52 protein-coding genes and 1 tRNA gene are annotated in these 55,771 nt (G+C 69.9%); 20 read left to right on the forward strand and 33 right to left on the reverse strand.

Features of this window, described 5'->3' with window-relative positions; translation table 11 throughout:
• Positions 1–187 precede the first annotated feature (187 nt).
• The 3 genes from P6166_RS14920 to P6166_RS14930 form a co-directional block, all read right to left on the reverse strand.
• Positions 188–1,987 carry a DUF4105 domain-containing protein gene (locus P6166_RS14920; protein WP_277765235.1) on the reverse strand — a complete coding sequence of 600 codons (1,800 nt, stop codon included), beginning with the start codon at positions 1,985–1,987 and terminating at the stop codon, positions 188–190.
• Complete coding sequence (locus P6166_RS14925; protein WP_277765236.1) at positions 1,984–2,283, reverse strand: DUF2388 domain-containing protein; 300 nt, start codon at positions 2,281–2,283, stop codon at positions 1,984–1,986. Before P6166_RS14925 ends, P6166_RS14920 begins: the two co-directional genes overlap by 4 nt.
• A gap of 67 nt (positions 2,284–2,350) precedes the next feature.
• A complete protein-coding gene (locus P6166_RS14930) occupies positions 2,351–3,739 on the reverse strand; it encodes an FAD-binding oxidoreductase (RefSeq protein ID WP_277765237.1) in 1,389 nt (462 codons plus the stop codon).
• A gap of 191 nt (positions 3,740–3,930) precedes the next feature.
• On the opposite strand from P6166_RS14930, the gene serA reads away from it, so the two are divergent.
• Complete coding sequence (gene serA, locus P6166_RS14935) at positions 3,931–5,172, forward strand: phosphoglycerate dehydrogenase (RefSeq protein WP_277765238.1); 1,242 nt, start codon at positions 3,931–3,933, stop codon at positions 5,170–5,172.
• Positions 5,173–5,317: 145 nt separating this feature from the next.
• Here the strand turns inward: serA and P6166_RS14940 are convergent, their stop codons facing one another.
• Positions 5,318–5,869 (reverse strand): NUDIX hydrolase, encoded by a 552-nt coding sequence (locus P6166_RS14940; RefSeq protein WP_277765239.1) that lies wholly within the window; start codon positions 5,867–5,869, stop codon positions 5,318–5,320.
• Positions 5,870–6,052: 183 nt separating this feature from the next.
• On the opposite strand from P6166_RS14940, the gene P6166_RS14945 reads away from it, so the two are divergent.
• From P6166_RS14945 to P6166_RS14970, 6 genes are all read left to right on the forward strand, one after another.
• A complete protein-coding gene (locus P6166_RS14945; RefSeq protein ID WP_277765240.1) occupies positions 6,053–7,525 on the forward strand; it encodes an amino acid permease in 1,473 nt (490 codons plus the stop codon).
• Positions 7,526–7,589: 64 nt separating this feature from the next.
• Positions 7,590–9,014 (forward strand): amino acid permease, encoded by a 1,425-nt coding sequence (locus P6166_RS14950; protein ID WP_277765241.1) that lies wholly within the window; start codon positions 7,590–7,592, stop codon positions 9,012–9,014.
• Positions 9,015–9,113: 99 nt separating this feature from the next.
• On the forward strand, positions 9,114–9,761 hold the full coding sequence (locus tag P6166_RS14955; protein ID WP_277765242.1) for a methylthioribulose 1-phosphate dehydratase: 648 nt from the start codon (positions 9,114–9,116) through the stop codon (positions 9,759–9,761).
• Between the two features lie 34 nt (positions 9,762–9,795).
• The gene (locus tag P6166_RS14960) at positions 9,796–10,356 is read left to right on the forward strand and encodes an acireductone dioxygenase (RefSeq protein ID WP_277765243.1); all 561 of its coding nucleotides are present in this window, start codon (positions 9,796–9,798) and stop codon (positions 10,354–10,356) included.
• A 2-nt stretch (positions 10,357–10,358) separates the two neighbouring features.
• Positions 10,359–11,060 carry an acireductone synthase gene (gene mtnC / locus P6166_RS14965; protein ID WP_130319952.1) on the forward strand — a complete coding sequence of 234 codons (702 nt, stop codon included), beginning with the start codon at positions 10,359–10,361 and terminating at the stop codon, positions 11,058–11,060.
• 57 nt (positions 11,061–11,117) lie between these two features.
• A complete protein-coding gene (locus tag P6166_RS14970; protein WP_277765244.1) occupies positions 11,118–12,053 on the forward strand; it encodes a C13 family peptidase in 936 nt (311 codons plus the stop codon).
• A 202-nt stretch (positions 12,054–12,255) separates the two neighbouring features.
• Here P6166_RS14970 and P6166_RS14975 read toward each other — a convergent pair whose 3' ends face one another.
• The 11 genes from P6166_RS14975 to hisS all read right to left on the reverse strand — a co-directional run bounded on the left by P6166_RS14975 (position 12,256) and on the right by hisS (position 22,927).
• Positions 12,256–13,848: a calcineurin-like phosphoesterase family protein gene (locus P6166_RS14975; RefSeq protein WP_277765245.1), complete on the reverse strand. Its 1,593-nt coding sequence runs from the start codon at positions 13,846–13,848 to the stop codon at positions 12,256–12,258.
• Between the two features lie 64 nt (positions 13,849–13,912).
• Entirely contained in the window at positions 13,913–14,515 is a 603-nt protein-coding gene (hisIE, locus tag P6166_RS14980; protein ID WP_277765246.1) for a bifunctional phosphoribosyl-AMP cyclohydrolase/phosphoribosyl-ATP diphosphatase HisIE, read from the reverse strand.
• Positions 14,505–15,281: an imidazole glycerol phosphate synthase subunit HisF gene (gene hisF / locus P6166_RS14985; RefSeq protein ID WP_277765247.1), complete on the reverse strand. Its 777-nt coding sequence runs from the start codon at positions 15,279–15,281 to the stop codon at positions 14,505–14,507. The genes hisIE and hisF overlap by 11 nt, the downstream gene beginning before the upstream one ends.
• Complete coding sequence (gene hisA, locus P6166_RS14990; RefSeq protein ID WP_277765248.1) at positions 15,275–16,006, reverse strand: 1-(5-phosphoribosyl)-5-[(5-phosphoribosylamino)methylideneamino]imidazole-4-carboxamide isomerase; 732 nt, start codon at positions 16,004–16,006, stop codon at positions 15,275–15,277. Before hisA ends, hisF begins: the two co-directional genes overlap by 7 nt.
• The gene (gene hisH, locus P6166_RS14995) at positions 16,003–16,602 is read right to left on the reverse strand and encodes an imidazole glycerol phosphate synthase subunit HisH (protein WP_277765249.1); all 600 of its coding nucleotides are present in this window, start codon (positions 16,600–16,602) and stop codon (positions 16,003–16,005) included. The genes hisA and hisH overlap by 4 nt, the downstream gene beginning before the upstream one ends.
• On the reverse strand, positions 16,599–17,672 hold the full coding sequence (hisB, locus tag P6166_RS15000) for a bifunctional histidinol-phosphatase/imidazoleglycerol-phosphate dehydratase HisB (RefSeq protein ID WP_277765250.1): 1,074 nt from the start codon (positions 17,670–17,672) through the stop codon (positions 16,599–16,601). Before hisB ends, hisH begins: the two co-directional genes overlap by 4 nt.
• Positions 17,669–18,757, reverse strand: a complete 1,089-nt coding sequence (gene hisC / locus P6166_RS15005; protein ID WP_277765251.1) for a histidinol-phosphate transaminase — start codon at positions 18,755–18,757, stop codon at positions 17,669–17,671. Before hisC ends, hisB begins: the two co-directional genes overlap by 4 nt.
• On the reverse strand, positions 18,754–20,079 hold the full coding sequence (gene hisD, locus P6166_RS15010; RefSeq protein WP_277765252.1) for a histidinol dehydrogenase: 1,326 nt from the start codon (positions 20,077–20,079) through the stop codon (positions 18,754–18,756). The genes hisC and hisD overlap by 4 nt, the downstream gene beginning before the upstream one ends.
• Positions 20,076–20,993: an ATP phosphoribosyltransferase gene (hisG, locus tag P6166_RS15015; RefSeq protein ID WP_277765253.1), complete on the reverse strand. Its 918-nt coding sequence runs from the start codon at positions 20,991–20,993 to the stop codon at positions 20,076–20,078. The genes hisD and hisG overlap by 4 nt, the downstream gene beginning before the upstream one ends.
• Positions 20,994–21,003: 10 nt before the next feature.
• Complete coding sequence (locus P6166_RS15020; RefSeq protein ID WP_277765254.1) at positions 21,004–21,330, reverse strand: YerC/YecD family TrpR-related protein; 327 nt, start codon at positions 21,328–21,330, stop codon at positions 21,004–21,006.
• Positions 21,331–21,523: 193 nt separating this feature from the next.
• A complete protein-coding gene (gene hisS, locus P6166_RS15025) occupies positions 21,524–22,927 on the reverse strand; it encodes a histidine--tRNA ligase (protein WP_277765255.1) in 1,404 nt (467 codons plus the stop codon).
• A gap of 255 nt (positions 22,928–23,182) precedes the next feature.
• Between hisS and P6166_RS15030 the strand changes: the two genes are divergently transcribed.
• On the forward strand, positions 23,183–23,806 hold the full coding sequence (locus tag P6166_RS15030; RefSeq protein WP_277765256.1) for a helix-turn-helix domain-containing protein: 624 nt from the start codon (positions 23,183–23,185) through the stop codon (positions 23,804–23,806).
• A gap of 19 nt (positions 23,807–23,825) precedes the next feature.
• Here P6166_RS15030 and P6166_RS15035 read toward each other — a convergent pair whose 3' ends face one another.
• The 4 genes from P6166_RS15035 to thrA form a co-directional block, all read right to left on the reverse strand.
• Complete coding sequence (locus P6166_RS15035) at positions 23,826–24,629, reverse strand: murein L,D-transpeptidase catalytic domain family protein (RefSeq protein WP_277765257.1); 804 nt, start codon at positions 24,627–24,629, stop codon at positions 23,826–23,828.
• A gap of 124 nt (positions 24,630–24,753) precedes the next feature.
• Positions 24,754–26,043: a threonine synthase gene (thrC, locus tag P6166_RS15040; RefSeq protein WP_277765258.1), complete on the reverse strand. Its 1,290-nt coding sequence runs from the start codon at positions 26,041–26,043 to the stop codon at positions 24,754–24,756.
• Positions 26,044–26,064: 21 nt separating this feature from the next.
• Positions 26,065–26,988, reverse strand: a complete 924-nt coding sequence (locus tag P6166_RS15045; protein WP_277765259.1) for a homoserine kinase — start codon at positions 26,986–26,988, stop codon at positions 26,065–26,067.
• Positions 26,985–29,489, reverse strand: a complete 2,505-nt coding sequence (gene thrA, locus P6166_RS15050) for a bifunctional aspartate kinase/homoserine dehydrogenase I (protein ID WP_277765260.1) — start codon at positions 29,487–29,489, stop codon at positions 26,985–26,987. Before thrA ends, P6166_RS15045 begins: the two co-directional genes overlap by 4 nt.
• Before the next feature lie 373 nt (positions 29,490–29,862).
• Between thrA and P6166_RS15055 the strand changes: the two genes are divergently transcribed.
• Positions 29,863–30,234, forward strand: a complete 372-nt coding sequence (locus tag P6166_RS15055; RefSeq protein ID WP_277765261.1) for a DUF488 family protein — start codon at positions 29,863–29,865, stop codon at positions 30,232–30,234.
• 12 nt (positions 30,235–30,246) lie between these two features.
• Here P6166_RS15055 and P6166_RS15060 read toward each other — a convergent pair whose 3' ends face one another.
• The 4 genes from P6166_RS15060 to P6166_RS15075 all read right to left on the reverse strand — a co-directional run bounded on the left by P6166_RS15060 (position 30,247) and on the right by P6166_RS15075 (position 32,705).
• Positions 30,247–30,462, reverse strand: coding sequence for a hypothetical protein (locus P6166_RS15060; RefSeq protein ID WP_277765262.1), 216 nt, complete (start codon positions 30,460–30,462; stop codon positions 30,247–30,249).
• A 326-nt stretch (positions 30,463–30,788) separates the two neighbouring features.
• Positions 30,789–31,127, reverse strand: coding sequence for a DnaJ domain-containing protein (locus P6166_RS15065; protein WP_277765263.1), 339 nt, complete (start codon positions 31,125–31,127; stop codon positions 30,789–30,791).
• A complete protein-coding gene (locus P6166_RS15070) occupies positions 31,120–31,845 on the reverse strand; it encodes a hypothetical protein (RefSeq protein ID WP_277765264.1) in 726 nt (241 codons plus the stop codon). The genes P6166_RS15065 and P6166_RS15070 overlap by 8 nt, the downstream gene beginning before the upstream one ends.
• Positions 31,845–32,705 (reverse strand): DUF2167 domain-containing protein, encoded by an 861-nt coding sequence (locus P6166_RS15075; protein WP_277765265.1) that lies wholly within the window; start codon positions 32,703–32,705, stop codon positions 31,845–31,847. Before P6166_RS15075 ends, P6166_RS15070 begins: the two co-directional genes overlap by 1 nt.
• A gap of 162 nt (positions 32,706–32,867) precedes the next feature.
• On the opposite strand from P6166_RS15075, the gene P6166_RS15080 reads away from it, so the two are divergent.
• Positions 32,868–33,119 carry a hypothetical protein gene (locus tag P6166_RS15080; protein WP_277765266.1) on the forward strand — a complete coding sequence of 84 codons (252 nt, stop codon included), beginning with the start codon at positions 32,868–32,870 and terminating at the stop codon, positions 33,117–33,119.
• 12 nt (positions 33,120–33,131) lie between these two features.
• Here P6166_RS15080 and P6166_RS15085 read toward each other — a convergent pair whose 3' ends face one another.
• The gene (locus tag P6166_RS15085) at positions 33,132–33,473 is read right to left on the reverse strand and encodes a transcription initiation protein (RefSeq protein ID WP_277765267.1); all 342 of its coding nucleotides are present in this window, start codon (positions 33,471–33,473) and stop codon (positions 33,132–33,134) included.
• Between the two features lie 110 nt (positions 33,474–33,583).
• Between P6166_RS15085 and P6166_RS15090 the strand changes: the two genes are divergently transcribed.
• Positions 33,584–35,095 carry an arylsulfatase gene (locus tag P6166_RS15090; protein WP_277765268.1) on the forward strand — a complete coding sequence of 504 codons (1,512 nt, stop codon included), beginning with the start codon at positions 33,584–33,586 and terminating at the stop codon, positions 35,093–35,095.
• A 369-nt stretch (positions 35,096–35,464) separates the two neighbouring features.
• Here the strand turns inward: P6166_RS15090 and P6166_RS15095 are convergent, their stop codons facing one another.
• The 3 genes from P6166_RS15095 to P6166_RS15105 all read right to left on the reverse strand — a co-directional run bounded on the left by P6166_RS15095 (position 35,465) and on the right by P6166_RS15105 (position 38,152).
• Entirely contained in the window at positions 35,465–37,204 is a 1,740-nt protein-coding gene (locus P6166_RS15095; RefSeq protein WP_277765269.1) for a hypothetical protein, read from the reverse strand.
• A gap of 266 nt (positions 37,205–37,470) precedes the next feature.
• Entirely contained in the window at positions 37,471–37,890 is a 420-nt protein-coding gene (locus P6166_RS15100) for a hypothetical protein (RefSeq protein ID WP_277765270.1), read from the reverse strand.
• A 185-nt stretch (positions 37,891–38,075) separates the two neighbouring features.
• Positions 38,076–38,152 (reverse strand) — tRNA-Arg (locus P6166_RS15105).
• 169 nt (positions 38,153–38,321) lie between these two features.
• On the opposite strand from P6166_RS15105, the gene P6166_RS15110 reads away from it, so the two are divergent.
• The 7 genes from P6166_RS15110 (at position 38,322) to P6166_RS15140 (ending at position 44,803) form a co-directional block, all read left to right on the forward strand.
• The gene (locus tag P6166_RS15110; RefSeq protein WP_277765271.1) at positions 38,322–39,854 is read left to right on the forward strand and encodes an aldehyde dehydrogenase family protein; all 1,533 of its coding nucleotides are present in this window, start codon (positions 38,322–38,324) and stop codon (positions 39,852–39,854) included.
• Between the two features lie 142 nt (positions 39,855–39,996).
• Positions 39,997–40,278: a DUF4190 domain-containing protein gene (locus tag P6166_RS15115; RefSeq protein WP_130319930.1), complete on the forward strand. Its 282-nt coding sequence runs from the start codon at positions 39,997–39,999 to the stop codon at positions 40,276–40,278.
• Between the two features lie 4 nt (positions 40,279–40,282).
• Entirely contained in the window at positions 40,283–41,047 is a 765-nt protein-coding gene (locus P6166_RS15120) for a class I SAM-dependent methyltransferase (protein WP_277765272.1), read from the forward strand.
• Positions 41,048–42,103, forward strand: a complete 1,056-nt coding sequence (locus tag P6166_RS15125) for a quinone-dependent dihydroorotate dehydrogenase (RefSeq protein WP_277765273.1) — start codon at positions 41,048–41,050, stop codon at positions 42,101–42,103. It begins immediately after the preceding gene.
• A complete protein-coding gene (gene murB, locus P6166_RS15130; protein WP_277765274.1) occupies positions 42,100–43,140 on the forward strand; it encodes a UDP-N-acetylmuramate dehydrogenase in 1,041 nt (346 codons plus the stop codon). The genes P6166_RS15125 and murB overlap by 4 nt, the downstream gene beginning before the upstream one ends.
• 41 nt (positions 43,141–43,181) lie before the next feature.
• Positions 43,182–44,051: a DMT family transporter gene (locus tag P6166_RS15135; protein ID WP_277765283.1), complete on the forward strand. Its 870-nt coding sequence runs from the start codon at positions 43,182–43,184 to the stop codon at positions 44,049–44,051.
• Between the two features lie 35 nt (positions 44,052–44,086).
• Positions 44,087–44,803: an aspartate/glutamate racemase family protein gene (locus P6166_RS15140; protein ID WP_277765284.1), complete on the forward strand. Its 717-nt coding sequence runs from the start codon at positions 44,087–44,089 to the stop codon at positions 44,801–44,803.
• Here the strand turns inward: P6166_RS15140 and P6166_RS15145 are convergent, their stop codons facing one another.
• From P6166_RS15145 to ispG, 4 genes are all read right to left on the reverse strand, one after another.
• Positions 44,804–45,811, reverse strand: coding sequence for an alpha/beta fold hydrolase (locus tag P6166_RS15145; RefSeq protein ID WP_277765275.1), 1,008 nt, complete (start codon positions 45,809–45,811; stop codon positions 44,804–44,806).
• A 125-nt stretch (positions 45,812–45,936) separates the two neighbouring features.
• Positions 45,937–46,923, reverse strand: coding sequence for a helix-turn-helix domain-containing protein (locus P6166_RS15150; RefSeq protein WP_277765276.1), 987 nt, complete (start codon positions 46,921–46,923; stop codon positions 45,937–45,939).
• A 228-nt stretch (positions 46,924–47,151) separates the two neighbouring features.
• The gene (locus tag P6166_RS15155; protein WP_277765277.1) at positions 47,152–47,853 is read right to left on the reverse strand and encodes a phosphatase PAP2 family protein; all 702 of its coding nucleotides are present in this window, start codon (positions 47,851–47,853) and stop codon (positions 47,152–47,154) included.
• Entirely contained in the window at positions 47,834–49,099 is a 1,266-nt protein-coding gene (gene ispG / locus P6166_RS15160; protein WP_277765278.1) for a flavodoxin-dependent (E)-4-hydroxy-3-methylbut-2-enyl-diphosphate synthase, read from the reverse strand. The genes P6166_RS15155 and ispG overlap by 20 nt, the downstream gene beginning before the upstream one ends.
• A gap of 134 nt (positions 49,100–49,233) precedes the next feature.
• On the opposite strand from ispG, the gene P6166_RS15165 reads away from it, so the two are divergent.
• Positions 49,234–50,466 (forward strand): ATP-binding protein, encoded by a 1,233-nt coding sequence (locus P6166_RS15165; protein ID WP_277765279.1) that lies wholly within the window; start codon positions 49,234–49,236, stop codon positions 50,464–50,466.
• A gap of 95 nt (positions 50,467–50,561) precedes the next feature.
• Positions 50,562–51,125 (forward strand): response regulator transcription factor, encoded by a 564-nt coding sequence (locus P6166_RS15170; protein ID WP_277765280.1) that lies wholly within the window; start codon positions 50,562–50,564, stop codon positions 51,123–51,125.
• Between the two features lie 170 nt (positions 51,126–51,295).
• On the opposite strand, the gene P6166_RS15175 is transcribed toward P6166_RS15170, so the two are convergent.
• Positions 51,296–52,858 carry a sodium/sugar symporter gene (locus P6166_RS15175; RefSeq protein WP_277765281.1) on the reverse strand — a complete coding sequence of 521 codons (1,563 nt, stop codon included), beginning with the start codon at positions 52,856–52,858 and terminating at the stop codon, positions 51,296–51,298.
• 99 nt (positions 52,859–52,957) lie between these two features.
• A complete protein-coding gene (locus P6166_RS15180; protein WP_277765282.1) occupies positions 52,958–55,579 on the reverse strand; it encodes an exo 1,3/1,4-beta-D-glucan glucohydrolase in 2,622 nt (873 codons plus the stop codon).
• Positions 55,580–55,771 lie beyond the last annotated feature (192 nt).

Here is a 55,771-nt window from a genome sequence, read left to right on the forward strand (position 1 = left end):
CTTTCGGGACACGCCGTGAATCCATCCATGGAGGCTCGTAGGCGACATCCATGTCGCCTACGGTCCCGAAAGGGCCCCGCCCCCACAGCCCCGACGGTTCAGCGCGGACGGTTAGCCAAGCGCATGCGTGCGTGATGCTTTGCTGGACCTTTCACCTGGGTGGTCCTGCGATGCCCGGAGGTGCGCGTCACTCGCCGGCCAATCGCCGCAGCTGCGCCTGGATTCGCGCCAGGTTCTGGTCGATCACCTGCCCGTCTTCGCGCTGCCTTGCCGGAAGCGCTTGGCGCGCTTGCAGCCGTAGCGCGGGCCAGCCTGCCTTCAGGCGTGCGTTGCGTTCGGCCAGCCGCTGCATGAGCGCCTCGCGCTCGGCCGCCTGCGGCAATCCGTAGCCCGGCACGCCCGCCAGCAGGGCGGCGGGCTGCGCGAGCACGCCGGCATCGGCCAGAAGTTGGCGTACCTGCTCGCGTGCGTGCGTGGCTTCGCCATCGCGCTGGCCCAGCCTGCGCTTGAGCCAGTCACGCGCCCACAGTTCCTGCCGCCGTTGCGCGGCTTGCTCCAGCAGCAACAGTGCAGCCGTGGCGCGCAGGTCGGCCCGGGCGATCCAGGGGGTGCGGACCGTGGGCGGGAGGTCGAGCCATTCCCGCGCCGAATGCGCCGGCAACGCCATGCCGGCGCGGGCCACCTGGAACATGGCCTCGTACCGGGCCTGCGCGGAGGCGAAGTAATAGCCCTGGCGCTCGGCCGCGGTGCGATCGGCCAGCATCGCGCCATCGGCCAGCCCGGCGCGCGTCAGGGCGGCCAGCAATCCTTGGGGGGTGATGCCGCGCCAGTGCGCCTGCGCACCGATGCGCGGGTCCGCGTCGCGCAGCAGCTTCCAGGTTTCCACCGCGCAGTTGTTGCCGAGGAAGGCGTAGCGGCCGTCATGGCTCCAGTGCAACTGGGCCGCCCTGGCGAGCACGGCGTCGATGCCCGCGCGATCCAGCGCCAGGGGTATCGACGCCAGGCCGCGCAGTTCGACCTGGGTGTAGTCGTCGATCACCTGCTCCAGCGGCAGCACGAACAGGCGCGAGGGATAGCCGCCGGTCAGGCCGCGCCAGCTGGAGATCTGCACGTCGTCGACGAACGCGCGGAACGACAGCACGCGGTGCCAGGCCAGGTCGAGGCGGCACTGCGGACCGGGGGCGCGGCCCGGCGCGCAGATCACCAGCCGCAGCATGGTGTGGCCCCAGCGGCTCATCGGGGCGTCGTTGCCTTCGGCATGCAGGTAGTCGATGGCATACACGCGCGCGGGGTCCAGCGCCAGCCAGCCCAGTTCTCCGTCGGTGCCCTGCCCTTGCAGCAAGGGAAGCGCCTGTGCGCAGGGCGCGCGCGGCAGCGGCGCGGGACCCAGCCGGGCCTGAAACCAGGCGGCGAGCTGGGGGCGGCGGCAGGCGTACTCGGGGTCGAGGACGTAGTGCTCCAGGTTGACCGCGAGGAACTCGCGCGCGCTGGTGTATTCGTAAGCGTCCGGGCTGCGGTCGCGCAGGTCGTTGGGCCCGCGGCCGGGCAACAGGCGGCGGCGCGGCCAGCCGGCGAGGTCGCGCAGCCGGGCGTCGCGCGACAGGCCACCGCGCGGGCCGCGGTCGAGCACGTGTGCCAACTCATGGATCAGCGTGGCCAGGGCCAGCCGTGCGCGTGCGTCGTGTGGGGGATCGGCCGGGGCATCGGCCCAGGCGTCCACCAGCGTGCGGTCCAGGCGAACCCGCGTGCCCCAGGTGCGTCCGCCGACGTGCGCGGGCAGGTCGTCGCGGGCCTCGACGGTGAGATCGGCGGGCAACGCGTTCGCCCACGCGACGGGCAGGCGAACACGCGCGGCCTCCAGCAGCTGGGCGGCGGCAGGTGATTCGGTAGATTCGGCAGCCCGCGCGGAGAGCGCCAGGCACAGGCCGGCCAGCGCCAGCCCGAGATGCCACGGGCGGGCGCGCGGCGCCCGGCCCGCGGAAATCACAGCGCCAGCAGGCGCCGCGCCAGCGCGAGATCGTCGGCGCGCACGGCGGCGGCGTCGCGCTCGCGCAGCTGGCGCAGTGCCGCTTCCAGCCGCGCGCTGCGCAGCTGGCCATCGCTGGCGACGAACGCGGCGGCATCGTCGCGCGCGGCCAGCAGCACCTTGTCATCGCCGGACGTGCTGCCCGAGGACGCCGACGAACCGGCCGAAGAAGCACCGGCGGAGGTGCCGGCGAAACTGCTGGCGAAAGCACTCGCCGGCAGGATGAACAAGGCGCAGAGCAAGAGCGGACGGATCATGAGGCGGGACGCGGCGGCCATCGGATGGGCGCAAGCGTAACCGCGCCACGCGCGGCCGTCGATGTGCCTATACGTCGAACAGCTTGCCGGGATTCAGCAGTCCGTTCGGGTCGAACACCTGCTTCACCCCGCGCATCAGCGCGATTTCCGCCGCCGAACGCGTGCATTCCAGGTAGGGCTTCTTGACCAGCCCGATGCCGTGCTCGGCCGAGATGCTGCCGTCGAACTCGGCCAGCACCTGCGCGAGCAGCTTGGTGACGTGCTCGCAGGCGGTGATGAATTCCGCATCGCCATAGCCGTCGGGCTTGAGCACGTTGATGTGCAGGTTGCCGTCGCCGATGTGGCCGAACCACACCACCTCGAAATCCGGGTAGGCCTCGCCCAGCAGCGCTTGCGTGCGCGCCAGGAACGCGGGCATCGCCGAGATGCGGACCGACACATCGTTCTTGTAGGGCTTGTAACGCGCCACCGCTTCGGTGATGCCCTCGCGCAGGCGCCACAGCTGCTGGGCCTGGGCCTCGCTCTGGCTGATCACCCCGTCCAGCACCCAGCCCTGTTCCATGCAGTCCTCGAAGGCGGCCAGCGCGGCGGCTTCCTGCGCCTCGTCGCCGGCGGCGTATTCGGTCACCACGTAGAACGGGTACACCTCCGCGAACGGCGCCTGCGCGCCGTGTGCCAGCACGTGGCCGAGCGCGCGGTCGGTGAAGAATTCGAACGCCTCCAGGCGCAGGCGCGCGCGGAACGCGGAGAACACCTGCATCAGCACCTCGAACGAGGGCAACGCCAGCAGCATCACGTTGGCCGGCGGCGGCGGGTCGGTCAGGCGCAGGGTGGCTTCCACCACGATGCCCAGCGTGCCTTCCGAACCGATCAGCAACTGGCGGAAATCGTAGCCGCTGGAGTTCTTCACCAGCGCGCGGTTGAGGTCCAGCACTTCGCCGGTGCCGGTCACCACCTTCAGCCCGGCGATCCACTCGCGCGTGTTGCCGTAGCGGATCACGCGGATGCCGCCGGCATTGGTGGCGATGTTGCCGCCGATCGAGCACGAGCCGCGCGCGGCGAAATCCACCGGGTAGATCAAGCCCTGCTCCAGCGCGGCGTTGTGCACGGCCTCCAGCGCCATGCCGGCCTGCACGGTGAGCGTGCGGTCCACCGCGTTGAAATCCAGTACCTGGTTCATGCGCTCCAGGCTCAGCACCAACTCGCCGTTGGCCGCCACCGCGCCGCCGGACAGCCCGGTGCGCCCGCCGGACGGCACGATCGCCACGCCCTGCGCGTTGGCCCACTGCACGATGGCCTGCACCTCGGCCACCGAGGCCGGCAGCGCGATGGCCAGCGGTGCGGGGGTCCAGCGCCGGGTCCAGTCGCGGCCGTAATGTTCCAGGTCGGCCGGGTCGGTCTTCAGGCGCAGGCCGTGGACGGCGCGTTCCAGCGAGGCGATGCGGGGGTCGGTCATCGTCGATGCGGCAAGAAAGAAAGCGTCACAGCCTGCCAGCTGTGGGAGGTCGTCGTCCAGCCGCGCGATCGCGCAGCCTTCGATACAGCTGAAACCATTGCGCCACAAGGGCTTGCGCGATGTGGCGGCGCACCAAAACGGTTCGCGCTCTGGCATAGTGACCGCCCCGCACCACGCCCGCCGCCGTTGCCATGTCGCCGAAGAAGACCTCGTTCCCCAAGCAGGACATCCGCGTGTTGTTGCTCGAAGGCGTCAGCCAGACCGCGGTGGATACCTTCCGCGCGGCCGGCTATTCGCAGATCGAGGTCCACGCCAAGTCGTTGCCGGAGGACGAGCTGAAGGCGCGCATCGCCGAGGCGCACATCGTCGGCATCCGTTCGCGCACCCACCTCACCGCCGAGGTACTGGCCGAGGCCAAGCGGCTGATCGCGGTGGGCTGCTTCTGCATCGGCACCAACCAGGTGGACCTGGAGGCGGCCGAGCTGGCCGGCATCCCGGTGTTCAACGCGCCCTACTCCAACACCCGCAGCGTGGCCGAGCTGGTGATCGCCGAGGCGATCCTGCTGCTGCGCGGCATCCCGCAGAAGAACGCCGAATGCCACCGCGGCGGCTGGTCCAAGAGCGCGGCCGGCAGCCACGAGACCCGCGGCAAGACGCTGGGCATCATCGGCTACGGCCACATCGGCACGCAGGTGGGCGTGCTGGCCGAGGCGCTGGGCATGCAGGTGCTCTTCCACGACATCGAGACCAAGCTCTCGCTGGGCAACGCGCGCCCGGCCACCGACCTGGACGACCTGCTCGCCCATTCGGACGTGGTCACCCTGCACGTGCCGGAGCTGGCCTCCACGAAGAACATGTTCGGCGCCGCGCAGATCGCCAAGATGAAGCGCGGGGCGCACCTTATCAACGCCTCGCGCGGCACGGTCGTGGAGATCGAGGCGCTGGACGCGGCGCTGCGCGAAGGCCATCTGGGCGGCGCGGCGGTGGACGTGTTCCCCGTCGAGCCCAAGGGCAACGGCGATGCGTTCGTCTCCCCGCTCACCGCGCACGACAACGTGATCCTGACCCCGCACGTGGGCGGCAGCACGCTGGAAGCGCAGGACAACATCGGCATCGAGGTGGCGGCCAAGCTGGTGCGCTACAGCGACAACGGCAGCACGCTCTCGGCGGTGAATTTCCCGGAAGTCACCCTGCCCGAACACGCCGACAGCCTGCGGCTGCTGCACATCCACCGCAACGTGCCGGGCGTGCTGTCGCAGATCAACGAGCTGTTCTCGCGCCACAACGTCAACATCGACGGCCAGTTCCTGCGCACCGACCCCAAGGTGGGCTACGTGGTGATCGACATCAGCGCCGACGAAAGCCAGGCGGCGGTGATCAAGGACGAGCTGGCCGCCATCGCGGGCACGCTGCGCACGCGCATCCTGTATTGAGGCAGCGGTGCGACGGCTGTCGCCCCTGTAGAAGCGGCTTCAGCCGCGACCACCGTGCACCACGTGGTCGCGGCTGAAGCCGCTCCTACAAAGCGCCAGGCAGGCAAAGCGCCAGGCAAGCGACGCGACGACCCCGCTGCCGCCCTCAGCGCGCCAGCCACTTGCCGGCCATGCGCCGCATCGATGCGTCCGACTGCGGGTCCTCCAGCAGCTCGGCCACCGGCCGCCACGCCAGCGCCAGCGATTCCTCGCTGACCACGAAGTCCTCCGGCCCTGTCGCCCGTACCACGTAGCGGGCGTCGTAATGCCAGTGCCCGGGCACCTCGCCACGCTCGGGGATCCAGTGGCGGTCCAGATCGAAAGGCGCGTCCTCGGCCAGCACCAGGCCCTCCAGCCCCGACTCCTCCTGCGCCTCGCGCAGCGCCACCTGCGCCAGGTCGGCGTCGCCATCGGCATGGCCGCCCAGTTGCAGCCAGCGCTGCAGCTTGCGGTGGTGGGTGAGCAGCACCCGCGTGCCGGTGGCATCGACCAGCCACGCCGAGCCGGTGAAGTGGCCGGCCAGGCGCTCGCGGGCGAACGGCGCCTGCGCGTCGTCCAGCAGCGCCAGGAACTCCCCCGCCACCGCGGCCTCGGCCGGCCAGCGCCCGGCGTATTCCCGGAATTGCCGGCGGAGGATCGGCGAGCGGTCGGGCGTCATATCAGGCTTCCGGGCAAAAAAGATTCGGAATTATCCCTCGCCGATGCTGCACTGCGCTTGTGGTCTGGCTTCAGCATTGGCTAAGGTACGGGCCACCTTCCGGCCTGGCCGGAACCCCCACAGCCCCAGAAGGGCACGGCCGACCGGCCGCGCCCCGTACTCCATTTCCCGGGAAGCAACCGCATGCTGAAGTCACTGTTGAGGGTCAAACCGGTCGAGCCCGCCGGCCACGTCGATGCCGGCGAGCCGTTCGAGGGCAGCCTGGAAGGCGAAGCCACCCTCAAGCGCACGCTCACCGCCCGCCACCTGGTGATGCTGGGCATCGGCGCGGTCATCGGCGCGGGCATCTTCGTGATGACCGGCCAGGCGGCCGCCGGCCACGCCGGCCCGGCGGTGGTGCTGTCGTTCGTGATCGCCGGCATCGCCTGCGCCCTGGCCGGCCTGTGCTACGCCGAGTTCGCGGCGATGATGCCGGTCTCCGGCAGCGCCTACTCGTATTCCTACGCCACCCTGGGCGAAGGCATGGCCTGGTTCATCGGCTGGTGCCTGGTGCTGGAGTACCTGTTCGCCGGTTCCAGCGTCGCGGTGGGCTGGTCGGCCTACCTGGTGAGCTTCATCACCACCACGCTGGGGCTCCCCTTCCCCGCCGAGCTGGCCAACGCGCCGCTGGACTGGACCGGGCACGCCTTCGTCGCCTCCGGCGCGATCATCAACCTGCCGGCGGTGCTGATCGTCGCGGGCGTGAGCGCGCTGTGCTACGTGGGCATCACCCAGTCCGCGTTCGTCAACGGCATCGTGGTGGCGATCAAGATCATCGTGATCTGCCTGTTCGTCGGCTTCGCCTGGTCCTACGTGAACCCGGCCAATTGGCATCCCTTCATCCCCGAGAACACCGCGCCGGGCGTGTTCGGCTGGAGTGGCATCTTCCGCGCCGCCTCGATCGTGTTCTTCGCCTACATCGGCTTCGACGCGGTGTCCACCTCGGCCGGCGAAACCAAGGACCCGCAGAAGAACATGCCGATCGGCATCCTCGGCTCGCTGGCGGTGTGCACGGTGATCTACATCATCGTCTGCGCGGTGCTCACCGGCCTGCTGCCGTACACCGAGCTGGGCACCGCCAAGCCGGTGGCCACCGCCCTGGAACAGTATCCGCAGCTGGCCTGGCTGAAGACGGCCGTGGAGATCGGCGCCATCGCCGGCCTGTCCTCGGTGGTCCTGGTGATGCTGATGGCGCAGCCGCGCATCTTCTACACCATGTCGCGCGATGGCCTGCTGCCGCCGCTGCTCGGCCGGGTGCACAAGCGTTTCCACACGCCTTACGTCGGCACGATCATCGTCGGCGTGGTGGCGGCCGCCCTGGCCGGGCTGATTCCGCTGAAGGTGCTGGGCGAGCTGGTCTCGATGGGCACGCTGCTGGCTTTCGCCACGGTCTGCGTGGGCGTGCTGGTGCTGCGCTACACGCGCCCGGAGATTCCGCGCCCGTTCCGCGTGCCGTGGGTGTGGCTGGTCTGCCCGCTGGGCGCGCTGGCCTGCATCGGCCTGTTCCTGCAGGCGTTCCAGGAACACTGGAAGGTGTTCGTGGGCTGGACGCTGATCGGCCTGTGCATCTACTTCTTCTACGGCATGCGCCACAGCCGCCTGGCCAAGCAGGCCTGATCCGACCCGAAGCCGGCGCCCGCGCCGGCTTCGCCTTTTGCCCGACCCCACCGGAACGCCTTACATGCTCAAGCAACTCTGGGCCACCAAACATCCCCACGCCAGCCACGCCGATGCCGGCGGGCTGGGCCTGACCCGCGCGCTCGGCCCCTGGGGCCTGACCGCGCTGGGCATCGGCGCGGTGATCGGCGGCGGCATCTTCGTCATCACCGGCACCGCGGCGGCCAACCACGCCGGCCCGGCGATCATGCTCTCGTTCCTGCTGGCGGCCATCTGCTGCGCGTTCTGCGCGATGGCCTATGCCGAGTTCGCCGCGATGGTGCCGGTCTCCGGCAGTGCCTACACCTACACCTACGCCACCTTCGGCGAGCTGGCGGCCTGGTTCATCGGCTGGATGCTGGTGCTCGAATACGGCGTGTCCGCTTCGGCGGTGGCGGTGAGCTGGACGGGCTATTTCCTCAGCCTGCTCGAACACTTCGACATCGTGCTGCCCGCCGCGCTGGTGAACGCCCCGCTCGATGCCCAGCTGCGCCCCACCGGCGCGATCGCCAACCTGCCGGCGGCCGGCATCACCCTGCTGCTGACCTGGCTGTGCTACGTGGGCATCCGCAAGTCCTCGGCGATGAACATGGCGATGGTGCTGCTCAAGAGCGGCCTGATCGTGCTGGTGATCGTGGTCGGCTGGAAGTACGTGAACCCGGACAACTGGCACCCGTTCATCCCGGCCAACGAAGGCCCGGGCAAGTACGGCTGGGAAGGCGTGCTGCGCGGCGCATCGATGGTGTTCTTCGCCTACATCGGCTTCGAGGCGGTATCGGTGGCGGCGCAGGAATCGCACCGCCCGCAGCGCGACATGCCCATCGGCATGCTGCTCTCGCTGGTGATCTGCACCGTGCTGTACATCGCCATGGCCGCGGTGATGACCGGCCTGGTGCCCTACACGATGCTCGGCACCGACGAACCGGTGGTGACGGCGGTGGCCGCCCATCCGGAGCTGGCCTGGCTGCGCGTGGTGGTGGAGGTGGGCGCATTGATCGGCCTGTCCTCGGTGGTGCTGGTGATGATCATCGGCCAGCCGCGCATCTTCATGATCATGGCGCGCGACGGCCTGCTGCCGGAGGTGTTCACCCGCATCCATCCCAAGTACCGCACGCCGCACATCAACACCGTGATCACCGGCGTGGGCATCGCGCTGCTGGCGGCGCTGTTCCCGCTGGACGTGCTGGGCGAGCTGACCTCGATGGGCACGCTGATCGCCTTCGCCGCGGTGTGCGCGGGCGTGCTGATCCTGCGCCGTACCCAGCCGGACCTGCCGCGTCCGTTCAAGATGCCGGCCGCGCCGCTGATCTGCACGCTGGGCGTGCTGAGCTGCCTGGCGCTGCTGTCGGCGATGACGGCGCACAACTGGATGCTGATGGCGTTCTGGACCGTGGGCGGCTTCGCGATCTACTTCGCCTACGGCTACCGCCACAGCCGGCTGCGCGGATAAACACCCGGCGCCGCCCGCGCGCCGGGCAGCGCCATCGGTTCCGGGGGGCAGGCTGGCCGCTCACCTCCCGCTACGCGGCGAAAGCCCTAGAATGTGGGCATGAACCAGACCCCCGTCCCCTACAGCACCGCGCGCCTGCATGAGCTGGCGCAGCTGCTGATCGGCAACGTCCGCGAGCTGGCCCAGGCCGGCTGGACCCCGGCCACGAGCAGCAACTTCTCCCACCGCCTGGATGACCAGCACGCGGCCATCACCGTGTCCGGCCGCGACAAGGGCCGGCTGGTGGAAGACGACATCATGGTGGTGGACTTCGACGGCCGCCCGGTCGGCCGCCAGCTGCGGCCCTCCGCCGAAACGCTGCTGCATACGCAGCTGTACCGGCGCTACCCGGAGATCGGCTGCGTGCTGCACACGCACTCGCCGGTGCAGACCATCGCCTCGCGGCTGTTCGCCGGCGAAGGCCGCATCCACCTGGAAGGCTACGAGCTGCTGAAGGCCTTCGAGGGCAACACCACCCACGAGACCGCGCTGGATGTGCCGGTGTTCGCCAACACCCAGGACATGAACGTGCTGGCCGCCCAGGTGGACGCGCTGCTGGACAAGCAGTGCATGTGGGGGTATCTCATCGATGGGCATGGGTTGTACGCCTGGGGCCGCAACATGGCCGAGGCGCGCCGCCACCTGGAAGCCTTCGAGTTCCTGCTGCACTGCGAGCTGGAGCTGCGCAAGCTGCGCGTTACCCTCTGATTCGTCCTCCCCCCGCCCTTTCGTTGCCGCCGCCATGAGCCGACTCCGCATTTTCGAAGAAACCAATCCGGACACCCCGCTGTTCGACAGCCAGGACGGCGCGCAGATCGCCGAGGCGCTCAAGCCGATCGGCGTGGTGTTCGAGCGCTGGCAGGCCAACCAGCCCATCGCGCCGGGCGCGTCGCCCGAAGAGGTGATGGCCGCCTACCGCACCGACATCGACCGCCTCGTCGCCGAGCGCGGCTTCAAGACCGTGGACGTGGTCTCCATCGCGCCGGACAACCCCAAGCGCGAGGAAATGCGCGCCAAGTTCCTTGACGAACACTTCCACAAGGAAGACGAGGTGCGCTTCTTCGTCGCCGGCTCGGGCCTGTTCACGCTGCACGTGGAGGGCAAGGTCTACGAGATCGAGTGCGTGAAGGACGACCTGATCGCCGTGCCCGATGGCGCCCTGCACTGGTTCGACATGGGCGCCGAGCCGTATTTCGTGGCGATCCGTTTCTTCACCGAGCCGGACGGCTGGGTGGGACACTTCACCGGCACCGACATTGCACGACAGTTCCCCCGCTACCAACCCGAGAGAAAGGCGAGCTGACGATGACCCAACCGCAGGCGATCCTCACCGATATCGAAGGCACCACCAGCAGCATCTCGTTCGTCAAGGACGTGCTGTTCCCCTATGCGCGCCGCGAACTGCCCAAGTTCGTGCGCGAGCACGGCGGCCATCCGCAGGTGCGCCACTGGCTCAACCAGGTGGCCGACGCGCTGGGCGAGGACGTGCCGGACGACACGCTGGTGCTGACCTTGCAGCAGTGGATCGACGAGGACCGCAAGGACACCGCGCTCAAGGCGCTGGAAGGCATGATCTGGGAGGCCGGCTACCGCGATGCCGACTTCACCGCGCACATCTACCCCGATGCCGCGCGCCTGCTGCGCGCCTGGCACGAGGCCGGTATCCCGCTGTACGTGTATTCCTCCGGCTCGGTGCCGGCGCAGAAGCTGTTCTTCGCGCACAGCGATGCGGGCGACCTCACCCCGCTGATTTCCGGCTGGTTCGATACCCAGGTCGGCCCCAAGCGCGAGAGCAACAGCTACCGCAAGATCGCCGAGAGCATCGGCCTGCCCGCGCCGCAGATCCTGTTCCTGTCCGACGTGGTGGAGGAACTGGACGCGGCCGGCCGCGCCGGCATGCACACCGCCCTGCTCGACCGCCTCAGCGACTACCCCACCCCGCGCAGCGGCCTGGAAGTGGGCAAGCACCAGCGCGTGGAAGCGTTCGACCAGATCGTGTTCGCCTGACGTACCCGCCGCCGGTGCCATGGCGCCGGCGGCGCATGACCTCGACCCGCTTTCTCCATGCGCCTGGTGCCGCTTCGCCGCCTGCTCAGCTGCCTGCTCGCCCTGGGGCCGGCCCTGCTGCTGACCGGCGCGGCGTCGTCGCCCCCCGCCGGGCGCGATGAGGCATTCGCGCCGGCCGATCCGCTGGACGCGCCGCAGCTGGAGGCCGCGCTGGCCGGCCTGGCGCCGCAACGCCCCGGTGTGAGCGACCTCTTCGTGCTCGGTTTCGCCGGCGATGGAAGCGACCCGGTTTTCCGCAACGAAGTGCTCTACCTGCGTACGCTTTTCAGCGAGCGCTTCGACAGCCGCGGGCATGCCCTGGCCCTGGTCAACGCCGCCGACAACTTCGGCGCGCACCGCTACGCGCCGATGGCGACCTACGACAACCTCTACGACAGCCTGGCGCGCATCGGCGCGCTGATGGACCGCGAGGAGGACATCCTGCTGCTGTTCGCCTCCACGCATGGCACCGAAGACCACGCGTTGTACGTGGACACCGGGCCGTACGGCTACGACTACCTCACCCCGGAAGACCTGCGCCAGGCCCTGGACGATGCCGGGATCAAGCACCGGGTGATCGTGCTGTCGGCCTGCTATTCGGGCGGCTTCATCCCGCGGCTGCGTTCGGCCGACACGCTGGTCATCACCGCCGCGCGCGCCGACCGGCCCTCGTTCGGCTGCGGCAACACCGCCAACGCCACCTATTTCGGACAGGCGTGGCTGGTCGATGCGATGAACCGCACCGACGACTTCGTCGAAGCCTACCGCCTGGCGAGCACCGCGATCACCGCGCGCGAGCGCGCCGAGGGCGAGCTGCCCTCGCTGCCGCAGATCTCCCAAGGCAAGCGCATCGGCGCCACGCTGGCGCACTGGCGCGCCGGCCTGCACGCCGGCCCGGCGGTGCCGTATCCCTATCCCCCGGTGGACGACGCGGCGGCGGCCCCGCACCCTTGAGAGAGGTTCGTATTTCGCCAGCAAGGCGCGCGAGCCACTAGAATGCCGGCACCGCGCCAGCCATTGCCCGCCGCGGTTTGATCTCAGCCCGCCCGCCTTCGCTCGCCCGCCAGGATCGCCCACCGAACGCCTCCCTTCGCGGAGGCGTTTTCGTATGTGCCTCACGGGCCAGGGGCGGCCGCCACCGGCGTGCCGCGCGGACTCAAGGCGTGGCGGTTGCCAGCCGGTACACCGTCTTCGCCGTCGCCTCCCGGCCCGGCAACTTCGCGCGCACTTCCACCGCATGCTCGCCTTCGCCCAGGTCCGTCGGCAATGCGCCGCGCCACAGGTGCGGCGAGGGCGTGGCCTCCGGCGAGCGGTCGAAGCCACGCAGCTGCGCGGCCATGTCATCGCGCGCGTTCTCCGCCAGCAGGCGCGGGTCCGGCTGCGCCACGCGCTTCATCGGCTTCCACGGGCCGCCATCCACGCGATATTCGACCACCGTGTCGTCCTGGCCCATGAACACGTTCGCGTAAACGCCCCACGCCGGATACGCCCCCTGGCGCAGCACCTGGGGCGCGTGGAGATACATCTGCGCATCGTCCGGGTCGCGCGCGGCGTGGTAATCCAGCGCGTAGGCCCCGCCCGGCCGCACGGTCAGCACCGCGTAGCCGTTCGGCGTGCCGTCTGCCATGGTCGCGTCCGGAATGCCGGCCGCGTCCTTCACGCCCGACCAGAACGCGCCGCACGCGGCGCCGACGTTGTACTCGTGCAGCGGCGCGGCACCCGCCCAGCCCTCGTCGGCGCCATGGTAGTAGTGCTGCTGCGTGTGGCTGTGCCCGCTCAGCACCAGCACGTGGGGGAAATCGCGCAGCAGCGCGAACAGGCGCGCGCGATCCGCATGGCGGAATGTCTCGCGGCCCGGCGCGGCGTCGAACAGCGGGATGTGCATGCCCAGCACCAGCAGCCGCTGCCTGGGCAGCGTGCGCAGGTAATTCTCCAGGAAGGCGAACTGCGAATCGCGCAGCCCGCCGATGTAGCCCGGCTTGGCACCCGGCTGGTACACCACGTCGTCGAGGAACACGAAGCTGGCGCCCTGCTCGTTCACCGCGTAGGTGTCCGGGCCGTAGACCGCGCGCCAGCTGCTCAGCGAAGCGTCGTCATCGGCGGCGTCGACGTTGAGGTCGTGGTTGCCGGGCACGTGGAACCACGGCACCTGCAGGCTGGTGGTGACCCGGTTCAATGCGGGATACAGGCTGAGGTCGTCCGACACCAGGTCGCCCAGCGTCGTGCCGAGCCGCGCCTGCGTGTGGCCACGCAGCGGCTCGATAATGTCGCGCGCGTAGTAGTCGATGTCGACCTCGCGCGCGACCTGCGAATCGGCCATCACCAGCATCTGCCAGCCATCGCGCGCGGCAGGCGCGGCGCGGCGCAGGCCGAAATCCCAATCGGTCGGTGCGCCGGCATCCGCGGCGGCGGTGGCGTACCGCAGGCGCGGGCCGCCCTGCGGCGCGTACAGGCGCCAGAAGGCCGGCAGGCCGTCGGCGGCGCTGTCGAAGCGATACGCATCGGGCTTGATCACGAACACCACCTGCCCGTCGCGCACCGGCAGGCGATAACGGCCCTGCGCGTCGGTCAACACGATGTCCTGCCCGTTGGAGACCTGCACGCCGGGCAGGCCGGCATCGCGCGCGCCGCGCCCGGGCTGCCCATCGCGCTCCTCGTACACCGTGCCGCTGGCGAACGTGTCCGCCGCCTGCACCGCGCCGGCGCACAGCAGCGCGCCCAACAGCCCCATGGCCCACCGTGGCTTCATCGTCGATCCCCGCGAAAACAGGCGGGAATTGTAACGCCGCCCGCATGACAGGCCGGCGGCGCGGTCAGCGGTGCCGCGTTTCCAGCAGGCGCAACACGTCGGCCAGGCCCAGCCCGCGCGCGCGCAGCAGCACCAGCAGGTGGTAGAGCAGGTCGGCCGATTCGCCGAGCAACTCGTCCTCGCCCTGGGCCACGGCGGCCAGCGCCGTCTCCACGCCCTCCTCGCCCACCTTCTGCGCGATGCGGCGCGTGCCCTGCTCGAACAGCCGGGTGGTGTAGCTGCCGGCCGGCCGCTCCCGCGCGCGCTCGGCGACCAGCGCATCGAGCGTGCCGAGGAAATTGCCCGGCGCCTCGGGGAAGCAGCTCTCGCGGCCCAGGTGGCAGGTGGGGCCGCGCGGATGAGCCAGCACCAGCAACGTGTCGTCGTCGCAGTCCTGGTCGATGGACACGACTTCGAGGAAGTGTCCGGAGCTCTCGCCCTTCGTCCACAGGCGCTGCTTGCTGCGGCTGTAGAAGGTGACCTGGCCGCTGGCGCGGGTGGCGGCCAGCGCTTGGGCATTCATGTAGCCGAGCATCAGTACGCGCAGGCTGGCCGCGTCCTGCACCACCACCGGCAGCAGGCCATCGCCCTTGCCCCAGTCGAGCTGGGCATCGCGTTCACTGGACATCACGGACCTCGATCTGGCGTTCGCGCAGGTAGCGCTTGAGTGCGGGAATGGCGATGGCGCCGCTGTGGAAGACGCTGGCGGCGAGCGCGCCATCCACGTCGGCCTGCTCGAAGGCGTCGGCGAAGTGCGCCATCTCGCCGGCACCGCCGGAGGCGACCAGCGGCACGCGGCAGCGCGACCGCGCCTGGCCGAGTTGCACGAGGTCGTAGCCGCGACGCACGCCGTCGCTGTCCATGCAGTTGAGCACGATCTCGCCGGCACCCAGCCGCTGGGCCTCGTCGATCCAATCCAGCGTGCGGATCGACAACGCCTGGGTCTTGCTCGGATCGCCGGTATAGCGGCGCACGCGCCACTCGCCATCGGCCTCGCGAATGGAATCCACCCCGACCACCACGCACTGCTCGCCGAAGGCTTCGGCCAATTCGGCGATCAGCTGCGGGCGCCCCAGCGCGGGCGAGTTGACCGAGATCTTGTCGGCGCCGGCGTGCAACACGCGGCGGGCGGTTTCCACGTCGCCGATGCCGCCGGCCACGCAGAAGGGAATGTCGATCAGCCGCGCGACGCGCTCGATCCACTGCACGTCCACCGAGCGGGCCTGCGGGCTGGCGCCGATGTCGTAGAACACCAGCTCGTCGGCGCCTTCGTCGCGGTAGCGCAGCGCCAGCTCGGCGATGTCGCCCATGTCCACGTGGTCGCGGAAGCGCACGCCCTTGACCACGCGGCCGTCGCGCACGTCCAGGCAGGGAATGATGCGCCGGCTCAGCATGCCAGTGCCTCGCGCAGGTCGAGCCGGCCTTCCAGCAAGGCCTTGCCCAGCACGACGCCGGCACAACCGGCGGCACGGGCGGCGGCCACGTCGTCGAGGTCGCGCACGCCGCCGGAGACCTGCACCTGCAGCTGCGGCACCCATTCGCGCAGCTGCGCGTAGAGATCCATGTTCGGGCCGGACAGCATGCCGTCGCGCGCGATGTCGGTGCACAGCAGGTGGCGCAACCCGGCATCGGCGTAGCGGCGCGCCAGCACGTCGAGTTCTTCGCCGGCGGTATCGGTCCAGCCCGCCACCGGCAGGCGCCAGCGGCCCTGCGCGTCCTGGCGCGTATCCAGCGCCACGGTGATGCGTTCGGGGCCGAATGCATGCAGCCATTCGATGACCTGGGCGCTCTCGCGCACGGCCAGCGAGCCGATGACCACGCGTGCGGCACCGGCGTCGAACAGACGGTCGAGGTCCTCGCGCGCGCGAATGCCACCACCGGTCTGCACTTGCAGGCCGGTGTCGGCAATGGCGCGCAGCAGCGGCGCGAGCGTATAGCCGCCGGCGCGCGCCGCATCGAGGTCGACCAGGTGCATCCAGCGCGCCCCGGTGTCGAGGAACGCCTTTGCGCGCGGCAGCGGATCGTCGCCGTAGGTGGTCTGGCGCGCGTAGTCGCCCTGCAGCAGCCGGACGACGCGGCCCTGGCGGATGTCCAGCGCGGGATAGACGGTGAAACTCATGCGGGAATCTCTAGGAAGTTTTGCAGGATGCGCGCGCCGGTCTCGGCCGAGCGCTCCGGATGGAACTGCGCGCCGGCATGCCGCCCGTGCTGCACCACCGCGCTGAACAGGCCGCCGTGATCGCACGCGGCCACGGTGTGCGGGGTGACCGGCGCGGCATAGCTGTGCACGAAGTAGGCGTGCGGCCGCTCCGGCAACCCGTCCATCAGCGCCGATTCGCGCAGCGGCAACAGGCGGTTCCAGCCCATGTGCGGCACGCGGATGCCCAGCGCCGGGTGCAGCCTGCGCACCACGCCGGGCAGCAGGCCCAGGCATTCCACTTCGCCTTCCTCGGAACGCTCGAACAGCAACTGCATGCCCAGGCAAATGCCCAGCAACGGCACCTGCAGGCGGCGCAACGGCTCGACCAGCCCTTGCGCATGCAGGCGGCGCATCGCCTCGGGCGCGGCGCCCACGCCGGGCAGGATCACCCGCTCGGCCCCTTCCAGCCCGGCGGCATCGCGCACCAGGGTGGCCTGCACGCCCAGGCGCTCCAGCGCGTACGACACCGAGCCGAGGTTCGCGCCACCGGCATCGATCAGCGCAAGCCGGCTCACAGCGCCCCCTTCGTCGAGGGCAACGCGGTGCCCTCGCGGCGGATCGCCTGGCGCAATGCCCGCGCCAGCGCCTTGAAGCAGCCTTCCACCTTGTGGTGGTCGTTCTCGCCGTGCACGGTCAGGTGCAGGTTCAAGCCCGCGGCGTCGCACAGCGAGCGGAAGAAGTGCGGCACCAGTTCGGTCGGCATGTCGCCGACGCGCTCGCGCTTGAATTCGCCGTTGAACACGAAGTAAGGCCGGCCGCTGAAATCCAGCGCGGCGGTGGCCAGCGTCTCGTCCATCGGCAAGGTGAAGCCGTAACGGCCGATGCCACGCTTGTCGCCCAGCGCCTCGCGCAGGGCCTGGCCCAGGGCCAAGCCGGTGTCCTCGATGGTGTGGTGCTCGTCGATGTGCAGGTCGCCGTCGGCGCGGATATCCAGCGCGAAGCCACCGTGCTTGCCGATCTGCTCCAGCATGTGGTCGAAGAACGGCAGCCCGGTCGCCGTGTGCGGCTCGGCGGCGCGGTCCAGGTCCAGTTCGACGCGGATCTTCGTCTCCTTGGTGTTTCGCTGCACCACCGCGCAACGCGGCGCATCGGCCAGCGCGTGCGCGATGCCGGCCCAGTCCCACTCGCCGCCGAACTGCTCGGTGCGCAGCTGGAAGCCGCGGATACGCAGGTTCTCGGCGAACTGGATGTCGGTCAGGCGGTCGCCGACCATGGCCGAGCGGGCCCAGTCGATGTTGCGGTCCTGCAGGTAAGGCAGCATCAGCCCGATGCCGGGCTTGCGGGTGGGCGCGTTGTCCTGCGGCCAGCTGCGGTCCACCAGCACGTCGCGGAACACGATGCCCTGGCTTTCGAACACCTGCAGCATCAGGTCGTTGGGGCCATCGAAGGCCGCCTGCGGATAGGCCTCGCCGCCCAGGCCGTCCTGGTTGGTCACGATGACGAACTCGTAGCCGGCGTCGCGCAGCTTGAGCATCGCCGGGATCACCCCGCGCACGAAGCGCAGCTTTTCGTAGGCGTCGATCTGGAAGTCGGAAGGCTCCTCGATCAAGGTGCCATCGCGGTCCACGAAGAGGATTGGCTTCATGCGGCTTGCTCCCGGCGCGCGCCCAGCGCGGCCAATACGCGCGCGTTCTGCTCGGGCGTGCCGATGCTGATACGCAGGGCGTCGCCCAGTTGCGGCGTGGCACGCTGGTCACGCACCACCACGCCGGCGGCCAGCAGCGCCTGCCAGGCGGCCTCGGCGTCCTCGAAGCGCACCAGCACGAAGTTGCCCTGCGAGGGATACACCCGGCGCACGCCCGCCACCCCGGCCAGCGCGGCCTGCAAACGATCGCGTTCGCCGCGCACCTGCTGCACGCGCTCGGCGGTGCGCGCCAGCGCCTCGGGCGCCAACGCCGCCAGCGCAAGGTCGGCACAGGGCTGCGGTACCGGATACGGCGCCTGCAACGCGCGCAGCACCGCGATCAGCGCCGGCGCGGCGATCACGCAGCCGATCCGCGCGGCCGCCAGCGCATGCGCCTTGGACAGCGTGCGCAGCACGGCCAGGTTCTCGTGGCGCGACAGCAGGTCCACCGCGGAGGACTGGTCGGAAAACTCGATGTACGCCTCGTCGACCACCACCAGCGCCTGCCCCGCCAGCGCGCGCGCGGTGCGTTCGATATCCGCCCGCACGATGCCGGAGCCGGCCGGGTTGGAGGGCGAGCACAGGAACACCAGCCGCGCGCCGGAGGCCTGCGCGGTCTCGATGATGGCGTCGATATCGGCCTGCAGCCCATCGGCGCCATCGCGCAGCGGCACCTCGCGCAGCGGCGCATCCTGCAGGCGCGCGCTCACCGCGTACATGCCGAACACCGGCGGCGTCACCACCACCGCGTCGCGGCCCGGGCGGCACAGCGCGCGCACCAGCAGGTCGATGGCCTCGTCGCTGCCGCGGCCGATCAGCAACTGCTCCGGCGCGCAGCCATACAAGGCGGCCAGCGCCTCGCGCAGCGGTTGCGGCTGCGGGGCGGGATAGCGCCGGCAATTCGCCGTCGGGTCGGCCGGGTTGGCCCACGGCGACTCGTTGGCGTTGAGCCACACCTCGCCCTGCACCTTGGCGCTGCGCGCGGACGAATAGCCCGCGAAGCCGCGCAGGTCCGGACGCACCAGTTCCAGCACGGACGCGCTCATACCGCTTGCTCCATGCGCAGGGCCACCGCGTTGGCATGCGCGTCCAAACCCTCGGCGCGCGCCAGGCGCAGCGCGCAATCGCCGATGGCGGCGATGCCGGCGCGGCTGGCGCTCTGCACGCTGACGAAATTCTGGAAGCTCGCCACGCTCACGCCGCTATAGGCACGCGCCGCGCCGCTGGTGGGCAGCACGTGGTTGGTGCCGCTGCAGTAATCGCCCAGCGCTTCGGGGGTGTAGTCGCCCAGGAACACCGAGCCGGCCGCTTCCACGCGCGCCAGCCAGGGCCGCGGCTCGCGCAGCGCCAGGATGAGGTGCTCCGGCGCGTAGCGGTTGCTGATGTCGAAGGCCTCCTCCAGCGAAGGCACGCGGATCAGGCGTGACTGCGCCAGCGCGCGCGCGGCGATGTCGGCGCGCGAGAGCTGCGCCAGCTGGGTGGCCAGTTCGGCCTGCACGCGCGCGATCAGTTCGGCGCTGTCGGACAACAGCAGCACCTGCGAATCCGGACCGTGTTCGGCCTGCGAGAGCAGGTCGGCGGCCACGAACGCGGGGTTGGCGCCGGCATCGGCGATCACCAGCACTTCGGAGGGACCGGCGGGCATGTCGATCGCCGCGGCGCCGGATTGCGCGACCTGCTGCTTGGCCTCGGTGACGAAGCCGTTGCCCGGCCCGAACAGCTTGTCGCACTTGGGCACGCTGGCGCTGCCGAAGGCCATCGCGGCGATTGCCTGCGCGCCGCCGAGCTTGAACACCCGGCCCACGCCGGTCAGGCGCGCGGCCACCAGCACCGCCGGGTCCGCGGTGCCGTCGGCACGCGGCGGCGTGCACAGCACGACCTCGCGGCAGCCGGCCAGGCGCGCCGGCACGCCGAGCATCAGCGCAGTGGACGGCAGCGGCGCCGAGCCCGCCGGCACGTACAGGCCCACGCGGCCGATCGGCCGCACCACCTTCTCGCACACCACCCCCGGCGCGGTTTCCACCGCGTAGTCGGCGCTCATGCCGGCGCGGTGGAACAGCTCGATGCGCTGCGCGGCCTCGACCATCGCCTGGCGCAGCGCCGGGTCGATGGCGGCCTCGGCGGCGGCGAATTCTTCGGCGCCCACTTCCAGCGCCTCCAGTTCGACCTTGTCGAAGCGCGCGGTGATCTCGCGCAGTGCCGCGTCGCCGCGCGTGCGCACGTCCTCGATCAGCGCGGCGACGGCGGCGCGGGTCTGCGTGGCCACCACCTGCACCGGGCGCGTCAGCGCCTGCGTGCGTGCTTCGGCGTCGAGCTGCGCCCACGCCAGCACGCGGGCGATGTCCTGCTTGTCGGTCTGCGCGTTCATGCCAGCGAGCGCTCCACGGTCAACACGGTCAGCCCCTGCGCGCCGGCGCGCTCGAGTTCCTCCAGCCGCTGCCAGGTCACCGCGCCGTGGCACATGGTCTGCAGGCGCAGCGCGCCGCTGCCGTCGTCGGGCAGGCGCTCGATCGGGTCGGCGTCGGGCAGCAGGCGGCGCAGCGCATCGACCTGCTGTTCGCCGGCGGCGCGGAACATCAGCAGCTTGCTGTCGCGCTGGTGCAGCACGCCGTCCACGCGCTTGAGCAGCATCGCCAGCAGGCCGGCGCGCATGTCGTTGGGGTCGCGGGTCGCGCCGGCCAGCACGGCCTCGCTCTCCAGCAATGTCTCCACCGGCTTGAGCTGGTTGGCGGCCAGCGTGGCGCCGCTGGAGACCAGGTCGCAGATCAGGTCGGCGGTGCCCAGGCGCGGGGCGATTTCCACCGAGCCGGACAGCTCCACCACCTGGGCGTCCACGCCCTGGCGCGCGAGCCAGTCGGCCAGGATCGCCGGGTAGCTGGTGGCGATGCGCAGGCCGGCCAGCTGGGAGACGCCGCGCCATTCCCACTCCTCCGGCACCGCCAGCATCAGCCGGCACTGGCCGAAGTTGAGCCCGCGCAGCGCCTGGTAGGCATCGGGCAGACCGTTGCGGCGGCGTTCGGCGGCCTGCTCGTCCAGCTCGTTGCGGCCGACGATGCCCAGGTCGCACACGCCATCGGCGATCAGCCCGGGGATGTCGTCGTCACGCACCAGCAGCAGGTCCACCGGCAGCGATTCGCCGTAGCAGAACAGCTTGTCGCGGCTCTGCCGCCAGCTCAGGCCGCAGGCGGCGAGCAGGCTGCGCGCGGGTTCGGCCAGGCGGCCGCTTTTCTGGATGGCGATTCGCAGCCGGTCACGTGCCGGGCTCGCCTGGGAAGCACTCATTGCGGGTATCTCAGTGGGATTCGAGGGTTTCGGCGCGTTGCGCCCGCAGCGCGGCGGCATAGCCGCCCGCGCCGTATTCCAGCGTCCGCGCGACGCGACCGATGGTGGTCACGCTGACCTGGGTCAGGTCATGGATTTCGCGGTACGGCACGCCCTTGAGCAGCAGCGGCACCACGCGCCAGCGGTCGGACAGCGCTTCCAGCTCGGCCGGCGTGCACAGGTCGCGCAGGAAGGCGAGCACGTCCTCGGGGGCGTCCAGGCGCGAAAGCGCGTAGGCCAAGGCATGCAGGGAGGCTTGGGCGTCCTGGGAATCAGCGGTGGCGGGGCGTTGTTTCATTGAATTAATGTAATAGCGCGTTAGTACATTAATACAAGACGGGGCCGCGAGCAACCTGCGTGTGGCACTGCCGGGCCCCGTGGGATCGCCGCCGTTCATGCCCACAGGGCCGAAATGCCGACGGCCCCGACGCCTCTCCGCGATGGCGGGGGCGACGGGGCCGTCGGGCAAAGCCTACCCAGCGCGGGCGGGATCACATGACCTTGGCCTGCTCCAGCTCCACGCGCAGGGTGTCGCCGAGTTCCTCGCGCGCCACGTCGAACTGCTGCTCGCGCACCAGGTCCTTCACCGCCACCACGCCGCGCGCGCGCTCCTCCTCGCCCGCCAGCACGACGAACCGGATGCCCGCCTTGGAGGCGTACTGGAACTGCTTGCCGATCTTCTTCGGCTCCATCTGCACTTCGGTGTTGATGCCGGCCGCGCGCAGGCGCCGGGCGATGTCCAGCGAATCGTCCAGCTGCTGCTCGTCCATCAGCGCCACCAGCGCCTGCACGCTGCTGGCCTCGATGCCGGCGATCAGCCCGGCCTCGCGCAACTGCCAGAACAGGCGGGTCAGGCCGATGGAGATGCCCACGCCGGGCAGCCTGGACTTGGTGTAGTGGCTGGCCAGGTTCTCGTAGCGGCCGCCCGAGCAGATCGAGCCGATCTGCGGGTGGTCCTTGAGCAGGGTCTCGTAGACGGTGCCGGTGTAGTAGTCCAGGCCGCGGGCGATGGAGAAGTTGAGGCAGTAGGCGCTTTCCGGCACGCCCAGCGCCTTGACCAGCGAGAGCACGTCGCGCAGTTCGGCCACGCCCTGCGCCAGCGCCGAATCGGCGGACGTGGCCAGCGCCGCCAGCCCCTCGATCCTGGCCAGCGCGTCGGCATGGCTGGCCGAGCGGTAGGACACGAAGCCCAGGATCTTCTCCACCTCGGCGGCCGGGATCCCGAATTCCGCCCCGGTGAGCGTTTCGCGCACGTAATCCGCGCCGCGCTTGTCGAGCTTGTCCACCTCGCGCAGCACGGCCAGCTGGCGCTCGCCCTCGGCCACGCCCAGGCTTTCGAAGAAACCGCGCATCAGCTTGCGGTTGTTGAGCTGGATGGCGAACTCGCCGATCTGCAGCTCCGAGAACACCGCGTGGATCACCGCCAGCACCTCGGCGTCGTAGCGGATGCTCAGTGCGTCCTTGCCGATCACGTCGATGTCGCACTGGTAGAACTCGCGGAAACGGCCGCGCTGGGCGCGCTCGCCGCGGTACACGCGCTGCATCTGGTAGCGGCGGAACGGAAAGGCCAGCTCGTGCTCGTGCTCGGCGACGTAGCGCGCCAGCGGCACGGTGAGGTCGAAGCGCAGCGCCAGTTCGGGCAGCCCACCCTCGCCGCTTTCGTCGGCCTTGGCATTGGCCAGCGCGCCGGTGGACTGCACGAAGTACACCTGGCGCTCGGTCTCGCCGCCGGACTTGGTCAGCAGCACGTCCGACAGCTCGAACACCGGCGTTTCCACCGGCAGGAACCCGAACCGCTCGTAGTTGCGGCGGATGACGTCCAGCATGCGCTGGAACGCGATCTGCTCGCGCGGCAGCAGTTCCATGATGCCGGGCGGCGTACGGGGCTTGATCACTGGTGGAACTCCTGCGACGACGATGAGGGGGAACAAGAACGCACAATTCTACCGGCAGGCGGCCGCGCGTACCGCATGGCGTATGATGGGCGCCTCGTCCACCGCTTTCCGGTGCCCATGTATCGGCCAGCCCCCGTCAGCCCCACGCCCTGCACGCCGGCCTCCGCCGGAGGCGGCGATGGTGCCCCGGTTCTGGAATGCGCCCACTGCGGCATACGCGGCCGCGCGGTGTGCTCGGCCCTTACCGGCGAGGAAATGGCCGCGCTCGACGACGTTACCCAGCCATTGCGGCTGGCACCAGGCGCCACCCTGGCGCGGGCCGGCGACACCCGCCAGTACGTCTACACCCTCACCGAGGGCGCCTTGCGGCTGGTACGCACGCTGCCCGACGGCCGCCGCCAGATCACCGGCTTCGTGCTGCCGGGCGACTACGTGGGCCTGACCGAAAGCCTGCGCCATCGCCACGATATCGAGGCGATCGGCGAAAGCCGCGCCTGCCGCACGCCGCTGGCGGACATGCGGCGCCTGCGCGAACGCTACCCGCAGCTGGAGCGCAAACTCATGCAGCGCACCAGCATGGAGCTGGCCGCCGCGCAGGATGCCGGCCTGCTGCTGGCGCGCCTGCAGCCCAGCGAGCGGCTGGCGCATTTCCTGCTTCGCCTGGGCGCCCGCGGCGCGCTGTCCGGCCGCCCGACCGAAGTGGTGATGCTGCCGATGGGTCGTGGCGACATCGCCGACCATCTCGGCCTGACCATGGAAACGGTGAGCCGCACCTTCACCAAGCTGCGCCAGCAGTCGCTCATCGCGCTGCCGCAGCTGCACAAGGTGCAGATCCTGGACCTTCCCGGCCTGCAACGCCTGGCCGGCGATATCGCCTGAGCGGTCGCGCGCGGCCGGCTCAGCGCCGGCGGCTGGCGTCGGCGCCGGCCTGCGCCAGCTGGCCGCCGCCGCAATCGGCCATCAGCAGCTGCGAACGCTTGAGCCACTGGCTGTCCGGGTAATAGGCGAAGACGAACGAGCCGCCCTGCAGGGTGTCGATCAGCTGGCGCGCGATGGCCGGGCGCACCGCCGGGCAGCCGAGGCTGCGGCCCAGGCGGCCCTGGCTGTGGATCAGCGCTTCGCTCACGTACGGCGCGCCGTGGATGACGATGGCGCGGTCGCGCGCGTTGTCGTTGAAGCCCGGTTCCAGCCCCCGCAGGCGCAGCGAATAGCCGTTGTGCCCGGTGTAGGTTTCCTGGGCGGTGAACGCGCCCAGGCTGGACATGTAGCTGCCATCGCTGTTGGAGAAGCGCGCGGCGAGGTTGTCGCCGGTGTTGCGGCCATGCGCGACCCATTCCTGGAACAGCAGGCGCTGCCGCGCCAAATCGAACACCCACAGGCGGCGCTCGGTGGAGGGACGCGAGTAGTCGATGACGCTCAGCACCGCGTCCTCGCCGACCTGCTGGTGGCGACGCGCGCACTGCAGCGCTTCGGTCGCCAGGCTCAGGACGTGGCGATCGATGGTCGGCGCCTGCTGCGCCAAGGCGTCGATCAGCGCCACGCCCGCCGGCGCGGCGCGGGCGACCGTCGCGGCGGCGTCGGCGGCGGCCGGTGCCGGCGCGGAAGCGCCCGCACGTGGCACGGGCGCGCCCAGCTTGGCCGTGGCCGCAGAAGCCAGCGCGCACAGCGCCGCGAGGGTGGTGATTTTCAGCAAAACACGCATGGACGAACACCTGTCATCTGAGTGGCAGGAGAAACCGAATCCGTCCAGCCCCCCGACAAACGCCCGATATGGCCGCGGCACGCGGCGCTTCCAAGGCGTTCGCGCCGCCCCGTTCGGGTGGCGCTCAGCCGGCCAGCCAGTGCCGGAGCGCAGCATACTCCGCCGCCAGCGGCTCGGCCCGTGCCGGCCGGTTCAGCAACGCGGCCAGCGATTCAGGAACCGGCACCGGCGCGCCGATCAGTGGCTCCACCACGCGCTCGAACTTGGCCGGGTGCGCGGTGGCCGCCACCGCCCAGTCGCCCTGCACGCCTTCGGCGCGCAAGGTCTCCAGCACGTCCACGGCGGTGGCGGTGTGCGGGCAGAACACCTCCCCGTAGCGGCGATGACGCTGCGTGATGGTGCGGCGGATGGTCGCATCGTCCACCGCCGCCGCGGTGAACGCGTCGCGCAACGCGGCATCGTCGCCGTGGTATAGCCAGCGCAGGCGTTCGAAATTGCTGGGCGCGCCCACGTCCATCGCATTGGCCAGGGTGGGCACGCTGGGGGCGGGCCGGAAATCGCCGCCGTCGAAGTAATCCGCCAGCACCGGGTTGGCGTTGGTCGCCAGCGCGATGCGGCCGAGCGGAATGCCCAGCTGCCGCGCAAGGATCGCCGCCAGCGCGTTGCCCAGGTTGCCAGTGGGCACCACGAGGTTGAGCGCGCGGCCGGTGGCTGCGTGGTGGCGAAGCGCGGCGTCGGCGTAGTAGCCCATCTGCGGCAGCCATCGCCCCAGGCTGATGCTGTTGGCCGAACTCAGCGGCACGCGCGCCTGCAACGCTTCGTCGTTGAGCGCGCGCTTCACCATCGCCTGGCAGTCGTCGAACGTGCCGGCCACGCGCAGCGCGTGGATGTTGTCGCCGAAACAGCCCAACTGGTGCGCCTGCCGCGGCGACACGCGGCCATCGGGATACAGCACCACCACCCGCACGCCCGGCTGCCGGTGGAACGCGGCGGCCACCGCCGCGCCGGTATCGCCGGAGGTGGCGACGAGGATCGTCACCTCGCGCCCATCGGCGCGCGGCAGCCGGCGCAGGCACGCGGCAAGGAAGCGCGCGCCGAAATCCTTGAAGGCGGCGGTGGGGCCATGGAACAGCTCCAGCACGTAGTCACCCGGCGTGGCGAGCGCGCGCAGCGGCGCGGGAAACGCATAGGCCTCGGCGCAGATATCCGGCAGCACGTAGGCCAGCGGGTCGCCGTCGAAGAACGGCTGCAACAACGCGGCGGTGCTGGCGGCCAGGTCGGTGCCGGGCACCAGATCGCGCGGCGCCGGAAGCGCCTGCGGCACGTAGAGGCCGCCGTCGGGCGCCAGGCCGGCGGCGAGCGCCTGGCTGAGGGTGGCCGGCGGCGCGGCGCCGCGGGTGGATACGTAGTTCATCGAAGCTCCGTGGGAGAAGGATCAATCGAGCAGGTGCGCGCCCGGGCACGCCAGCGGCGAGACCCAGGCCTGGCTGTCGAAGCCGGCGGCGGCGAAGGCTGCCTGCACCGACGGCGCGGCGGCCTCGGCGGCGGCGCGGGTCTCGTACCAGGCGAACACGCTGGGCCCGGCGCCGGAGATGCTCGCGCCCATCGCGCCGTGCGCGAGCGCGGCCCGCTTGGCGGGCTCGAAGCCGGCGATCAACGGCGCCCGACGCGGCTCTACCAGGACGTCGCGCAGGCCGGCGCGCACCAGTTCGGCATCGCCGGCATGGCAGCCGGCCAGCACCAGGGCCAGGTTCGCGCTCTGTTCGACGAACTCGCCCAGCCGGTAGTCGCCCTGCAACGCGGCGCGCGCGCGGCGCGTTTCCAGCACCGCGTCCGGATGCACCAGCAGGCTGTGCCAGGCATCGTGCACGGGAATGCGTACCAAGCGGTCGGCGGTGGCGAGCACCAGCCCGCCCAGCAGCATCGGGCCGAGGTTGTCGCCGTGGCGGCCGCCGCTGGCGACCGCTTCGCCGGCCAGCGCGAACGGATACAGCGCCTGCGGCGACAACGGCGCATCGAGCAGCGCATTGGCCGCCACCAGCGCGGCCACGCACGAGGCCGCCGAGCCGCCCATGCCCGAGCCCAGCGCGATGCCCTTGTCGATCTCCACCTCGAAGCCGAACGGCAGCGCCAGCGCCTGCCGCAGCGCGATCAGCGCCACGCCGGCGGTGTTGTCCTCGGCGGCGAGCGGCAGTGCCACCGCCGCGCCGCGGATCGCGGCGATGCGTACCGTGGGCGCGTCGATGCGCCGCACCGTCACCGTGTCGCCGACGCCGGCGATGACATGGCCCAGGAGGTCGAAGCCCACCGCCACGTTGCCGACCGAGGCCGGTGAAAAAGCCGTTGCCTGGACCCTCACAGTCGCGTGCCCTCGCCCACCGCCACGCGCAGCAGGTCGGCGAACACGCCGGCCGCGGTCACTTCCGGCCCGGCACCCGGTCCTTGCACCACCAGCGGGTTCTGGCAATAGCGCCCGGTGGTGAACTGCACGATGTTGTCGGTGAGGTGCAGGTTGGCGAAGGCATGGTCGGCCGGCACTTCGACCAGCCCCACGCTTGGGGCGCGGTCCGGCGGCAACTGGGCCACATAGCGCAGTACGTGGCCGCGTGCCCGCGCCTGCGCCAGGCGATGCGCGAACACGGCGTCCACCTCGACCAGCCCGGCCATGAAGGCGTCGATGCCGCCCTCGCGCAAGGTGTCCGGCACCAGGCTTTCCACCGCCACGTCTTCCAGGCTCAGCTCGCGCCCGGCCTCGCGCGCCAGGATCACCAGCTTGCGCGCCACGTCGATGCCGGAGAGGTCATCGCGCGGGTCCGGCTCGGTGTAGCCCATCGCCTTGGCCTGGGCGACCAGTTCGGAGAACGGCAGCGAGCCATCGTACTTGTTGAACAGCCACGCCAGGGTGCCGGAGAAGATGCCTTCGATGGAGGTCACGCGGTCGCCGGTATCCACCAGGTCGCGCAGCGTGGTGATCACCGGCAGGCCGGCGCCGACCGTGGCCTCGTAGCGGAAGCGCGCGCCGCTGCCGGCCGCCGCCTGCTGGATGGCGCGGTAGCGCGCCAACGGCCCGGCGCCGGCCTGCTTGTTCGGCGTGACCACGTGGATGCCGGCGGCCAGCCAGTCGGCGTAGCGGTCGGCGACATCGGCGCTGCCGCTGCAATCGATGATCACCGCGTGCGGCAGGTTGGCGTCGAGCAGGTGCGCGGTGAAGCGGTCCAGGTCGGTGGCCTCGCGCGCGCCGGCGAAGGCCGGCCGCCAGTCGCCATCCAACGTGCGCTCGCCCAGGCACATGCGGCTGCGCGAGGCAATGGCGCGCACGCGCAGGTCCAGGTTGGCCTTGGCCAGCAGCTGCGGCTGCGCGGCGCCGAGCTGGTCCAGCAGCGCGGCGCCGACGTTGCCCGGGCCGATCACGCCCACCGCGAAGGTCTGCGGCGAGAGCCAGAAGCCGGCATGCGCGGCGCGCAATGCGCGCGTGGCGTGTGCGCTGTCGATGGCCACGGAGATGTTGCGCTCCGAGGAGCCCTGCGCGATGGCGAGGATGTTGACCTGCGCGCGGCCGAGCGACTCGAACAGCCGCGCCGCCACGCCGGGCTGGCCGGCCATGCCGTCGCCCACCGCCGCCAGCACGCTCACGCCGCCGGTCAGTTGCACGCGCTGCACCTGCCCCACCGCCAGTTCATGGGTGAAGGCCAGCAGCAGCGCGTCCTGCGCGCGCGCCGATTCTTCCTCGCGCACCACGCAGCAGATCGAATGTTCCGAGGAGCCCTGGGAGATCATCACCACCGACACGCGGGCGTTGCGCAGCGCCGCGAACACGCGCTCGGCGGTGCCGGGCACGCCGATCAGGCCGGTGCCTTCCAGGTTGAGGATGGACAGGCCCGGGCTCAAGGTGAGCCCCTTGATCGGGCCGCCCACCGCGCTGCGGGCGCTGATGCGCGTGCCGGGGTGTTCGGGCTGGAAGGTGTTGCGGATGATGATCGGCAAGCCGCGCTCGATGGCCGGCGACATCGTCTGCGGGTGGACCACCTTGGCGCCGAAGTAGGCCAGCTCGCAGGCTTCGTCGTAGCTGAGGGTTTCCAGCTGCACCGCCTCGGGCACCACGCGCGGATCGGCCGAGAGCACGCCGTCCACGTCGGTCCAGATATGCAGTTCGTCGGCCTCGAACAGCGCCGCGAAGATCGCCCCGGAGTAATCGCTGCCGTTGCGCCCCAAGGTGGTGACGCGGCCGGCGCGGTCGCGCGCGACGAAACCGGTGGCGACCACGCGCGCGTGCGGCTGCGCCTGCCGCCACTGCGCCAGGCGCTCGGCGCTGGTGCTCCAGTCCACGTCCACGCCCAGTTCGCCGCGGTTGACCACCAGCACCTCGCGCGCGTCGAGCACCGCGCAGGGCTCGCCGAGCGCGCGCAGGTGTTCGCCCAGCAGCTGGGCCGAGTACACCTCGCCCAGGCCCTGCACGCGGTCCAGCACCTCGCGCGGCAGTTCGCCGATCACCGCCAGCGCGGCGAGGATCTCGGCCAACTGGTCGAACTGCCGGTCCAGCCATTCGATCAGCGCGCCGGCATGTTCGCCGAGCAGCGCCACCGCCGCGCCGCGGTGGCGCGCGCGCGTCTCGTGCCACAGCTCGCGCCACTCGGGCCGGCCGGCGGCGGCCTGGCCGGCCATGTCGATCAGCGCGTCGGTCACGCCTTTCATCGCCGAGACCACGGTGACCTGGCGGCTTTCCTCGCGCGCCAGCAGCAGCTGCGCCACGTGGCGATAGCGCGAGGCGTCGGCCACCGAGGTGCCGCCGAACTTGTGCACCACGGTGCGGGGCGCGGCCGGCGACAGCGGGGCGGAAGGTAACGCGGAAGCAGACGACATGACTGACCTCGTGTGGAGGCCCCGCCTGTGCTGGATCATTCGACCGGGAGCCAACCCCCGCATCCTGATCCGGGTGCGGGGCCGTGGTTTTCGGAAACTACGCGAAGACGACGGGCCGCACCGTGCGAGTGGTACGGGTGGTAATGGTGGTGGTAATGGCCACGAGGGCCGACGCCAGCGCGCCCGTGCCGGGAACCGGCAACGTGGAGGCGAAGGGGGCGGCGCATGCGTGCATGACGCCCACGATTCAGCATCGCCCCGGGGGCTGTCAAGAGGGACGAGGCACAACGCGCGAACAGGATCGTCACGGTTGCAATGGCAACTTTTTCGCCGCCGATCGCGGCACCTCGCATCCTTCGCGCCGGAGCCTGCCATGAGCCTGAAGATCAAGCGCATCTACGACCCCGCCGGCGAACACGACGGCGCCCGCGTCCTGGTGGAGCGCGGATGGCCGCGCGGCGTGAGCAAGGCGCGCGCGCAGCTGGAAGACTGGCTGAAAGACCTCGCGCCCTCGCCCGCCCTGCGCGCGTGGTGGGACCACGACCCGGCGCGGATGGTGGCGTTCACCGAGCGCTACCGCGCCGAGCTGCACGACGGCGCGCACCAGGCCGCGCTGGCGCGGCTGCGCGAGATCATCGCCCGGCACCCCACCACCACGTTGCTGTACGCCGCGCAGGACCCGGTGGTGAACCACGCCCACGTGCTGCAGAACTACCTGGCCGCACCGCGGCACGCGCATCACTGAGCGGCGCGGGCCTCAGCCGAAACGGCGCACCAGGCGCTCGCCGGCGTCCGAGCGCAGCACCACTTCGGTGGGCTGGCCGGTGGTCCAGGCATGCAGGCGCGCCATCATCTCCGCGTTGCGCAGCGCGCCATCCTGCGCGAGGTAACGCAACGGGCTCCACTGCGGGCGCGATACCAGCCAGGCATCCTCGAACTGTTCGACCGCCACTACATAGCACTGCTTGTCCATGCGGGCTCCTTGAATCGCCTCGATGTAGGGAAATCCCGAAAGCGCTGGTCACGGCGAGCCGCGGCGGGGCGCCAAGCACCGGGGGAGTCCCGCGAATTGGGGAGGCGGGGACGGTGATTCCAGCTTTTCGGTCCCGGCTCGACCTTACTCAAGGGTTCGCGGTGGAGTAGCCACACGGCGCCGCGTCCGGTGCCGATACGGTGTCACGGATATGCCGCCGCGGTCCTCGGCGAACACTGGATAGCGGGGTCAGAAAAATCCGATTTTCGATGCCGACCGGTCGCGTGCCCGGGATATGGCGCCGCGCGCGGGCGGCCGGCCTGCGCTCAGCGGCCGCCGCGTACGCGCAGGGCGGTGTCGTAGGCGGCGTTGATCCGGCGCGCTTGCTGTTCGGCCAGCGCCACCCGTTCCGGCCCGAGGTGCTGCACCTTGTCCGGGTGGTATTGGCTGATGCGCCGCTTGTAGGCGGCCACGATCTCCTCGCGCCCCGCCTGCTCGTCCACTTCGAGCACCTCGAACCAGCGCGGCGCGGGCGCGTCCTCGGGCACCGGCGGCGGCGCCGACGCGGCCTCGTCGCTGCCGCGGCCCCGCAGCAGCGGCAGGAATACCGCGACCAGCCAGTAGCCGATCACGAAGGCCACGCCAACGACGAGCCACTCAGCCATCCGCATCGGCGATCTCCAGCAGGCGGGCGTGACGGGACGCCAGCACCGCCAGGCGGGCGTTGTCGGCATCGGCGAACTCGCGCATCAACGCCAGGCGCGCAAGCAGCGGCGCGCGCAGGCGACGCAGCGCGCCCTGCGGCAGCGTGGCGGTGGCGAAGGCCAGGCCATCGACATCCAGCGCCTGGCGCAGGCTCACCTTGCGCACCACGTTGAGCGCGAACGGCGGGCAGGCGAGCGTGTCGGCCGCAATCGACCACAACGCGCCGCGCGACAGGCCCAGCGCGTCGCGCCGGCGCACCAGGTAGACCACCATCGCCGCGGAGAGCAGGTAGACCGCCCCCACCAGCGCCAGCAGCCCGACGGCGTGCCGCCAGGCCAGCAGCAGCACCGGCAGCGCGCCGAACAGCAGCAGCGCCATCATCCCCACGCCGACCTGCAGCGGCCGCAATGCCGCGCGCAGCGCCTGCACCCGCGCGAGGGCAGCGGCCGGCGAAGGCGCGGCCTCGCGCATCCACGACAGCCGCAGCAGCGGCCGCCAGGGCGTCCACGGCGACGGCACGAACAGGTAGCCGCCGCGCCACTGCACCTCGCCACCGGTCGTGGCCGCCCAACCGCGGCGACGCGGCCAGGCGAGCAGTTCATCCACGTGCACGCGCAGCGCCGAGTCGTACAGATGGAAGGCGAGGATGCCGGCCAGCAGCCACAGGTCGGCAGGCATCACCGGACGGTCTTGCCCTTCTCTTGCGCCGGCTTGCGCGAGAACAGCTTGCGCAACCACGCGCCCACCGCCACCACGCCGGCCACCACCAACTTCCACATGCTGGCCAGGAACGCGCCGATGGCGCCGAACAGGCCCTTCTTGGCGGCGACCGCGGCCGCACCGCCGGTCACCAGCGCCGCCAGCCCGTACTCGGCCACGTGGTCGCCCGCGCGGAACTCGGCATAGCGCTCGCCGGCCTTGTATTCGTAACCCGGCAGCACGCGCTTGAAATCGGCGATGGCGCCATCGAACTGCTCCGGCGAGGCGACCACCACCACTTCCATCACGCCATGCCGGCCAAGCAGGCGCGTGTTGTAGTTGATGCTCTGCGCGTGGCTGGTCTCGTTCTCGCCGACGATGGCCCATTCCAGGTTGTTCACCGACTTGTCGTACTTGGGCTGGAAACGCCAGCCGGTGACGTGCATCAGGTCCCAGCCCTTCTCCTTGCGCTCCTTGTTGGAGGCCTCGGTGCCCTGGCGGATGGAGGCCAGCAGGTCGTCGGCGTCGAGCTTGTCGTTGTCCTTGACGTAGCCGATGCCGCTGTAGGTGAAGAACGCCACCCAGCTCAGGTCCTGCGGCGCGAAGGTGTAGATGTCCTCCGTGCCCTGCGGGTTCTGCATCATGCGGTTGAGTTCGCGCGTGCCCTTCGCGCCGAGGAAGGCATAACCCTCCGGGACCTCGATGGTGGCCTTGCCCGCGATATCGCCGGTGGCCTTGCCGATCTGCCACGGCAGCGAGGATACGTCCTGCTCGGCCCGGGCCGGCGCCACGCTCACGCACAGCAGCGCCGCAAGCAGCGCCACGAAAATGGACTTCATGTGTTTTCCCCTGTCGGCCGACCTTGGCCAGCGCACATTCTAGCCAGCGCGCGATTGCGGCCACAACGCGCCCGCGCCGGGGCGAGCAGGCCGCGCCGCCCGTCTCATCCGGTGAGACGTGCGCGCGCTACCTTGGCGCGCATGAGCACGGATACGCCCAGCATGAGCACGGATATGCCCATCGCCCTCGCCTATGCCCAGGCCTACGCCTTGCTGCGCGCGGCCGGCGCCAGCGACCAGGCGACGTTCGACATCGCCTTCAGCCGCGCCCATGGACGCCTGCTGGAGGACTTTCCCGAGCAGCACGCCGACATCATCCACACGCTGCTTGGCTTCGCCCGGCAGTTGGGCCGCGCGGCCGCCTGGCGGGAGGCGCTGCCCGCGCAGCGCGCGCCGGCCCCGCCGCGCGCCTAGGCCGCGCGGCGATCAGACCTGCGGATCGAACTGGAATACGCGCAGTTCCTGTTCGCACCGGCACGCGCGGGCGATGCGCGCGGCCCAGGCGATGGCGTCCTCGCGCGTGGGCAGGTCGAGCACGGTGAACCCGCCCTCCAGCGCGGGCGCCCAAGGGTAGCCGCCGGGCGTCACCCCGCCGTCGGCCGACACCCGCACCGGCGGCGAGCGCTCGTCGATACCGCCGGCGAACACGTACACGCCGGCAGCCTTGGCCTCGTCGATCACGGCGTGCGCGGCGCGGCCCACAGCCGCGAATTCCGCCTCGGGCACCTGCATCGCCGCGCTGGGAAAAGAGATCAGGTACATGGCCATCGGGGCCTCCGGGTTTCAGTAAAACTACGCATGCCGGACAAGCGCTTCTACGGATGTGCCGCGGCGCGACGAGGGGCAAGATCACCGCCAACTTCCCCCGGCGACGAAGCATGAACGCCCAGCGCAAGCCCAACATCCTTTTCATCATGGCCGACGACATCGGCTGGTTCAATATCAGCTGCAACAACAACGGCATCATGGGGTACCGCACCCCGAACATCGATCGCATCGCCCGCGAAGGCGCCAACTTCACCGATTTCTATGGCCAGCAGAGCTGCACCGCCGGCCGCGCGGCGTTCATCACCGGGCAGTCGCCGATCCGCACGGGCCTGACCAAGGTCGGCATGCCCGGCGCCACCCTCGGGCTGAGCTTCGAGGACCCCAGCGTGGGCCAGTTCCTCAAGCACTTCGGCTATGCGACCGGGCAGTTCGGCAAGAACCACCTGGGAGATCGCAACGAGCACCTGCCCACCGTGCACGGCTTCGACGAATTCTTCGGCAACCTCTACCACCTCAATGCCGAGGAGGAACCGGAATACCCGAACTATCCCAAGGACCCGGCGTTCCGCAAGAAGTACGGCCCGCGCGGCGTACTGAGGTGCTGGGCCACCGAGCAGGACGATGCGACGGTGGACGAACAGTTCGGCCCCGTCGGCCGGCAGAAGATCGAGAACACCGGCGCATTGACGCGCAAGCGCATGGAGACCGTGGACGAGGAATTCCTGGACTCGGCGCTGGATTTCATCGAACGACAGAGCCGGGCGCAGCAGCCGTGGTTCTGCTATTTCAACCCCACGCGCATGCACGTGTTCACCCACCTCAAGCCCGAATCGGAAGGCAAGACCGGGCTGGGCGTGTATCCGGACGGCATGGTGGAACTGGACGGCTACGTGGGCCAGTTGCTGGACAAGCTCGATGCGCTGGGCGTGGCCGACAACACCCTGGTCGTATTCACCACCGACAACGGCGCCGAGGTGATGACCTGGCCCGATGGCGGCGCCACGCCGTTCCGCGGCGAGAAGGACACCAACTGGGAAGGCGGCTGGCGCGTGCCTTGCGTGATGCGCTGGCCGGGCGTGGTCGCGCCGGGCCGGGTCGTCAACGACATCGCCTCGTTGCAGGATTTCATTCCCACCTTCGCCGCCGCCAATGGCGAGCCGGACCTGGTGGCCAAGGTCAAGGCCGGCTACGAGATGGGCGGCAAGACCTACAAGGTGCACCTGGACGGCTACAACCTGCTGCCGTTCCTCTCCGGGCAGGCGGAGAAGTCGCCGCGCGAAGGTTTCATCTACTGGAGCGACGACGGAGAGTGCATGGCCGTGCGGTTGGGTCGCTGGAAGGTGGTGTTCTCCGAGCAGCGCAACGAGGGCATCGCCGTGTGGCGCGAGCCGCTGGCGCCGATGCGCGTGCCGAAGTTCTTCGACCTGCGCGCCGACCCGTTCGAACGCGGCGAGGTCAGCATCCAGTACACCAACTGGTTGCTGCAGCAGAACTTCCTGCTCTACGCCGCGCCGCCGATGCTGGCCGAATGGCTGTCGAGCTTCAAGGAATTCCCGCCCCGCGCCCGCGCGGCGAGCTTCAGCATCGACAAGGTGATGGAGGCCATGATGCCGCGCAGTTGACCGGCGCGGCCCGGCCTGCGCCCCTGGTGCCATCCGAGCGCCCGCCTTCGTGCGGGCGTTTTGGCGTGCGTGCGCGGCGATGGCGACCCCGGCCCGATTCGAACGGGCGACCTTTCCCTAAGACATCGACCGCCGGTCCAAAATATGGGCCGTTATCCGGTCCAGGCAAACACATTAGGACGGGAATTGCGTTTTGGATGTTGGCGCCAACGACGGCTTTTTCAGCGTCGCCGCAGCAGCCCGTGGGGCTAGCGCCACCTCAGTCAACACTTCGCATGGCTCGGCTGGCCGCACAACTTCAACTTCCTCGCCGACCAGTCGGGCGCGAACCTTAATGTGAGATCCCACGCGCGGCATATTCCTTATCGCTTAGGTCTCGGCCCACCAGCTCCATTTCACATTGTTCGTGCCGGCCACCGCGCCGGCCTTACATTGCACGTAGACGAACGATGCATCAACCGTGACCTCTCGGATTTCGGCGTTGCCGGCATCCAGACTGTTGGAGACTGCGCCGAACCTCGACGGTATACCCAGAAGGCCATGAGGAATCGAGAACAGAGATACGCCGCCGTTGAACGAGGCGATGCCACCGTTCCGGGTCTGCGTGAAGCCCCGGGAGTTGACGCTGATCTGGCTGGCGGCACTGGCCGACGGGAGCGAGATGGGGCTTGCGTTAGTGCCCAGATAGCCGCCGTCGATCTTGATAGCCGCGATACTTTCGGCCGGAATTAGCGACAGATCCATGAACTTGTTGGCGCCTTGGTACTGCGCGCTGAAAATGTCCAGGTGGTTAACGGCCGCAGTCGCCAGGGCACGGAACACCGCAGGAGTGCCGAAGCCGGGGAAGTCGGCATTCACGAAGCGGACGTGAGAGCAGGCCCCAGCGAACGTGACTCCGGCGCCAGTGCCAGACACGTAACTGTTTACAAAGGAGACGTTGTTGACGTTGATCAGGGTAATTGCGTCTGCGCCAGAGCCCGACTGGTTGAAGTAGCAGTTAGAGAAATAGACGTACTTGATCGGAGCGATGGTCGAGCCTTCGATACGGCAGGCTTCCAGCGCCGAACCCTCAAACACGCAATTGTCGAACTGATGAATGCCCGACTTCGCTGCGTTGGACACGATGCGCAGGCAGCGGCCGGCACCAGTGGCTGGCGAGATGCCAACATCGGAAAAGACCAGCGAACCCGCGTTCTCGAAATACAGGGTATCCCCGCCCAGGTAGCCGTAGGACATTTGACAGCCGGACACCCGGATGGCGTAACCCGGGGCAGACGTACCGGTGCCCCGGATATGGCTACGCACGGCGGTGAAGAACCGGGAGTCCACAATCTGCGAGTAAAACACCGTATTGAGCAGTCCGATGCTGTCGTATAGCCCATCAAACGTGCAGTGCCGAATGTTGACGTTCTGACAGTTGTTCAGATAGACGCCCATTTGAAACGTCTTAGCGGGGTCGGATTCACCAATGAAGCCCACGTTCTCGATGGTAGCTTGCTGACCCGCCGCCACAGTGATGACCGGCGCATTAGCCTTTGCAACCAGTCGAGTGCCCTGCGTGCCGGCTTCAGAGCCGCGCAGGTAGAGCGCTCCGCCTGCCGGGATAGTCAAGCCCGCCTGCACCACCATATCGCCCTCGGGGAGCTCTAGCTCCTTCTCGTTTGCGGCGCAGTAGTTGATGGCGGCCTGCAAGCCGAGCGTGTCGTTGGTGACACCATCGGCCAGGACGCCATAATCGCGGGCGCTTACGCGGTCGCGCATCTTGTCTTGCGAGGTCCGGGTTACTGCCCCCGTGCCAGCCTGCAAGAATGCAACGGCGCTGGCGTCGCCCGCATCGGCGCTTACGTCCTCCTGGGTCCAAATTTGCGAGCCATCGGGAGATACGAAATGGTAGCCGTACATAACTCCGGGCATCAGGTACACCGTGGCCTCGCCGCGCGCATTCAAGATGATCGGGTTGGTATTCACTACCGTTCCCGCTCGATTGGCGTAGGTTGCCTGCGGCGTAGTGGTGTTGGCCGCATAGGTAAACAACTTAAACCCGGCCGCCGGCAGTCCAGCATTACTGAAGAACTGCTGCTTCGCGTCAGGGCTGAGAATCGCTGCCATTCCTTGGCTGCTCTAGATGATTCGGCTTCATGCCGGAAATGAGTAAAAGGCGCGGATGGACACAGAGCGTGTCATCGGCATAGCCCCTGACGCCAGTGGCTCTGGCGGCGTGGGGGCAGCTTAAAGCACTGGTGGATCAAGCGCAAAGAGCGCCAGACCGGCTACACCTCAGCGGTTTTCCAGCCGCTTCGTAGGCTTGGGTTTGACCGGAGCGTCGGGGATGGCAGCCTGGCCACTGGCAATGGAGGCGATGGGAAGTCCGCGAGCTAAAGCGGCCAGACTGGTTCCGGGCGCGCCGCTGGAGAGTAAGCGCTCAGCGGGCGGAATGTTGAGAACTCCTCCCCCACCGTTTCAGCAGCACCAATTAGGCCGGCATTGCCCAGCAATGCGGCGGTCACTGAGCCCGTGCCCAGGGCGCCGTAGCTCAGGAGGCGGCCCGCCGTACCGCTGACCGGAATAAGGTCTTTGGGCATCGTCTGACCGAGGCGCGCCAGATTCCGCATTTTTCGCCGGTGCTGCCATTGTGGATTGTCACCCACAGCGCGGCCGGAGAAATGTCGCCCGACGCGCCGGCCACCCGCTTCAGCAGGTTTTCCGTGGTGCGCATATTGGCCCATTGTGTGCAACTGCTTGCGCTTAGCGGCATCTTGCGGACCCACCGCTTGTTCGGCGATGTCATCCAGCATCCTGCGGATTTCCTTGACCGCCGAGCCGATGCGGTCGCCACCTCCTACCTGCAAGCGTCTATTGGCGATGACGGCGCGGTGCGAACGCTGCGATTCCGAGTTGTGACAGCTGTGACCGAACCGTGTGCCTCTTGGAGTAGATGCGCCAATTTGCAATACAGCCAGAAGACCAAGTCCTTGATTTATGGCGACCCCGGCCCGATTCGAACGGGCGACCTTTCCCTTAGGAGGGGAACGCTCTATCCAGCTGAGCTACGGGGCCTTGAGGCGGCGCATTGTCGCATGAACCCCCGGCGCCCCACAGCCGGCCAGGCGCCCGGATGCGGCGCAGCAAGGCCGGTCGCGCGCCTCTGCTAAAATCGCCGGTTCCCGCGCCGCTTCCCCCGCCTTGCCTGCGGCGCCTCGATGCCACGATTCCAGGAGTTCCTTGCATGTCCGCAGCCCTGCTCAAGACGCTCGACCTCGCCGCGACCAACCCCGGCACCTATCTCGGCCGGGGCGAATGGTCCCAGGCCACCGGCGCCGGCGTCCTGCAGCCGCTGAACCCGACCACCCACGAGGTGATCGCCGAAGTCCAGGCCACCACCGAGGCGGACTACGAAACGGTCATCGCCCGCGCGCAGGAAGCCTTCAAGGTGTGGCGCAGCGTGCCGGCCCCGCGCCGCGGCGAAGCCGTGCGCCTGTGTGGCGAGGCGCTGCGCCAGCACAAGGATGCGCTCGGCTCGCTGGTGGCGCTGGAAATGGGCAAGAGCAAGCCCGAGGGCGACGGCGAAGTGCAGGAGATGATCGACATCGCCGATTTCGCCGTCGGCCAGAGCCGCATGCTCTACGGCCACACCATGCACTCCGAGCGCCCCGGCCACCGCATGTACGAGCAGTACCAGCCGCTGGGCCTGGTCGGCATCATCAGCGCGTTCAACTTCCCCGTCGCGGTGTGGAGCTGGAATGCGTTCCTGGCCGCGATCTGCGGCGACGTGTGCATCTGGAAGCCGTCCAACAAGACCCCGCTGACCGCCATCGCGACGATGAAGATCTGCAACGCCGCACTCAAGGACGCTGGCTTCCCGGACCTCTTCTTCCTCGTCAACGACGCCGGCACCGCGTTGTCCGAGCGCCTGGTCGAGGACACGCGCGTGCCGCTCATCAGCTTCACCGGCTCGACCCAGGTCGGCCGCGTGGTGGCCGAGAAGGTCGCGCGCCGCCTTGGCCGCTCGCTGCTGGAGCTGGGCGGCAACAACGCGATCATCCTCGACGAGACGGCCGACCTGAAGCTGGCGGTGCCGGGCATCGTGTTCGGCGCGGTCGGCACGGCCGGCCAGCGCTGCACCACCACCCGCCGCCTGATCGTGCACGAATCCATCTACGACAACGTGCTGGCCACGCTGGTGAAGGCGTACAAGCAGGTCGAGGGCAAGATCGGCGACCCGACCGATGCGGCCAACCTGATGGGCCCGCTCAACAGCCGCGGCGCGGTCGAGCAGTTCCTGGCCTCCATCGAGAAGGCCAAGGCTGCCGGCGGCCGGGTCGAAACCGGCGGCACCGCCATCGACCGCCCGGGCAACTTCGTGCTGCCGGCGATCGTCACCGGCCTGAAGAACAGCGACGAGGTCGTCCAGCACGAGACCTTCGCGCCGATCCTCTACGTGATGAAGTACTCCACCCTGGACGAGGCCATCGACATGCAGAACGGCGTGCCGCAGGGCCTGTCCTCGTCGATCTTCACCCAGAACCTGAAGGCGGCCGAGCGCTTCCTGTCGGCGGCCGGTTCGGACTGCGGCATCGCCAACGTCAACATCGGCACCTCGGGCGCGGAGATCGGCGGGGCGTTCGGCGGCGAAAAGGACACCGGCGGCGGCCGCGAATCCGGTTCGGACGCGTGGAAGGTCTACATGCGCCGCCAGACCAACACGATCAACTACTCCGATTCGCTGCCGCTGGCCCAAGGCATCAAGTTCGACCTCTGACCGGCGCGGGCACGCGATCGCCCTTCGCCCGCGCACGGGCGAAGGCGCGCCAAGGGGGCCGAAACCCACCCTCGGCCCCTTTTCACATCGCCCTAAGGGATAATCCCGCAGGTCCGCTCACTCACTGCAACGGAGCCGCTCGATGAGCAGCGTTCGACAGACCAGCACCCTGGCCATCATCAGCCTGATCGCCGGCATCCTCGGCTGGACCGTCCTGCCCTTCCTCGGCAGCCTGACGGCCATCATCACCGGCCACATGGCCCGCGGCGAGATTCGCCGCGAGCCCGCGCGCTACGAGGGCGACGGCCTGGCCCTGGCCGGGCTGATCCTGGGCTGGGTCAACGTGGCGATCTGGATCCTGGGCGTACTCGCCTTCGTGTTGTTCTTCGGCGGGCTGGCCTGGCTGGGCTGGGCCAATTCCTGAGCCGATGGACCTGTCCTCGCAGGCACGCTTCAGCAACCGGGTGGCGGATTACGTCCGCTACCGTCCGGGCTATCCCCCGCAACTGATGGCCTGGATCCACGACGGCCTGGGCGTGGCGCCGCGGGCGCGCGTGGCCGACATCGGCGCCGGCACCGGCATCTCCTCGCGCATGTTCCTGCAGGCCGGCCACCCGGTGATCGCGGTGGAGCCGAACGCGGCGATGCGCACGGCCGCCGAGCAGTGGCTGGGGGGCGAGGCGGGCTTCGCGGCGCTCGACGGCAGCGCCGAGGCCACCGGCCTGGCCGACGCCAGCGTGGACATGGTCAGCGCCGCGCAGGCCTTCCACTGGTTCGACACGCGCGCGGTACGCGCGGAATGGGCACGCATCCTGCGGCCCGGCGGGCTGGCGTTGGTGTACTGGAATTCGCGCCTGCTCCAGGCCACGCCCTTCCTGGCCGGCTACGAGGCGCTGTTGCTCGAATACGGCACCGACTACCGCGCCGTGGCCGAGCGCTACCAGGACGATGACACGATGCGCGCGTGGTTCGGCGCCGGCTTCGTCGATGCCGCCCGTTTCCCCAACGTGCAGCGGATGGATTTCGACGCGCTGCGCGGCCGCCTGCTCTCCTCCTCCTACGCGCCGGCCGAAGGCCACCCGCGCCACGCGCCGATGCTCGACGCGCTGCGCGCGTTGTTCGACCGCCACGCGGTCGACGGCCACGTCGAATTCGCCTACCAGACACGTGCCTTCGCCGGCACCTTGGACTGAATGTACTCCCTCGCCCGTCCCTTCCTGTTCGCCCTCGACGCCGAACGCGCCCACGGCCTGGGCCTGCGCGCGATCGACACCGCCTACCGCACCGGCACTTCCGCGCTGCTGGCGCCGCGCATCGCGCCGCTGCCCACCCCCGCCTTCGGCCTGCAGTTCCCCAACCCGGTCGGCCTGGCCGCGGGGCTGGACAAGAACGGCGAGCACGTCGAGGCGCTGTTCGCCCTTGGCTTCGGCTTCGTGGAGATCGGCACGGTGACGCCGCGCCCGCAGGTCGGCAACCCGCGCCCGCGGCTGTTCCGCCTGCCGGGACACGAGGCCATCATCAACCGCATGGGGTTCAACAACCTCGGCGTGGATGCGCTAGTGCGTAACGTCGAGCGCGCGCGCCGCCGCGACGGCCTGCTCGGCATCAACATCGGCAAGAACAAGGACACGCCCAACGAGTCCGCCGCCGACGACTACCTGCATTGCCTGGAGCGCGTGTACCCGCTGGCGGACTACATCACCGTCAACATCTCCTCGCCCAATACCGCCGGCCTGCGCGAGCTGCAGGAAGAGCAGGCGCTGCGCCAGTTGATCGGCGCGCTGCGCGAAGGCCAGGAAAAGCTCGCCGCCCAGCATGGCAAGCGCGTGCCGATGCTGGTCAAGGTGGCGCCGGACCTGAGCGACCGCGACATCGAGGCCGCCGCGCGCGTGCTGGCCGAGCTGTCGGTGGACGGCGTGATCGCCACCAACACCACCGTCGCCCGCCCGCTGGTCGAGCACGAGAAGCTCGCCAAGGAGACCGGTGGGCTCTCCGGTGCGCCGCTGATGGGGCAATCCACGCTGGTGCTGCGCCGGCTGCGTTCGCGCCTGCCCGAGTCGATCCCGCTGATCGGCGTGGGCGGCATCACCCGCGGCGCCGATGCGGTGGCCAAGATGTCGGCCGGTGCGAGCCTGGTGCAGGTCTACAGCGGGTTGATCTACCGCGGGCCGATGCTGGTGGGCGAATGCGTGGAGGCGATCCGCCGCCGTCGCGAGGCCCCGAGCCGCGGCGCGGTGTCGGCGCTATGACGACGGCCTGGACGCTGCGCGAAAACGCACCGCTGCGCGCGCTCAACACCTTCCACGTGGACGCTACCGCGCCGTGGCTGCTGCAGCTCGACGACCCCGCCGCCCTGCCCGAGGCCCTGGCGCTGCCGGCCCTGTCCGGGCAGCCGCTGCTGGTGCTGGGCAGCGGCAGCAACGTGCTGCTGGCCGGCGATCCGGAAGGCGTGGTGCTGACCTTCGGCAACCGCGCCATCGAGATCCTGGCGCACCACGCCGACCATGCCCTCCTGCGCGCCGGTGCCGGCACGCCGTGGCACGGGCTGGTGATGTGGTCGCTGGAACATGGGCTCTCGGGGCTGGAGAACCTGGCGCTGATCCCGGGCACCGTCGGCGCGTCGCCCATCCAGAACATCGGTGCCTATGGCGCGCAGGTGGGTGAGTTTATCCACGTCGTGGAAGCCTGGGATCGCCACGCGAACGCGCTGGTGCGCCTGGACGCGGCGCAATGCGCGTTCGGCTACCGCGACAGCGTGTTCAAGCGCGAACCGGGGCGGTGGCTGATCGTGGCGGTGGAATTCCGCTTGCCGCTGCTGCACGAACTGCGCCTGGACTACGCCGGCATCCGCGAGGAGCTGGCGGCCATGGGCGTGGCCACGCCGGAAGCGCGCGACGTCGCGCAGGCGGTCATCGCCATCCGCAAGCGCAAGCTGCCAGACCCGGACGTGCTCGGCAACGCCGGCAGCTTCTTCAAGAACCCGCAGCTGCCGCTGGAGCAGATCGAGACCCTGCGCCATGCATGGCCCGCCCTGCCGGTGTTCCCCGGCGAACGCGAGGGCCTGGGCAAGGTCTCGGCGGCGTGGCTGATCGAGCAATGCGGCTGGAAGGGCGTGCGCGAGGGCGATGCCGGCGTATCGCCGCACCATGCGCTGGTACTGGTCAACCACGGCCAGGCCACCGGCGCCGAACTGCTGGCGCTGGCGCGCCGCATCGCCGATTCGGTCCGCGAACGCTTCGCGGTGGTGATCGAACCGGAGCCGCTGCTGATCGGCGCGCAGTGGTGAACGCCGCCGGCACGCACACGCCGCTGCGCGCGGCCGGGCTGATGCTGGTCAGCACCTGCTGCTTCGGCCTGATGGCCATCGCCATCCGCTACGCGTCGGCCTCCGTGGCGACCCACCAGATCGCCTTCTACCGCAACTTCTTCGGCCTGCTGGCGCTGCTGCCGTTCCTGTTCGTGCGCGGCGGCCCCTTGCCGCGCACGCAGCACATGCACCTGTACCTGGTCCGCACGCTGATCGGCCTGGCCTCGATGCTCTGCGGCTTCTGGGCCATCGGCCACCTGCCGCTGGCACAGGCGATCTCGCTCTCCTATTCGACGCCGCTGTTCGTCACCGTCCTGGCGGTGCTGTGGCTGGGCGAGAAGGTGCGCATGCGCCGCTGGCTGGCGGTGGCGGCCGGCTTCCTGGGCGTGCTGATCATCCTGCGCCCGGGCTCGGCCGCCTTCAGCCCCGGCCTGCTGGTGGCGTTGGCGGCGGCGATGATCAGCGCGGTGGTGGCGATCCAGATCAAGCAGCTCTCGCGCACCGACCCACCCGACACCGTGGTGTTCTACACCTACGTGCTGTGGGTGCCGATGTCGCTGCTCACCGCGCTGCCGAACTGGAGCTGGCCGCAGGGCGGCACCTGGGTGTGGCTGGTGCTGACCGGCGTGTTCGGCACCGGCGGGCAGCTGTTCTGGACGCGCGCGTTGAAGCTGGGCGAGGTGTCCGCGCTGCAACCGATCAGCTTCATGCAGCTGCCGCTGGTGGCGGCGCTGGGCGGCTGGCTGTTCGGCGAATCGCTGGATCGGCACACGGTCGCGGGCGCATTGATCATCGTCGGCGCCAACGTCTACATCGCCCACCGCGAGGCGGTGCTGACGCGGCGCGCGGCCACCCACGCCCCCGTGGAAGGCGCCAAACCGGGCGAGTGAACGCCGCGGCGATGCCCTAAGCTGCGTGCATGGACATGCACGCCACGCCGCAGCGCACGCCTTCCCGCACGATCGGCCTGATCGGCGGGATGAGCTGGGAATCCACCCTGCCCTACTACCGCCACATCAACGAGGTGGTGCGCCGCGAATGCGGCGGCCTGCACTCGGCGCGGCTGCTGCTGCACAGTGTCGACTTCCACGACATCGAAGCGCTGCAGCGGGCCGGGGACTGGGACGCCGCCGGTGCCTACCTGGCGGGCGCGGCGCGTGCGTTACACGCCGGCGGCGCGGATTTCCTCGTGCTGTGCACCAACACCATGCACCGCGTGGCCGACGCGATCGAAGCCGCCACGCCATTGCCTTTGCTGCATATCGCCGACCCCACCGCCGCCGCGTTGGCGAAGCTGGGCGCGCGCAAGGTCGGCCTGCTCGGCACCCGCTTCACGATGGAGCAGGACTTCTACCGCCAGCGCCTGCAACAACAGGGCTTCGAAGTGATCGTGCCCGACGCCGGCGCGCGCGAGGACGTGCACCGGATCATCTACGACGAGCTGTGCCTGGGCGTGCTGCGCGAGGCATCGCGGCAGCGCTATCGCCAGGTCATCGCCGCGCTGGTACAGGCCGGCGCCAGCGCCATCGTGCTGGGCTGCACCGAGATCGCCCTGCTGGTGCGCGCCGAGGACGCCCCCGTGCCGCTGCTCGACACCGCGCTGCTGCACGCCGAGGCTGCGGCACTGCACAGCCTGCGCTGATCAGGCGCGGCGGCGCCGCCAGAAGCGCGCGGTGGCCTCGAACGCGCGATCCAGTTCGCCGCGCGAATCGGCGGGGCGGTAGTCACGGCGCGGCGCGGGATCGCGCTGGCGCTCGGCCAGGAAGCCCGCGGCCGCGTCGGCCACCTGCGGCAACGCCAGCAGCCGACGATGGCCGGCGCCGTGCGTCACCACCAGCCGCGCACCGGGCCAGCCGGCCACCAGCCGCTGCGATTGCGCCAGCGGCACCTCGCGGTCGCCGCTGTCGTGCACGACCAGCAGCGCATCGCGCGGCACCTCGGCCGGCAATGCGGCGATCTCCAGGTCGCTCCATTCGATGCCCAGCCAGCGCGACACGCGGCTCGTAAAGCGTGCGACCGTCTCGCCGGCCACGCCGAGCTGCCGCGCGAATCCGTCGATCGCCGCTTGTGGCTCGCAGAACGGCGCCACGAATACCAGCGCGCGCGGCGCCTGCCAGCCCTGGCGCATGGCCAGCGCCAGCGCGGTGCAGCCGCCGGAGTGCGCGATGACACCGTGCAGCGGCCCCAGGTGCGACGCCAGCGCGCGCAGCGCGTCGGCGAACTCGAAGAACGTCACCCGGCGGCGGCCGTGGCGGCTGCCCGCCGAGGCGCCATGCGCGGGCGCATCGAATGCCGCCACGCGGAAGCCCGCCGCCAGCAGCGGCGGCACGAAGGCATGCAGCTGCCCCGCATGGCCGCCCCAGCCGTGCATGAGCAGCACCCACGGGCCCTGCTCGCCCCAGGTCCAGGCCGCGACGGATTTGCCGTGCAGCGTCAGCGGTACGTGCCTGCCCTGCGCCAGGCAGGCCCGCGCCGCGGCGTCGGGGTGGGTGCGCGGCGCGCGGAACCACAGCCGGTCCATCCCCCACGACGCCAACGTGGGGCTGATGCGCGCCAGCGCACGCATCGCCATGCGCAGCAGCGTAAGGCCCCGTGGCCGCTTGGCCGTGGCAGTGCCGCTCGCCGTTCCCGCCTGTACCCGTGTAGACATCAGCCCTCTCCTGGTCGCGATGAACCCGCACGCGGCGCGTGCGGCACGGCACAGGCTAGGCGGGCATGCCGCACGCGTAAGCAGGCGCGATCGCCAGTTGCCGGGGCGATTGCGCCAGCCCCGGCTCAGAACAGCTTGGCGTCCTGCGGCTGGAACTTGCGCCGGAATGCGGCGGGCGTGAGCTGCGTATGGCGGGCGAACAGGCGCGAGAACGTGGCCACGTCGAGGTAGCCGACCTGCTCGGCGACCTGCGCCACGCTCAAGGTGGTGGCCTCCAGCAGCGTGCGGGCCTTTTCCACGCGCAGGTCCTGCAGCATCTCCAATGGCGTGCGGCCGGTCTCGGCCCTGAAGCGGCGCAGCAGCGTGCGGCTGGACAGGTGGAACGCGCGCGCCAGCTCGGCCAGCTGGTAGCGCTCGGCCAGGCGCGGCGCGAACCAGGCCGCGACCGCGCGCGAGAACGACTCCTGCCGGCGCGTCGCCAGGCGCCGGTCCAGGTACGGCGCCTGGCTGTCGCGCCCGCCATCGATCAGGCTGAAGCGCCCCACCGCGCGTGCCAGGCTGGGACCGGCGCGATCGCGGATCAACTGCAGGGCCAGGTCGCCATAAGCGGAAAATGCGCCGGAAGTGACGATGCCGCCATCGCGCACCAGCAGCGCGTCGCGCACGACTTCCACCTGCGGGTAGCGCGCCGCCATCTGCTCGGCGAACGCCCACGAGGTGGTGGCGCGACGCCCGTCGAGCACGCCGGCTTCGGCCAACAGCAGGCTGCCGGTGCATACCGAGGCCAGCGTGCGGTGGCGGCCGGCATCGGCGATCAGCGCCTGCTCGGCGCGCAGCCGGCCGAAGGTGTCCTCCAGCGGCGGCATGTCCGCGCCGAAGTCGAAGGCCGGCACGACCAGCAGGTCGTAGGCACCCACCGCCTCCACCGACAGGCCCACGCCGCCCGCCAGCCGGACCGTGCCCGCGCGGGTACCCACGATGGAGACATCGAACGGCGCGGGCGCGTCGGGCGCGCGATAGGCCTGGATGCGGTTGGCGACGAGCAGCACGTCGGACAGGCCGAGCACCTCGGCGCCCATGCATCCGTCATAGGCAAGAATGGCGATGCGCATGCGCGCCTCCGGCAATGAATGCCCAAAGCGTGGCGATCCCGCCACGCAGGTCAAGCCCCCGGGTGGCGGGCGAAGGCCGCTGCGCGGGAAAAATCCCCGTCGAATCAACTGCCTGGCCGAAGCCGCCGGCCGATGCTGGCGCGACACCCCACGAATCTGGCGGGATTGCCCAGGCCACCGGCAAGCTCCCTGCCCAACGCGCCGCGGCCGCCCGCGCCGCGGGCCCGGCTAGGCGGGCGACCCGGCGCCGTGGCGACGCCACGGCCGGTAATGGCGCCGGAAGCACACCAGGTACAGGCCGGTCACCCAGGCCAGCGCGGCGCACCAGCCGGCGAGGATGTCCGAGGGGTAATGCACGCCGAGGTAGACCCGCGACACGCCTACCAGCAGCACGAAACCACCCGCGGCCAGCGCGACCGGCCAGCGCCAGCGCGTGCGCCACGCCAGGGCCACCAGCACCGCGGCCAGCGTCATCGAACCCATCGCGTGGCCGCTGGGGAAGCTGAAAGTGCTTTCCGGCGCGATCGACTCCCACAGGCTCGGCCGCTCGCGCTGGAAGAAATGCTTGGCGCCCACGTTCAACAGCGCCGAACCGACGAAGCCCACGCCGGCGAAGACCGCCTCGCGCCAGCGGCGCACGCCGACCAGCACGAGCACGACGAGGGTGTCGGCCGGAATCAGCCCCCACTGGTAGCCGAGCTTGGAGACCAGCACGAAGAAGTCGTCCAGGGGCGGCGATGCCCAGCCGCGCAGCCGCCACAGCAGCGGGTCGTCGAAGAAGAAGTTCTCCAGCTCGTGCACTTCGTCGGCCAGGCTGGCGAACACGCCCAGCGGCAGCAGCACGCCGCCGAACAACAGCACGATGCGCCAGGCGTTGCTGCCCAGCCAACGACGGAAACCGGCCGGGCTCTCAGCCGGCCGAACGGGCATAGCGGGTGTCGACGTACTCGTCGATCAGCGCGACGAATTCCTGCGCGATGTTCTCCCCGCGCAGCGTCACCTTCTTCTCGCCATCCACGAACACCGGCGCGGCGGGCGCTTCGCCCGTGCCCGGCAGCGAGATGCCGATGTTGGCGTGGCGCGATTCGCCCGGCCCGTTCACCACGCAGCCCATCACCGCCAGGGTCATGTTCTCCGCGCCCGGGTGGGTGACCTTCCACTCGGGCATCTTGCCGCGCACATGGTTCTGCACGACCTTGGCCAGCTCCTGGAAGAACTCCGAGGTGGTGCGGCCGCAGCCCGGGCAGGCGGTGACCAGCGGGGTGAAGGCGCGCTGGCCGGTGGTCTGCAGCAGCTCCTGCGCGACGATCACTTCCTGCGTGCGCGATTGCCCCGGCTCGGGCGTGAGCGAGATGCGGATGGTGTCGCCGATGCCTTCCTGCAGCAGCACCGACAGCGCCGCCGCCGAGGCGACGATGCCCTTGCTGCCGATGCCCGCCTCGGTCAGGCCCAGGTGCAGGGCGAAATCGCAGCGCGAGGACATGTCGCGGTACACCGCGATCAGCTCCTGCACGCCGGAGACCTTGGCCGAAAGCACGATGCGGTCGCGCGGCAGGCCCAGTTCCACCGCGCGTTCGGCCGAGTCCACCGCCGAGCGGATCAGCGCCTCGCGCAGCACGCGGCCGGCATCCCAGGGCTGCTCGCGGCGGGAGTTCTCGTCCATCAGCTGGGCGGCCAGGCCCTGGTCCAGCGAGCCCCAGTTGGCACCGATGCGCACCGGCTTGCCGTAGCGGATGGCGAATTCGATCAGCTGGCCGAACTGCAGGTCCTTCTTCTTGCCGAAGCCGACGTTGCCCGGGTTGATGCGGTACTTGGCCAGCGCCTCGGCGCAGGCCGGCTCGCCGGCGAGCAGCTGGTGGCCGTTGTAGTGGAAGTCGCCGATCAGCGGCACCTCGATACCCATCATCGCCAGCTTGTCGACGATGCGCGGGATGGCCGCGGCGGACTCGGGATTGTTCACCGTCAGGCGCACCATCTCCGAGCCGGCGCGCCACAGCTCGGCCACCTGCTTGACGCTGGCGGCGACGTCGGCGGTGTCGGTGTTGGTCATCGACTGCACCACCACCGGCTTGCCGCCACCGACGGTGACATTGCCGATGCGGACCGGCTGGGTCAGGCGGCGGGGCCAGGCGCCGGTTTCGGCGGGCGGGGTTGGGCGGGTCACGGCGTCATGCATGCAGCCATTTTAGTGCGAGCCGGCCCAATGCGCGCCAACTTCGCACCGCCGCCCTCGCCCGCCCGGTACCCGCCATGCCGTGTGACAGACTGTCGCACGCGCCTGCGCGCGCGACGGCATAGCATGACGCCCCGATGGACAACAGCCACAACGCCTCTTTCCTCCGCACCCTGTGCAGCCTGCGCTGGCTGGCCACCGCCGGCCAGGCGGTCACCATCCTGGTGGCGACCTGGGCGCTGGGGCTGGCGCTGCCGCAGCCGCCGCTGTGGGCCGGCGTGGCCGCGCTGGCGGTGTTCAACCTGTATGCGCGCTGGCGGGTCGGGCTGGAGCGGCCCATCGGCCCAGCGACCGCGTTCGGCCACGTGCTGGTGGATGTGGTCGTCCTGACCTGGATGATCGGCTGGAGCGGCGGCATCGCCAACCCGTTCGGCTCGCTGTTCCTGGTGCTGATCGCCCTGGCCGCCTTCGCCCTGCCGCTGGCCTGGGGCCTGGCGGTGGCCGCGGCCTGCGTGGCCGGCTACACGCTCAGCGCCTTGTTCGGCCTGCCGCTGCCGCCGGGGCGGATCGACCCGGACGTGCTCCACCTGGTCGGCGTGGCGCTCAACTTCCTGCTGTCCTCGGCGGTGGTGGTGGTGTTCACCACGCGGCTGGCGTTCTCGCTGCGCCAGCGCGAGCAGGAACTGGCCACGCTGCGGGAGCGCTTCGCCCGCAACGAGGGCATCGTCACCCTGGCCACGCACGCCGCCTCGGTGGCGCACGAACTCAACACCCCGCTGGCGACGATGACGCTACTGGTGGACGACATCGCCGAACAATCGCAGCAGGCCGAGCTGCGCGAAGACCTGGATACCCTGCGCGAGCTGCTGGTGCTGTGCCACGAGCGCGTGCTGGCGCTGGCCGCCCCGGCCGACCGCAGCAATGCGCAGGAGGCGGTCACCGTGCAGGAAGTGCTGGCGCAATGGCGCCTGGTGCGGCCGAACGTGCAGCTGCAGCGCAACCTCGACGCGCCGATGCCGCTGCGCCTGGAACCCGGCGTGGGCCACCTGCTGATGGTGCTGCTCAACAACGCCGCCGACGCCAGCGAGCGCGCCGGCCGGCCCCGCGTGGACCTGGAGCTGCGCGTGGCCGGCGGACAGCTGCTGGGCGAAGTGCGCGACTACGGGGCCGGTTTTGACACCGCCAAGGCCACCCTGCCCAATACCCTGTACGACAGTGGCAAGCGGCACGGCATGGGCGTGGGCCTGGCCCTGTCGCACGCCACCGTCGAACGCCTGGCCGGTGAACTGTGGATGCAACCTGCCCAAGGCAGCGGCGCGCGGGTGGGTTTCCGCCTGCCGTTGCCGGTGGCCGAGGAGACGACGTCGTGAACCCGTGGCAGCAGCAAGGAGATTCCCGTGGCATGTCGACCGGTAGCCCTACCGCCCACCCCGCTTTCGTCGCACAAGGCGCCGGGAGCCCGGGCATGAGCCCCGACGCCCCGCGCGTGGGCCTGCTGGTCGACGACGATGCGCTGTACCTGCGCACGCTGCAGCGCAGCCTGGCGCGGCATGGCGTGGAGACCGTGGTGGCCAGCGACCCGGCCAGCGCGTTGAGCGTGGCGCGGCAGTCGCGCCCGGATTTCGCGCTGATCGACCTCAAGCTCGGCCACGAGTCGGGCCTGGCGCTGATCCAGCCGCTGCGCGCGATCCGCGCGGACATGCGCATCCTGCTGGTGACCGGTTACGCGAGCATCGCCACCGCGGTGGAAGCGATCAAGCTCGGCGCGGACGACTACCTGCCCAAGCCGGCGAACATTCCCACCATCCTGCGCGCGCTCGGCGAGGACGACGAGGAACTGCCGGAAGCCGAGGGCGAGGACGACGGCACGCCGGAGATGATGACGCCGCTCAGCCGCCTGCAGTGGGAGCACATCCAGCAGGCGCTGCACGAGACCGGCGGCAACATCTCGGCCGCGGCGCGCTTGCTGGGCATGCACCGGCGCTCGCTGCAGCGCAAGCTGACCAAGCGGCCCAGCCCGGGGCGCTGAAGGGTTCCCGCGAGGGTCTCGTTGCAGGAGCGGCTTCAGCCAGGACTGCGCGATGGCGAGGTCGCGGCTGAAGCCGCTCCTACAAGGGCGGTTCTACGCGTTGCCGAGGCAGCGAACGCGCCAAAAAAAAAGGCCGCCCGAAGGCGGCCTTTTTCATGCCTTGCGCCAGCTCACCAGAACGCGGTGTACAGCGCGATCAGAATCGCGATGACGCCCACCGCGCCCATGTTGAAGCTCATCGGCGTGCCGTAGCGCACGTCGTCGGTGCGGATCATGTCGCGGCCCGGCTGCGCCTTCGTCGCCAGCGACACCGCCACCGCGGCCACCAGCGAGGCCAGGAACACCACGCCCACGCGGTCCATGAACGGCAGCGACGGCCAGCCCAGCTTGAACACGATCGACAGCACGAACGAGCCGATCGCCGCGGTCAGCGCGCCGGCTTCGTTGGCGCGCTTCCAGAACAGGCCCAGCATGAAGATCACCACGATGCCCGGGGTGAAGAAGCCGGTGAATTCCTGGATGTACTGGAAGCCCTGGTCGAAGCCGCCCAGCAACGGGCGCGCGGTGAGGATGCCCACGATCACCGCCACGATGGCGACGATGCGGCCCACGCGCACCAGGTGCTTTTGGTTGGCCTGCGGGCGCGACTTGGCGTAGAAGTCCAGGGTGAAGATGGTCGCCACCGAATTGATCTTGGAGGCCAGCGAGGCGACGATCGCCGCCACCAGCGCGGCGAACACCAGCCCCAGGATGCCGCTGGGCAGCAGCTGCATCATCGTCGGGTAGGCCTGGTCCGGCTTGGCCAGGTCCGGCGCCAGCACCACCGCGGCAATGCCCGGCACCACGATCACCACCGGCATCAGCAGCTTCAGGAACGCGGCGAACACCATGCCCTTCTGCGCCTCGCCGATGTTCTTGGCCGCCAGCGCGCGCTGGATGATGTACTGGTTGAAGCCCCAGTAGCTGATGTTCATGATCCACAGCCCGCCCAGCAGCACGCTCAGGCCCGGCAGGTCCTTGTAGAACGGGTTGTCCTTGGAAAGGATCATGTGGAAGTGCTCCGGGTGGGCATTCCACAGGTGCTGGAACCCGGCCAGCACGCCTTCACCGGCGCCGATGCGCGAGAGCGTCAGGCCGGCCACCAGCAGGCCGCCGAGCACCAGCAGCATGACCTGCACGATGTCGGTCAGCGCCACCGCCTTCAGGCCGCCGTACAGCTGGTACAGCAGCGCGAAGATGCCGATCAGCGCCAGCGCCAGCATCTGGTCCATGCCGGTGACCTGGGTCACCGCGATCGACCCCAGCCACAGGATCGAGGTCAGGTTGACGAACACGTACAGGCCCAGCCAGAACACCGCCATCAGCGTGCGGATGCGGTTGCCGTAACGCTGCTCCAGGAACTGCGGCATCGTGTAGATGCCGTTGCGCAGGAAGATCGGCAGGAAGAACTTGCCCACGATCAGCAGCGTCAGCGCGGCCATCCATTCGTAGGAGGCGATCGCCAGGCCGATGGCGTAGCCGGAGCCGGCCATGCCGATGATCTGCTCGGCGGAAATATTGGCGGCGATCAGCGAGGCACCGATCGCCCACCACGGCAGCGACTTGCTGGCGAGGAAGTAGTCCTCCGCGCTTTTGTCATGCCCTGCCTTCTCGCGCGAGACCCACTGCGCGAGCACGAAGATGCCGGCCAGATACACCAGCACGATCACGATATCGAGTGTCGCCAGACCCACTGTACTTCTCCCGGCCGAACGCGCGCGGCGCGCGGCTGCGTCGGCTCATTGCTTGGAAAAACGCGCGGCGGCCTCCCCGGCCGCCGCGCGTGGCGTTGCTTACTTGGCGGTGGCGCAGTCCACCGCCACCACGTCGGCCTGGCTCTGGCCCAGCGCGATGCGCGAGAACGACACATCGGCCTTCGCGGCGCTGGCCAGGTACGGCACCTGCACCAGCTTGGTCATGTCGGCGCCGGCGGCCTGGAAGCACTTCAGCGGCACCGCGAGCACCTTCCACTGCCCGGCCGGCAGCTGGCCGACCGTCTTGCCGATGTCCACCTGGCCGCTGCAGCCCTGGCCGCAGCCCACGCCCAGCCACAGCGGGCCGGTGAGGTCGCTGTCGCGGCGCAGGGTGACGTACATCAGGATGTCGCCGTTGGTTTCGCGGCTCAGGTCCAGCGCCTTGGCCGACACCAGCTGCGCGCGCGCGTCGCTGGCACCGGACCAGACCAGGCGGCGCGCGTCTTCCTGCGCCTTGTGGTCGACCGCGCTCATCTTCAGGCTGCCATCGGACAGGCCCACCGGCACGGTGGTGGCCGGCATGTCGGCGTGCGACGCGTTGGAGAGCTGCATCGCCACGCCGATGGCCGGCTTGCCGCGGTTGAAGTACACGCCGCCGGCGGACTGGTCGCCGCTCACGCCCGATTCCTCGGACAACTTGGCCTGCTCGCCCTTGTCGGCGTAGGTCAGGCCGTAGCCGAAGGCGAACTGCGGGTCGTAGTCCTTCTGGCCCACGTTGTTGTGGAACTGCACCGCGGTGCGCGGCCAGGAGAAGCTGAGCTTGCCCTTGAAGTCGTTCTGCACGCTACCGTCGGCCTTGCGCAGGATCACGTCGGCGATGCCGGCGCCTTCCGAGCCCGGCAGCCACGCGGCCACGAACGCATCGGCGGTATTGATCTCGCGGTTCATCCACAGCGGACGGCCGCTCAGGAACACCGCCACCACCGGAATGCCGTCGGCCTTGAGCTTCTTGAGCAGCTCCAGGTCGCTGTCATCGCCCGGCTTGTAGAGCAGCGTGGAGATATCGCCCTGGAATTCGGCGTAGGGGTTCTCACCGAACACCACCACGGCCACGTCCGGCTTGGTCTTGTACTGGCCCTCGATGGACAGCTCGGCCTTGCCGCCGGCCGCGTCGATCTGCTGCTTCAGGCCTTCCCAGATGGTGTTGCCGTTGGGGTAGTCGGCGCGCGTGGTGCCGGTGCCCTGCCAGTTGAGCGTCCAGCCGCCGGACTGCTTGCCCATGTCGTTGGCGCCGTCGCCGGCCACCAGGATGCGCTTGCGCGGGTCCAGCGGCAGCGTGCCGCCGTTGTTCTTGAGCAGCACCAACGATTCGCGCACCGCCTGGCGGGCGATGGCGCGGTGTTCGGGCGAGCCGAGCAGTTCGTACTTGCCGCCCAGCGGGCGCTGCGACGGCTTGCCGGCCTCGAACAGGCCCAGGCGCATCTTGACGCGCAGGATGCGGCGCACGGCATCGTCCAGGCGCTCCTGGGTGATCTTGCCGGACTTCACTGCCGCCAGCTCGCTTTCGTACAGGCCCTTCCAGCTGTCGGACGCCATCGCCAGGTCCAGGCCGGCGTTGAAGGCGGCCGGGCAATCGGTGGTGGTGCAGCCCTTGACCTGGCCGTGGCCGTTCCAGTCGCCGACGACGAAACCGCCGAAGTTCATGCGGTCCTTCAGGACGTCGGTGAGCATGGCCTTGTAGCCGTGCATCTTCTCGCCGTGGAAGCTGTTGAACGAGGCCATCACCGCCTGCGCGCCGGCCTCGATCGCCGGCGGATAACCGGCCGCGTGGATATCGCGCAGCTCGGCCTCGGTGACCTGGGTATCGCCCTGGTCCTTGCCATCGGTGGTGCCGCCGTCGCCGACGTAATGCTTGACCGAGGAGATGACGTGGTGCCCGTCGAGGAAGCCCGGCTGGCCGGGTTCGCCCTGCAGGCCCTTCACCATCTCGCCCGCGTAGCTGGCCACGACCTGCGGCGATTCGGAGTAGCCCTCGTAGGTACGGCCCCAGCGGTCGTCCTGCGGCACGGCCACGGTGGGCGCGAAGGTCCACTCCATGCCGGTGACTCGGGTTTCGGCGGCGGTGACCTCGCCGATCTTGCGGATCAGCGCCGGGTTGCGCATCGCGCCCAGGCCAATGTTGTGCGGGAACAGCGTGGCGCCGACGATGTTGCTCTGGCCGTGCACGGCGTCGATGCCGAAGATGATCGGGATCGCATGGCCGCCCTGCGAGGTGTCCATGGACGCCTCGTAGAACGCATCGGCGAGCTTGAGCCACTCGGCCGGGCTGGCGTTGTACTTGCCGCCCGGATCGGAGCTGCCGCCGGCGAGGATCGAACCGATGCGGTACTTGCGCACGTCCTCGGGGGTGATGCTGGCGATATCGCCCTGGATGGTCTGGGCGACCTTTTCCTCGACGCTCATTTGCGCCATCACGTCATCGATGCGCTTTTCCAGCGCCGGATCGTTGGCGAACGGCCACTTCGGCGTGGGCCACTGGTCCGGGTGGATGGTGACGGGCTGGTCGGCGGCCGGCGTGGCCGGCGCCGCGGCGGCGGTCTTCTCGGCGTCGCCGTTGCCATCGCGGTGGCAGGCGGCGAGCAGGAACAGCGAGGCGGCGGTGGCGGCGGCCAGCAGATGACGGGTCATCGGCGCCCGTGCGCGACGAGGCAGCTTTTCCAAGAGGCGGTTCTCCATACAGGTAAGCCGTCGGGCGTTGGGCCGACGGCGGCGCCGGTACGTTTGGGCATTTGTATAGCGCTGTCAAACTTGAGGTTGGCTATAGCTCATGGGCATCCGTATATCGGAATGAGATATATGCGGTGTGGCGCGGGAAAAGCTCGGAGGTGTTGGGGTTTTTTCGCTTGCCGCTTC

It is taken from the genome of Stenotrophomonas sp. HITSZ_GD (assembly GCF_029543105.1).
GTDB lineage: Bacteria > Pseudomonadota > Gammaproteobacteria > Xanthomonadales > Xanthomonadaceae > Stenotrophomonas_A.

Bases quoted from the DNA above. Each gene is read 5' to 3' on its own strand.
- P6166_RS14925 (WP_277765236.1), bottom strand. From the start codon at position 2,283: ATGATCCGTCCGCTCTTGCTCTGCGCCTTGTTCATCCTGCCGGCGAGT.
- P6166_RS14930 (WP_277765237.1), bottom strand. From the start codon at position 3,739: ATGACCGACCCCCGCATCGCCTCGCTGGAACGCGCCGTCCACGGCCTG.
- serA (WP_277765238.1), top strand. From the start codon at position 3,931: ATGTCGCCGAAGAAGACCTCGTTCCCCAAGCAGGACATCCGCGTGTTG.
- P6166_RS14940 (WP_277765239.1), bottom strand. From the start codon at position 5,869: ATGACGCCCGACCGCTCGCCGATCCTCCGCCGGCAATTCCGGGAATAC.
- P6166_RS14945 (WP_277765240.1), top strand. From the start codon at position 6,053: ATGCTGAAGTCACTGTTGAGGGTCAAACCGGTCGAGCCCGCCGGCCAC.
- P6166_RS14950 (WP_277765241.1), top strand. From the start codon at position 7,590: ATGCTCAAGCAACTCTGGGCCACCAAACATCCCCACGCCAGCCACGCC.
- P6166_RS14955 (WP_277765242.1), top strand. From the start codon at position 9,114: ATGAACCAGACCCCCGTCCCCTACAGCACCGCGCGCCTGCATGAGCTG.
- P6166_RS14960 (WP_277765243.1), top strand. From the start codon at position 9,796: ATGAGCCGACTCCGCATTTTCGAAGAAACCAATCCGGACACCCCGCTG.
- mtnC (WP_130319952.1), top strand. From the start codon at position 10,359: ATGACCCAACCGCAGGCGATCCTCACCGATATCGAAGGCACCACCAGC.
- P6166_RS14970 (WP_277765244.1), top strand. From the start codon at position 11,118: ATGCGCCTGGTGCCGCTTCGCCGCCTGCTCAGCTGCCTGCTCGCCCTG.
- P6166_RS14975 (WP_277765245.1), bottom strand. From the start codon at position 13,848: ATGAAGCCACGGTGGGCCATGGGGCTGTTGGGCGCGCTGCTGTGCGCC.
- hisIE (WP_277765246.1), bottom strand. From the start codon at position 14,515: ATGTCCAGTGAACGCGATGCCCAGCTCGACTGGGGCAAGGGCGATGGC.
- hisF (WP_277765247.1), bottom strand. From the start codon at position 15,281: ATGCTGAGCCGGCGCATCATTCCCTGCCTGGACGTGCGCGACGGCCGC.
- hisA (WP_277765248.1), bottom strand. From the start codon at position 16,006: ATGAGTTTCACCGTCTATCCCGCGCTGGACATCCGCCAGGGCCGCGTC.
- hisB (WP_277765250.1), bottom strand. From the start codon at position 17,672: ATGAAGCCAATCCTCTTCGTGGACCGCGATGGCACCTTGATCGAGGAG.
- hisC (WP_277765251.1), bottom strand. From the start codon at position 18,757: ATGAGCGCGTCCGTGCTGGAACTGGTGCGTCCGGACCTGCGCGGCTTC.
- hisD (WP_277765252.1), bottom strand. From the start codon at position 20,079: ATGAACGCGCAGACCGACAAGCAGGACATCGCCCGCGTGCTGGCGTGG.
- hisG (WP_277765253.1), bottom strand. From the start codon at position 20,993: ATGAGTGCTTCCCAGGCGAGCCCGGCACGTGACCGGCTGCGAATCGCC.
- P6166_RS15020 (WP_277765254.1), bottom strand. From the start codon at position 21,330: ATGAAACAACGCCCCGCCACCGCTGATTCCCAGGACGCCCAAGCCTCC.
- P6166_RS15030 (WP_277765256.1), top strand. From the start codon at position 23,183: ATGGCCGCGCTCGACGACGTTACCCAGCCATTGCGGCTGGCACCAGGC.
- P6166_RS15035 (WP_277765257.1), bottom strand. From the start codon at position 24,629: ATGCGTGTTTTGCTGAAAATCACCACCCTCGCGGCGCTGTGCGCGCTG.
- thrC (WP_277765258.1), bottom strand. From the start codon at position 26,043: ATGAACTACGTATCCACCCGCGGCGCCGCGCCGCCGGCCACCCTCAGC.
- thrA (WP_277765260.1), bottom strand. From the start codon at position 29,489: ATGTCGTCTGCTTCCGCGTTACCTTCCGCCCCGCTGTCGCCGGCCGCG.
- P6166_RS15055 (WP_277765261.1), top strand. From the start codon at position 29,863: ATGAGCCTGAAGATCAAGCGCATCTACGACCCCGCCGGCGAACACGAC.
- P6166_RS15060 (WP_277765262.1), bottom strand. From the start codon at position 30,462: ATGGACAAGCAGTGCTATGTAGTGGCGGTCGAACAGTTCGAGGATGCC.
- P6166_RS15065 (WP_277765263.1), bottom strand. From the start codon at position 31,127: ATGGCTGAGTGGCTCGTCGTTGGCGTGGCCTTCGTGATCGGCTACTGG.
- P6166_RS15070 (WP_277765264.1), bottom strand. From the start codon at position 31,845: ATGCCTGCCGACCTGTGGCTGCTGGCCGGCATCCTCGCCTTCCATCTG.
- P6166_RS15075 (WP_277765265.1), bottom strand. From the start codon at position 32,705: ATGAAGTCCATTTTCGTGGCGCTGCTTGCGGCGCTGCTGTGCGTGAGC.
- P6166_RS15080 (WP_277765266.1), top strand. From the start codon at position 32,868: ATGAGCACGGATATGCCCATCGCCCTCGCCTATGCCCAGGCCTACGCC.
- P6166_RS15085 (WP_277765267.1), bottom strand. From the start codon at position 33,473: ATGGCCATGTACCTGATCTCTTTTCCCAGCGCGGCGATGCAGGTGCCC.
- P6166_RS15090 (WP_277765268.1), top strand. From the start codon at position 33,584: ATGAACGCCCAGCGCAAGCCCAACATCCTTTTCATCATGGCCGACGAC.
- P6166_RS15095 (WP_277765269.1), bottom strand. From the start codon at position 37,204: ATGGCAGCGATTCTCAGCCCTGACGCGAAGCAGCAGTTCTTCAGTAAT.
- P6166_RS15100 (WP_277765270.1), bottom strand. From the start codon at position 37,890: ATGCTGGATGACATCGCCGAACAAGCGGTGGGTCCGCAAGATGCCGCT.
- P6166_RS15110 (WP_277765271.1), top strand. From the start codon at position 38,322: ATGTCCGCAGCCCTGCTCAAGACGCTCGACCTCGCCGCGACCAACCCC.
- P6166_RS15115 (WP_130319930.1), top strand. From the start codon at position 39,997: ATGAGCAGCGTTCGACAGACCAGCACCCTGGCCATCATCAGCCTGATC.
- P6166_RS15120 (WP_277765272.1), top strand. From the start codon at position 40,283: ATGGACCTGTCCTCGCAGGCACGCTTCAGCAACCGGGTGGCGGATTAC.
- P6166_RS15125 (WP_277765273.1), top strand. From the start codon at position 41,048: ATGTACTCCCTCGCCCGTCCCTTCCTGTTCGCCCTCGACGCCGAACGC.
- murB (WP_277765274.1), top strand. From the start codon at position 42,100: ATGACGACGGCCTGGACGCTGCGCGAAAACGCACCGCTGCGCGCGCTC.
- P6166_RS15135 (WP_277765283.1), top strand. From the start codon at position 43,182: ATGCTGGTCAGCACCTGCTGCTTCGGCCTGATGGCCATCGCCATCCGC.
- P6166_RS15140 (WP_277765284.1), top strand. From the start codon at position 44,087: ATGCACGCCACGCCGCAGCGCACGCCTTCCCGCACGATCGGCCTGATC.
- P6166_RS15145 (WP_277765275.1), bottom strand. From the start codon at position 45,811: ATGTCTACACGGGTACAGGCGGGAACGGCGAGCGGCACTGCCACGGCC.
- P6166_RS15150 (WP_277765276.1), bottom strand. From the start codon at position 46,923: ATGCGCATCGCCATTCTTGCCTATGACGGATGCATGGGCGCCGAGGTG.
- P6166_RS15155 (WP_277765277.1), bottom strand. From the start codon at position 47,853: ATGCCCGTTCGGCCGGCTGAGAGCCCGGCCGGTTTCCGTCGTTGGCTG.
- ispG (WP_277765278.1), bottom strand. From the start codon at position 49,099: ATGCATGACGCCGTGACCCGCCCAACCCCGCCCGCCGAAACCGGCGCC.
- P6166_RS15165 (WP_277765279.1), top strand. From the start codon at position 49,234: ATGGACAACAGCCACAACGCCTCTTTCCTCCGCACCCTGTGCAGCCTG.
- P6166_RS15170 (WP_277765280.1), top strand. From the start codon at position 50,562: ATGAGCCCCGACGCCCCGCGCGTGGGCCTGCTGGTCGACGACGATGCG.